General features: G+C 68.0%; 46 protein-coding genes. 22 read left to right on the top strand and 24 right to left on the bottom strand.

All coding sequences use genetic code 11. The features are described 5' to 3' along the window. Positions 1–560 precede the first annotated feature (560 nt). A complete protein-coding gene (locus ACM0O9_RS10125; protein ID WP_235649652.1) occupies positions 561–1,748 on the top strand; it encodes a benzoate/H(+) symporter BenE family transporter in 1,188 nt (395 codons plus the stop codon). A gap of 6 nt (positions 1,749–1,754) precedes the next feature. Here the strand turns inward: ACM0O9_RS10125 and ACM0O9_RS10130 are convergent, their stop codons facing one another. The 4 genes from ACM0O9_RS10130 to egtB all read right to left on the bottom strand — a co-directional run bounded on the left by ACM0O9_RS10130 (position 1,755) and on the right by egtB (position 7,067). Further along, on the bottom strand, positions 1,755–2,528 hold the full coding sequence (locus ACM0O9_RS10130) for a DUF2628 domain-containing protein (protein ID WP_414604285.1): 774 nt from the start codon (positions 2,526–2,528) through the stop codon (positions 1,755–1,757). A gap of 26 nt (positions 2,529–2,554) precedes the next feature. Then, positions 2,555–4,741: a lytic murein transglycosylase gene (locus ACM0O9_RS10135; protein ID WP_414604284.1), complete on the bottom strand. Its 2,187-nt coding sequence runs from the start codon at positions 4,739–4,741 to the stop codon at positions 2,555–2,557. An 83-nt stretch (positions 4,742–4,824) separates the two neighbouring features. Continuing rightward, positions 4,825–5,799, bottom strand: coding sequence for an L-histidine N(alpha)-methyltransferase (egtD, locus tag ACM0O9_RS10140; RefSeq protein WP_065186600.1), 975 nt, complete (start codon positions 5,797–5,799; stop codon positions 4,825–4,827). Then, on the bottom strand, positions 5,796–7,067 hold the full coding sequence (gene egtB, locus ACM0O9_RS10145; RefSeq protein WP_065186601.1) for an ergothioneine biosynthesis protein EgtB: 1,272 nt from the start codon (positions 7,065–7,067) through the stop codon (positions 5,796–5,798). Before egtB ends, egtD begins: the two co-directional genes overlap by 4 nt. A 166-nt stretch (positions 7,068–7,233) precedes the next feature. On the opposite strand from egtB, the gene ACM0O9_RS10150 reads away from it, so the two are divergent. Next, a complete protein-coding gene (locus ACM0O9_RS10150) occupies positions 7,234–8,514 on the top strand; it encodes a GGDEF domain-containing protein (RefSeq protein WP_053496752.1) in 1,281 nt (426 codons plus the stop codon). A gap of 3 nt (positions 8,515–8,517) precedes the next feature. Here the strand turns inward: ACM0O9_RS10150 and ACM0O9_RS10155 are convergent, their stop codons facing one another. Next, positions 8,518–8,910, bottom strand: coding sequence for a YchJ family metal-binding protein (locus ACM0O9_RS10155; RefSeq protein ID WP_235649655.1), 393 nt, complete (start codon positions 8,908–8,910; stop codon positions 8,518–8,520). A gap of 102 nt (positions 8,911–9,012) precedes the next feature. Here ACM0O9_RS10155 and ACM0O9_RS10160 point away from each other — a divergent pair, with 102 nt between their 5' ends. Further along, the gene (locus ACM0O9_RS10160; protein ID WP_053496761.1) at positions 9,013–9,792 is read left to right on the top strand and encodes a sulfite exporter TauE/SafE family protein; all 780 of its coding nucleotides are present in this window, start codon (positions 9,013–9,015) and stop codon (positions 9,790–9,792) included. Positions 9,793–9,838: 46 nt separating this feature from the next. On the opposite strand, the gene ACM0O9_RS10165 is transcribed toward ACM0O9_RS10160, so the two are convergent. The 4 genes from ACM0O9_RS10165 to folE form a co-directional block, all read right to left on the bottom strand. Next, on the bottom strand, positions 9,839–13,219 hold the full coding sequence (locus ACM0O9_RS10165) for an ATP-binding protein (protein ID WP_005421304.1): 3,381 nt from the start codon (positions 13,217–13,219) through the stop codon (positions 9,839–9,841). A 16-nt stretch (positions 13,220–13,235) separates the two neighbouring features. Continuing rightward, on the bottom strand, positions 13,236–13,937 hold the full coding sequence (locus ACM0O9_RS10170) for a DUF4194 domain-containing protein (protein ID WP_005421303.1): 702 nt from the start codon (positions 13,935–13,937) through the stop codon (positions 13,236–13,238). Beyond that, entirely contained in the window at positions 13,924–15,393 is a 1,470-nt protein-coding gene (locus ACM0O9_RS10175) for a DUF3375 domain-containing protein (RefSeq protein ID WP_053496749.1), read from the bottom strand. The genes ACM0O9_RS10170 and ACM0O9_RS10175 overlap by 14 nt, the downstream gene beginning before the upstream one ends. A 112-nt stretch (positions 15,394–15,505) precedes the next feature. Continuing rightward, complete coding sequence (gene folE / locus ACM0O9_RS10180) at positions 15,506–16,117, bottom strand: GTP cyclohydrolase I FolE (RefSeq protein ID WP_065179742.1); 612 nt, start codon at positions 16,115–16,117, stop codon at positions 15,506–15,508. A 689-nt stretch (positions 16,118–16,806) separates the two neighbouring features. On the opposite strand from folE, the gene ACM0O9_RS10185 reads away from it, so the two are divergent. The 6 genes from ACM0O9_RS10185 to ACM0O9_RS10210 all read left to right on the top strand — a co-directional run bounded on the left by ACM0O9_RS10185 (position 16,807) and on the right by ACM0O9_RS10210 (position 22,494). Next, positions 16,807–17,262, top strand: coding sequence for a MarR family winged helix-turn-helix transcriptional regulator (locus ACM0O9_RS10185; protein ID WP_005421298.1), 456 nt, complete (start codon positions 16,807–16,809; stop codon positions 17,260–17,262). Positions 17,263–17,371: 109 nt separating this feature from the next. Further along, a complete protein-coding gene (locus tag ACM0O9_RS10190) occupies positions 17,372–17,581 on the top strand; it encodes a DUF1656 domain-containing protein (RefSeq protein WP_025875651.1) in 210 nt (69 codons plus the stop codon). Then, the gene (locus tag ACM0O9_RS10195) at positions 17,578–18,495 is read left to right on the top strand and encodes an efflux RND transporter periplasmic adaptor subunit (RefSeq protein ID WP_065186602.1); all 918 of its coding nucleotides are present in this window, start codon (positions 17,578–17,580) and stop codon (positions 18,493–18,495) included. Before ACM0O9_RS10190 ends, ACM0O9_RS10195 begins: the two co-directional genes overlap by 4 nt. Continuing rightward, complete coding sequence (locus ACM0O9_RS10200) at positions 18,492–19,961, top strand: efflux transporter outer membrane subunit (RefSeq protein ID WP_065179029.1); 1,470 nt, start codon at positions 18,492–18,494, stop codon at positions 19,959–19,961. The genes ACM0O9_RS10195 and ACM0O9_RS10200 overlap by 4 nt, the downstream gene beginning before the upstream one ends. Before the next feature lie 3 nt (positions 19,962–19,964). After that, on the top strand, positions 19,965–22,004 hold the full coding sequence (locus ACM0O9_RS10205) for an FUSC family protein (RefSeq protein WP_065186603.1): 2,040 nt from the start codon (positions 19,965–19,967) through the stop codon (positions 22,002–22,004). Between the two features lie 94 nt (positions 22,005–22,098). Further along, a complete protein-coding gene (locus tag ACM0O9_RS10210; protein ID WP_065186604.1) occupies positions 22,099–22,494 on the top strand; it encodes a hypothetical protein in 396 nt (131 codons plus the stop codon). Between the two features lie 127 nt (positions 22,495–22,621). On the opposite strand, the gene recD is transcribed toward ACM0O9_RS10210, so the two are convergent. From recD to recC, 3 genes are read right to left on the bottom strand one after another with little or no spacing between them, the layout of a single operon-like run. Beyond that, complete coding sequence (gene recD / locus ACM0O9_RS10215) at positions 22,622–24,502, bottom strand: exodeoxyribonuclease V subunit alpha (RefSeq protein ID WP_065186605.1); 1,881 nt, start codon at positions 24,500–24,502, stop codon at positions 22,622–22,624. Next, on the bottom strand, positions 24,499–28,179 hold the full coding sequence (gene recB, locus ACM0O9_RS10220; RefSeq protein WP_164093361.1) for an exodeoxyribonuclease V subunit beta: 3,681 nt from the start codon (positions 28,177–28,179) through the stop codon (positions 24,499–24,501). The genes recD and recB overlap by 4 nt, the downstream gene beginning before the upstream one ends. Next, positions 28,176–31,523, bottom strand: coding sequence for an exodeoxyribonuclease V subunit gamma (recC, locus tag ACM0O9_RS10225; protein ID WP_414604050.1), 3,348 nt, complete (start codon positions 31,521–31,523; stop codon positions 28,176–28,178). Before recC ends, recB begins: the two co-directional genes overlap by 4 nt. 189 nt (positions 31,524–31,712) lie before the next feature. On the opposite strand from recC, the gene ACM0O9_RS10230 reads away from it, so the two are divergent. The 6 genes from ACM0O9_RS10230 to ACM0O9_RS10255 are packed head-to-tail and all read left to right on the top strand — an operon-like array spanning position 31,713 to position 35,809. Beyond that, the gene (locus ACM0O9_RS10230; protein ID WP_235649660.1) at positions 31,713–32,501 is read left to right on the top strand and encodes an ABC transporter ATP-binding protein; all 789 of its coding nucleotides are present in this window, start codon (positions 31,713–31,715) and stop codon (positions 32,499–32,501) included. Further along, positions 32,501–33,250 (top strand): MlaE family lipid ABC transporter permease subunit, encoded by a 750-nt coding sequence (locus ACM0O9_RS10235; protein WP_005414955.1) that lies wholly within the window; start codon positions 32,501–32,503, stop codon positions 33,248–33,250. The genes ACM0O9_RS10230 and ACM0O9_RS10235 overlap by 1 nt, the downstream gene beginning before the upstream one ends. A gap of 59 nt (positions 33,251–33,309) precedes the next feature. After that, positions 33,310–33,834: an outer membrane lipid asymmetry maintenance protein MlaD gene (gene mlaD / locus ACM0O9_RS10240; RefSeq protein ID WP_065186607.1), complete on the top strand. Its 525-nt coding sequence runs from the start codon at positions 33,310–33,312 to the stop codon at positions 33,832–33,834. After that, positions 33,831–34,493 carry an MlaC/ttg2D family ABC transporter substrate-binding protein gene (locus ACM0O9_RS10245; protein ID WP_053496740.1) on the top strand — a complete coding sequence of 221 codons (663 nt, stop codon included), beginning with the start codon at positions 33,831–33,833 and terminating at the stop codon, positions 34,491–34,493. Before mlaD ends, ACM0O9_RS10245 begins: the two co-directional genes overlap by 4 nt. After that, complete coding sequence (locus ACM0O9_RS10250; RefSeq protein ID WP_005421254.1) at positions 34,483–34,794, top strand: STAS domain-containing protein; 312 nt, start codon at positions 34,483–34,485, stop codon at positions 34,792–34,794. Before ACM0O9_RS10245 ends, ACM0O9_RS10250 begins: the two co-directional genes overlap by 11 nt. 1 nt (position 34,795) lies before the next feature. Continuing rightward, on the top strand, positions 34,796–35,809 hold the full coding sequence (locus tag ACM0O9_RS10255; protein ID WP_235649661.1) for an MlaA family lipoprotein: 1,014 nt from the start codon (positions 34,796–34,798) through the stop codon (positions 35,807–35,809). A gap of 85 nt (positions 35,810–35,894) precedes the next feature. Here the strand turns inward: ACM0O9_RS10255 and ACM0O9_RS10260 are convergent, their stop codons facing one another. The 3 genes from ACM0O9_RS10260 to ACM0O9_RS10270 form a co-directional block, all read right to left on the bottom strand. Continuing rightward, on the bottom strand, positions 35,895–36,440 hold the full coding sequence (locus ACM0O9_RS10260) for a glutathione peroxidase (protein WP_065179036.1): 546 nt from the start codon (positions 36,438–36,440) through the stop codon (positions 35,895–35,897). 123 nt (positions 36,441–36,563) lie between these two features. Beyond that, positions 36,564–36,959, bottom strand: coding sequence for a hypothetical protein (locus tag ACM0O9_RS10265; RefSeq protein WP_065179037.1), 396 nt, complete (start codon positions 36,957–36,959; stop codon positions 36,564–36,566). A gap of 70 nt (positions 36,960–37,029) precedes the next feature. Next, positions 37,030–38,580: a DNA recombination protein RmuC gene (locus ACM0O9_RS10270; protein WP_065179038.1), complete on the bottom strand. Its 1,551-nt coding sequence runs from the start codon at positions 38,578–38,580 to the stop codon at positions 37,030–37,032. A gap of 45 nt (positions 38,581–38,625) precedes the next feature. On the opposite strand from ACM0O9_RS10270, the gene ACM0O9_RS10275 reads away from it, so the two are divergent. After that, on the top strand, positions 38,626–39,231 hold the full coding sequence (locus ACM0O9_RS10275; protein WP_065186608.1) for a glutathione S-transferase family protein: 606 nt from the start codon (positions 38,626–38,628) through the stop codon (positions 39,229–39,231). Positions 39,232–39,302: 71 nt separating this feature from the next. Here the strand turns inward: ACM0O9_RS10275 and ACM0O9_RS10280 are convergent, their stop codons facing one another. Further along, positions 39,303–40,310: a zinc-binding alcohol dehydrogenase family protein gene (locus ACM0O9_RS10280; protein ID WP_065186609.1), complete on the bottom strand. Its 1,008-nt coding sequence runs from the start codon at positions 40,308–40,310 to the stop codon at positions 39,303–39,305. A 91-nt stretch (positions 40,311–40,401) separates the two neighbouring features. Between ACM0O9_RS10280 and ACM0O9_RS10285 the strand changes: the two genes are divergently transcribed. From ACM0O9_RS10285 to ACM0O9_RS10300, 4 genes are all read left to right on the top strand, one after another. Next, entirely contained in the window at positions 40,402–41,373 is a 972-nt protein-coding gene (locus ACM0O9_RS10285; protein ID WP_065186610.1) for a LysR family transcriptional regulator, read from the top strand. A 14-nt stretch (positions 41,374–41,387) separates the two neighbouring features. After that, positions 41,388–42,017: a leucine efflux protein LeuE gene (leuE, locus tag ACM0O9_RS10290; protein WP_049417162.1), complete on the top strand. Its 630-nt coding sequence runs from the start codon at positions 41,388–41,390 to the stop codon at positions 42,015–42,017. After that, a complete protein-coding gene (locus ACM0O9_RS10295) occupies positions 42,014–42,433 on the top strand; it encodes a hypothetical protein (RefSeq protein ID WP_053496733.1) in 420 nt (139 codons plus the stop codon). Before leuE ends, ACM0O9_RS10295 begins: the two co-directional genes overlap by 4 nt. A gap of 164 nt (positions 42,434–42,597) precedes the next feature. Continuing rightward, complete coding sequence (locus ACM0O9_RS10300) at positions 42,598–44,025, top strand: amino acid permease (RefSeq protein WP_005421234.1); 1,428 nt, start codon at positions 42,598–42,600, stop codon at positions 44,023–44,025. Between the two features lie 93 nt (positions 44,026–44,118). Here ACM0O9_RS10300 and ACM0O9_RS10305 read toward each other — a convergent pair whose 3' ends face one another. Further along, the gene (locus tag ACM0O9_RS10305) at positions 44,119–45,360 is read right to left on the bottom strand and encodes a dipeptidase (protein ID WP_414604051.1); all 1,242 of its coding nucleotides are present in this window, start codon (positions 45,358–45,360) and stop codon (positions 44,119–44,121) included. Positions 45,361–45,498: 138 nt separating this feature from the next. Further along, positions 45,499–46,668 carry a class I SAM-dependent rRNA methyltransferase gene (locus ACM0O9_RS10310; RefSeq protein WP_065179044.1) on the bottom strand — a complete coding sequence of 390 codons (1,170 nt, stop codon included), beginning with the start codon at positions 46,666–46,668 and terminating at the stop codon, positions 45,499–45,501. Positions 46,669–47,014: 346 nt separating this feature from the next. Between ACM0O9_RS10310 and ACM0O9_RS10315 the strand changes: the two genes are divergently transcribed. Next, positions 47,015–47,977 carry a TerC family protein gene (locus ACM0O9_RS10315; RefSeq protein ID WP_164093365.1) on the top strand — a complete coding sequence of 321 codons (963 nt, stop codon included), beginning with the start codon at positions 47,015–47,017 and terminating at the stop codon, positions 47,975–47,977. 106 nt (positions 47,978–48,083) lie between these two features. Next, complete coding sequence (locus ACM0O9_RS10320; RefSeq protein WP_005421226.1) at positions 48,084–48,854, top strand: rhomboid family intramembrane serine protease; 771 nt, start codon at positions 48,084–48,086, stop codon at positions 48,852–48,854. 153 nt (positions 48,855–49,007) lie between these two features. On the opposite strand, the gene ACM0O9_RS10325 is transcribed toward ACM0O9_RS10320, so the two are convergent. From ACM0O9_RS10325 to rpmH, 6 genes are all read right to left on the bottom strand, one after another. Further along, entirely contained in the window at positions 49,008–50,114 is a 1,107-nt protein-coding gene (locus ACM0O9_RS10325; RefSeq protein ID WP_164093366.1) for a glycerophosphodiester phosphodiesterase, read from the bottom strand. Between the two features lie 105 nt (positions 50,115–50,219). Next, entirely contained in the window at positions 50,220–51,569 is a 1,350-nt protein-coding gene (gene mnmE, locus ACM0O9_RS10330; RefSeq protein WP_111128186.1) for a tRNA uridine-5-carboxymethylaminomethyl(34) synthesis GTPase MnmE, read from the bottom strand. A 3-nt stretch (positions 51,570–51,572) separates the two neighbouring features. Further along, on the bottom strand, positions 51,573–54,242 hold the full coding sequence (locus ACM0O9_RS10335; protein ID WP_414604052.1) for a polysaccharide deacetylase family protein: 2,670 nt from the start codon (positions 54,240–54,242) through the stop codon (positions 51,573–51,575). 114 nt (positions 54,243–54,356) lie between these two features. Further along, the gene (yidC, locus tag ACM0O9_RS10340; protein WP_235649663.1) at positions 54,357–56,072 is read right to left on the bottom strand and encodes a membrane protein insertase YidC; all 1,716 of its coding nucleotides are present in this window, start codon (positions 56,070–56,072) and stop codon (positions 54,357–54,359) included. Next, positions 56,072–56,566 (bottom strand): ribonuclease P protein component, encoded by a 495-nt coding sequence (gene rnpA, locus ACM0O9_RS10345; RefSeq protein WP_072168770.1) that lies wholly within the window; start codon positions 56,564–56,566, stop codon positions 56,072–56,074. Before rnpA ends, yidC begins: the two co-directional genes overlap by 1 nt. 5 nt (positions 56,567–56,571) lie before the next feature. Further along, positions 56,572–56,712 carry a 50S ribosomal protein L34 gene (gene rpmH / locus ACM0O9_RS10350; RefSeq protein WP_005411729.1) on the bottom strand — a complete coding sequence of 47 codons (141 nt, stop codon included), beginning with the start codon at positions 56,710–56,712 and terminating at the stop codon, positions 56,572–56,574. Between the last annotated feature and the right edge of the window lie 214 nt (positions 56,713–56,926).

Raw genomic sequence — 56,926 nt, forward strand, 5'->3', positions numbered from 1 at the left:
AACGTCTGCAAGATGGACAATCATCCTTCCTGCAGGCGCCTTCACAAGATACCTGCGCATACTTTCAAAGATCCGGGGAAGTGGCCTCAGCGCCGCTCCCGTGTGCTGCGAAGTTTCCTTCGTAGCGAGCCGCCCATTATAGCCGGCTTTTCTGCTTCGTCAACACCTTTTTTCAAGGTCGTCTCACCGGAGTGGACGTTGTTGCCGATGCTGCTTCGTCGTTGGGCCCGAGGGCCTTTCGTCGTTGCGAGCCGCCTATTATGCCGGACTTTTCGAGTCCGTCAACACCTTCGTTCGATCAACTCGTTCGTCGGTGGTGGCGTCGCTGTTCGCGTGTCGTTTCCGGAGAAGCGATGCGCTGCAGCAAGGGGGCGAATTCTAGAGATCCTGCAGATTTCGTCAAGGCTTTTTTTGCACGGTGATGACAGAAGCATCGCGACATCACGCATGACGTACGCTCGAAGATCACTGCGGCGTTGCCCGCGCGTTGCGCGGTCAACGCCGCAACCCCTATCAATGCAGGGATGCACAATGCAGGGATGCACAGTGGAGACAGAGCAATGAGCATGCAGGTGCGGCGCGCATGGTGGCGCGATCTTTCGATGCCAGCCATCGTCGCTGGCTTCATTACGGTGCTGGTCGGCTTCGCCAGCTCAGCCGTGATCGTGTTCCAGGCGGCACAGGCCGTCGGCGCCAACCAGGCGCAGATCGCCTCCTGGATGTGGGCGCTGGGGCTGGGCATGGGCGTGACCTGCATTGGCCTGTCACTGCGCTATCGCGTGCCGGTGGTGACGGCGTGGTCGACCCCGGGCGCGGCGATGCTGGTGGTGGGTGCCGGCGGCGCGTCGCTCGCCGAGGCCACGGGCGCATTCCTGCTGGCCGCCGTACTCAGCTTGCTGGCGGGCTTTTCGGGCATCTTCGCCCGACTGATGCAACGGGTGCCGATGGCGCTGGCCGCCGGCATGCTGGCCGGTGTCCTGCTGCGCTTCGGGCTGGATGTGTTCGTGGCCATGAATACCCAGCTGGTGCTGGCACTGGCGATGTTCACCACCTGGCTGGCCGGGCGCAGGCTGTTCCCGCGCTATGCGGTGATCGCCACGTTGCTGGTCGGCATCGCCGTCGCCGCGAGCCACGGCCTGCTGCACGCCCAGCAGGTGCATCTGCAGCTGGCGATCCCGCAGTGGGTGACGCCCTCCCTGTCATGGACCGCCGTGGCCGGCATCGCCCTGCCCCTGTTCGTGGTCACCATGGCCTCGCAGAACATTCCCGGCGTGGCGGTGATGCGCGCATCCGGCTACGACGCCCCGGTGTCACCGCTGATCGGCTGGATCGGTGTGGTCAATACACTACTGGCGCCGTTCGGTGCGTACGCGCTGAACCTGGCCGCGATCACCGCCGCGATCTGCATGGGCCGTGATGCACATGAGGATCCGGCACGCCGCTATACCGCGGCGATGGCGGCCGGTGCCTTCTACATTGTCGTCGGGCTGTTCGGCGCCACGGTGGCCGCACTGTTCGCGGCCTTCCCCAAGGAGCTGGTGGCCTGCGTGGCCGGTATCGCCCTGTTCGGCACCATCGGCAACAGCCTGGCCAGTGCGCTGGCGGTAGAGCGGGACCGCGAGGCGGCACTGGTCACCTTCCTGGTCACCGCCTCGGGCGTCTCCCTGGCCGGCATCGGCTCGGCGTTCTGGGGGCTGGTGGCCGGTGCGCTGTGCCTGCTGGTGCTGCGGCCCCATCAGGGCCGCTGACCTGCCCTACCCCGCCACTGCGGCGCCGACGGTGCTCAACACTACCGAGATGACGATGGCGACGAGTGTGGCGACCACGCTGGTGCCGCCGCGTGCGGTCAGTTCGCTGCGCAGCCGTGCGTCATCGCCGCCGCTGACGGCACGGGCCTGGGCGATCAGGCGCTGGCAGTGTGCCAGGTACCAGGTGTTGCCAAAGGTGCCGGTGGTGACGCTGAGCGCGATGGTGATGACCAGCGACACGCCTTCGGGCACATCCAGCAAGGTTTCCACCACGCTGATCAGCAGTAGCAGGCCGACCCACATTGCCGCCAGGCGGTACATCCTGCGGTACATCATCCAGATCGGGCCGAGCAGGAAGGCCGGCCAGTGCCAAGTGCCACTGGCCGTGGCAATGCCCTGATCCAGCCGCCAGCGCTGGCGATAGATCGGGAAGTTGCCGCCGACCACGCTGGCGTACAAGGCCATCTCGCCCTCCAGCCCCGCGGCGGCAGCGGTATCCGGTGCAGCGGCGGGCACTCGATACGGATCGGACGGATCGCCGACACTTTGCGCAACGACCTCAACCGGTGGGGCTGTGTCGATATCCGGAGCCGGCGCCATCTCGATGGGCGTTGAATCCTGTTCCAGCTCCGCCAAGGGGCGCCACGAGGGCATGCCTTCGCGCCACAGCAGCGTGCGTGCCGTCACCGTGCCGTCCTGCTGCAGGCGACGCAGGGCGGCCAGGTCCACCGGTCCTTCGCTCTGCCTGCTGTTGGCGTACCACCACTGTGCTTCCTGCATGAAAACGTCCTTGCTGCGTTGATTCGTTACCGGGTGACCGGTGTCCACGGTGCCGCTGACAATGTCTGAGACAGCACATGGCTGCCACCCGGCGGCAGGGTCACCACGTCGGGCCCGGCGTTGGCCGCTTCCAGGCAGACGTAGTCGCGCCAGCCCTCACCCACATCTGCCATCTTCGCTGCAGCCTCGGCACCGGGATTCCACGCCACCAGCGAGCGACTTCCTTCCGTACGGATGTCGATGCGGCGTTTCAGCACCGGATCGCGCAGGACATAGTGACCCTTGGCCTGCGTGTAGATGCGATCGCTGCGCCCGGGATCACGGGGATCGCGCAACGTCCAGGCGCCCTGCTGCCGACGCGGCGTCGCATAGTTCTCGAACTTGTCCAGATAGTCCAGCCCGTCCACGCCGTCCACCTCCACCGCGCTGGCATCACCCACGCGGAAATAGTTGTGCAGCGCCTGGGTGATGCTGGCATGGGAACTGCCGACGTTCTCGGTGATCAGTCGCTGGGTCAACTGGCGGCCTACGCGCACAGTCATCCGCAGCCGCAGGTCCAGGCTCTGCAGCACCGGGGGTGCCAGCGTGAGCTCGATGCTGCCGTCGTCCAGGCGACGGGCCTGTTGCAGTTCCCACGGCACGGTACGCACGAAACCGTGGGCGGGCACGTCGTTGCCCTGGCCCTGGCGGCCGAAGTACGGCCAGCAGACGGGGCTGCCTCCGCGGATCGGCGTGGGCAGTTCGGCGCGCCGGGGGGACAGCCACATCAGATCCGGCTGGCCCTTGGGCACGAAGGAAAGCAGCTGGCCGCCAAACACACTGACGGCCGCGCTGGCGTCGGCGGTTTCCACCAGCCAGGCATCGAGCCCTTGGTACTGCCCGCTGCGTACACCCTGGATCTGCTGCACGTGGGATCGACTCCGTATGGCCGGCGATTGCACGGCACTGTAGTTGCTGGGAAGCATGAAACGCGTGGGCACCGGCGCAGTGCGCGGCGTGTTCTGCAGAGTGCGAAGGATACGCTGTCCCGCGCGCCCATCTGCGTTGGCCCAGCCCAGGCGCTGCTGCTCGGCCTGGATCGCGCGGCGCGTGGCGGTACCGATCATGCCGTCGGCAGCACCGATGTCGTGGCCGCGGGCCAGCAGCAGGGTCTGCAGCTGGCGGCGCTCATCGCGGCCCAGGCCTGGATCGTCGGTCGGCCAGGCGGTAGCCAACCCGTTGCCGCCCCGCAACTCGTCGGCCAGCGTCGCGATCGCCAGCGCATAGCTTTCGGCAGCGTTGTAGCTGTAGATCGCGTCGTAGTTGCGGAACACCAGCAGCGCCGGGCCCTTGTTGCCGGCCGGCAGCAGCAGGGCGGCGCGCGCATCCGCCGGCAGGTTGGCCGGAGCCAACGCGCTGCCATCCAGCGCGGTCACGCCCTGCGCGCGCCAGTCGGCCAGGGCGCGACGCTGGGTGCGGCCGGCCTGGCTGGCGTTGAAGCCGGCGGGCACACGCACCTCCATGCCCCATGGTTCGCCACTGCGCCAACCGGCACGCTTGAGATAGTTGGCGGTGGAGGCCAGTGCATCGGGAATGCTGCCGACCAGATCGCGGCGGCCATCGCCATCACCATCCACGGCGATGCGTGCATAGGTGCTGGGCATGAACTGGGTGTGCCCGAAGGCACCGGCCCAGGAGCCGGTGAGCCCCTGTGCCTGCAGGTCGCCGCGGTCGATCAGCGTGAGCAGCGCCAGCAGCTCACCGCGGAAGAAAGGTTGGCGGCGGCCGGCGCACGACAGCGTGGCCAATGACTGCAGCAGCGGGCGCTTGCCGAACACGCGGCCGTAGTCGCTCTCCACGCCCCAGACCGCGACGATGGTGGCCGGATCGACGCCATACTGGGCCGACACGCGATCGAGCAGGTCGCGGTGCTGCTGCAGCAGGGCGCGACCATCAGCGACGCGTTGGCGATCAACCAGCGCGGCCAGATAGTCCCAGATCGGCGTGGTGAATTCGGGCTGTGCATCGAGCAGGCCGAGCACGCTGGGGTCCGGGGTGAGCCCGGCGGTGATCTCGTTGAAGCGGTCGGCGCCGATGCCCTGGGTCGCGGCGGTGGCCTGCAGGCCCGCCAAGCAGCGGCTGAACGCCGGATCGGTGCTGGCGGCCGAAGCCGCAGGCAGCGTCGGGTTCGACGCAAGGGCGGCCGCCAGGCCGAGCGTGGTCAGAACAGGCATGGCGTCCTCCGTGTTGCCGTTGCACGGCCATCTTAGGGGTAGCGATGCCGCCGAACCTGAAGGGGCACCGGCTGGCCACCACCTCAGGCGCGCCGCAGCAAGCGCAGGCCATAGGCGGGGCTTTCGGCATCCCATCGCTGCGCCACCTGCAGGCCCGCCTGCCGCAACAGCGCGTCGAAGCTGTCATCGGTGTACTTGTGGCTGTACTCGACGCGGATGGGTTCACCGGCGGCGAAGTGGAAAATGCGGCCATCCAGGTGGACGTCCTGTGCCCGCTGGCTGACCAGATCGGTCTCGATGCGCAACCGCGCAGAGCTGTAGCGTGCACGATGACGGAAGCCATCGAGATCGAAGTCGCTGCCGATTTCGCGGTTCAGGCGGGCCAGCAGGTTGAGGGTGAATGCGGCGGTGACGCCCTGCGCATCGTTGTAGGCCGCCTCGATCAACGCCGGGTCCTTGTGCAGGTCGATGCCGACCAGGGCCAGGCCATCACGCCCCATGGTCTGGCGCATCGCGCGCAGCAGCGCGACCGCGTCCTCGCCTTCAAAGTTGCCCAGCGTGGAACCCGGGAAGAACAGCAGCCGTCGCGCGGGTTCGCGTTCGGGCATGGGTACGGCGACGGGACGGGTAAAGTCGGCACAGACCGGCAGCATCTCCACCTCGGGCAGCGCCGGGGCCAGATGGTCGATGCTGGACAGCAGCGCGGCACGCGAGATTTCAATCGGCGTGTAGGCCACCGGGTCGTGCAGGGCGGCCAGCAGCAACGCGGTCTTGCGGCCACTGCCGCTGCCCAGCTCCACCACGTGCAGGTGCGGCCCGACGCTTCGGGCGATGTCCGGCAGTACCCGTGAAAGCAGGGCCAGCTCGGTACACGTGGGGTAGTACTCGGGAGTATGCGTGATCTGCTCGAACAGGCGCGAGCCGCGTGCATCGTAGAAGTACTTGGACGGCAGCTGGCGGGGCGTGCGCAACAGCCCGGCCACCACGTCGGCAAGGATCTGCTGGCGGCCGGGAGTGAGATCGGTCAGCGCCTGCAGCGCGTCCTGCACCGTACTCATGCGAGATCCCTGGCTAGGCGCAGCCCGGAGAACTGCCAACGCGCCGGGGGCATGAAGAAGTTGCGGTAGCTGGCACGCACGTGGCCACGCGGCGTGGCGCAGCTGCCACCGCGCAGCACCCATTGCCCGCACATGAACTTGCCGTTGTATTCACCGAGGTTGCCGGCAAAAGGGCGAAAGCCCGGATAGGCGCCATACGCGCTGTGGGTCCATTCCCATACATCGCCGAACAGCTGCCGCAGCCCACTGCCCTGCCCCGCCCGAGGGTGCAGCTGATCGTCGTCGGCAAAATGGCCACGCAGGGGCTGCGACGCAGCGGCGGCTTCCCACTCGAACTCGCTGGGCAGGCGCGCACCAGCCCAGCGGGCGCAGGCATCGGCCTCGTAATAGCTGAGATGGCAGACCGGCGCATGCGGGTCCAGTTCTCGCCAACCGCCGAGGGTGTACTCGCGCTGCAGGGCATCGTCCCAGTACAGCGGGTGCTGCCAGCCCTCGGCTTCGCGCAACGCCCAGCCTTCGCTCAGCCACCAGCGCGGCTCGCGGTAGCCGCCAGCCTCGATGAAGACGAGGTACTCGCCATTGCTGACGGGACGCTCTGCCAGTGCGTGTGCAGCCAGCAGCACGCGGTGCGGCGGCGATTCGTTGTCGTAGGCGAAGGCGGTGTGCTGCGGCCAGGCTGCGGCGCCAATGGTAATGATGCGTTCGGGTGATTCGATCCAGCCCTGCGCACTGGCAGCGCTGGTGGCAGGCTGCAGGTCATCACGGTAGGCTGGCTGCAACGGATTGCACCAGAACGCATGCTTGATGTCGGTCAACAGCAGTTCCTGGTGCTGCTGTTCGTGCTGCAGGCCCAACTGCAGGTGCTGCAGCGCCTGCTCATCAAGGTCGCCTGCCGCCAGTCGCGATTGCACCTGTGCATCGACCTGCTGGCGGTAGTCGCGCACCTGCTGCAGCGAGGGCCGCGACAACAGACCGCGTTGCGGCCGCGCGTGCGCCGGACCGATGCTTTTGTAGTAGCTGTTGAAAAGATAGTCCCAGGCTGGATCACGCGCCGGCGCACTGGCGAATCCTGCCAGCACGAAGCGTTCGAAGAACCAGGTGGTGTGGGCCAGGTGCCACTTGCTGGGACTGGCGTCGGCCATGCTCTGCAGCATGGCGTCCTCTGCACTGAGCGGTGCGGCCAACTGCAGGCTGCGGGCACGAACACGTGCGAAGTGGTGGGCGAGGTCGTGCTGCGGGGCAGCGACGGCGGTGGGTACGCTGTCCATGCCTACAGCATCGGCGCAGTGCAGTGAGTGCGACGTCATGGCGGCACACTGCCCCATTCACATGGTTGCGGGCGTACCTTTTCAAGAAGCGCGTGTTCAAGAAGCGGGTGAGGACGCCGCTAACGGCAGTGTTGCGGCCGCATCGTCACCGCACTGGACTTCCTGCGTGCCCCTGCATCCACTCCGCCAGCCTGCGCATTACCTGTTCGTGCTGCCCGCCGTGCTGGTCGTCCTGGTGCTGTGGATGGCACTGGGCACCGAGGATGTGGCCAGCCCCGCCCAACGCATCCTGCCCTGGCTGCTGGCCTGCCTCGGCGCGGGCCTGGCCCTGCTCTACCACCAGATACGCACGTTGTGCCTGCTGCTGGTCGTGGCGGTGGTGTTCGCCCTGCTGCACCGGGACGTCGGGGGCTACCTGCGCAGCGGCCATGTCGACGCCTTGACTCCGTTGCGCTTCCACGCAATCTCGGCCTGGGTGCCGCTGCTGTTTGCCGGGCTGGCAGTGTGGCCGGAACGCGGACGCCGACGCCAGGACCTGCTGCTGCGCAGCGTGGTCTGCGGCGCGGCCCTGGTGATCTTCCTGCTGCTTGCGGCACAACAGCCGCAGGGCATGCACGATCTGCTGTCGAGCCGTCACTGGGCCTGGATTCCCGCCGACTGGAATGCGCTGGCGCAGCTGCCGGCGCTGCTGTTCCTGCTGGCGAGCGCAGCGCTGGGCTGGCAGGCGTGGCGGCATCCGCGGCCACTGCACACGGCGATGCTGCTGGCCCTGCTGTGCCTGTGGTGGATGTTGCCGCGGATCTTCCTGCAGCCGGTACTGCTGCCGGCGCTGAGCAGCGCCGCCCTGCTGCTGATGCTGGGCGCGATGCTGCAGGAATCCTTCCACATGGCCTTCCGCGATGAGCTGACCGGCCTGCCCGGGCGAAGGGCGTTCAACGAGACCCTGCAGCGGGCGCGCGGCACCTACAGCATCGCGATGGTGGACGTGGACCACTTCAAGTCGTTCAACGACACCCACGGCCACGATACCGGCGACGACGTGCTGCGCCTGGTGGGGTCGCGGCTGGCGCGTGTCGGCGACGGTGGCCGAGCGTTCCGCTATGGCGGCGAGGAATTCGCGGTGGTGTTCCTGGACCGCCCAGCGGCGGCCTGCATCGAGGCCGTCGAAGCACTGCGGCAGAGCATCGAGGACACCCGCATGCAACTGCGCGACCGCAGCACCCGCAGCCGTGACGACGAAGCTGGCCGTCAGCAGCGCGGACGCGGCGGCACCGGCCAGGTGGTGCAGGTGACGGTCAGTATCGGGCTGGCCGACAGCCGCGTGGATCCGCGACCGACGGCAGTGCTCAAGGCCGCCGACCAGGCGCTGTACATGGCCAAGGACGGAGGTCGCAACCAGGTCCGCGCGCACGGCGGCCAGCGCCTGCTGGCTGCATCCAGTGCGTAGGGCTCAGACCGCGTCGAGGTAATACCAGCGGCCGTCGATGCGCCGGAATCGGCTGTGCTCGGTCATTCTCACCGCGCTGCCGCCGCCGATGCGGTAGCGCGCGGTGAAGCGCACTTCAGCACTGTCTGCGCCGGTGACCGCGTGGTCGTGCACGGTCAGGCCCAGCCAATGGGTGCGCTGGCCTGGCGCAACGCCCAGCGACAACTCGGCCGGACGCGTATCCGGATGCCAGGTGTGGCGCAGGTAGTCGGCCAGGCCCCGCACATACGCGCTGTAGCGCGAACGCATCAGGTGCTCGGCATCGGGCGCGGCTTCACCGGCATGAAAACGACCACAGCAGGCGGCATAGTCGGCGGGAAGGCCACAGGGGCAGGGATCGGCGGATTTTCGGCTCATGCCGGCATTGTCGCCGGGTTGCAGGGATTGATGCACGCGCGGCGGGAGTCACCTGGAGCAGGACAGGCGTATGCTGTCGCGCCCCCACCTTGATTGATCGCCGTGCTGGATCTGGTTCCCCCTGAGTTGTGGTGGCTGGTGGTGATCGCCTTCATCGCCGGTCTTGTGGATGCCGCCGTGGGTGGCGGTGGCCTGGTGCAGCTGCCCGGCCTGTTCACGGTGCTGCCGCAGCAGACGCCGGCGATGCTGTTTGGTACCAACAAGTTCAGTTCGATGTTCGGTACCGGTGCGGCTGCGTGGCGCTATGCGCGCAATGTGCGCTTCCCGTGGAAACCGGTACTGTTCGCGGCCGGCACGGCCTTCATCTTCTCCTTCGCCGGGGCCACTGCGGTAAGCCTGCTGCCCAAGGACGCGGTGCGCCCACTGGTGCTGGTGCTGCTGATCGCGATGCTGGCCTACACGCTGTGGAAGAAGGACTTCGGCGCGTTGCACCGGCCCCAGGAGATCGGCCGCCGTGAACTGGTGATCGCGCTGGCGATCGGTGCGGCGATCGGCTTCTACGACGGCTTCTTCGGGCCGGGCACCGGCAGCTTCCTGATCTTCCTGTTCGTGCGCTTCTTCGGCCTGGATTTCCTGCGCGCCTCGGCGGCGTCGAAGGTGGTGAACCTGGCGACCAACGTGGCGGCGATCTCGTTCTTCGTGCCGACCGGCAACATCCTGTGGTTGTTTGCGCTGCCGATGGCCACAGCCAACATCATCGGCTCGGTGGTGGGCACGCGCCTGGCGCTGAAGGGCGGCACGCCGTTCATCCGCAAGCTGTTCGTGGGGCTGGTGGTGGTGCTGATCGCGCGGATGGCGTGGGATACGTTCCGCGGTTCGTGAATGCGGTTGCCGGCCGCTGGCCGGCATTCCCCTTCAATCGGCCGGGTCAGGCCTCGGCTTCTTCCGGTTCGTTGGCCTGCTGGCGGCTGCGCTCGGGCAGCTTCAGGCGCTTGCCCTCTTCGTCGTACTCGATCAGCAGCACGCCGGAGTCGTGACGGCCGCTGATTTCGACGAAGCAGGCGCCGCCGATGAACGGTTCCAGCGTCATCACCGACTTCAGCGGGGTGGCAACCACCATCTGGAAGCCGAAGTTGTCGAAGATGTTCATTGCCAGTGCGGTGAACTCGTTGTCGGCCTTGTCGAAGGCCTCGTCGAGCACGACCGCGGCGTAGCTGGGCAGCTGGCTGTCGGCGCCGCCGAGCTGGTAGCGCAGCGCAGCCGCCAGGCAGGTAGTGGCCAGCTTCTGGCGCTGGCCACCGGACTTGCCGGCGCCGCTGCGGTAGATCTCGACCTGCTGGCGCGTTTCCGCATCCAGCTCGACGCCGATGAACTCCACGTGCATGCGCACGTCCAGCACCAGCTCGCGCCAGCGCTTGTCCTCGCCTTCCTGCGAGCCGAGGCGGTTGACCAGCTGGCGCAGCACGGTGAACTGCGACTCGGCCAGCTCGCGCTGCTCGGTCTGCTGCTGCGACAGCACCTCGCGCAGCTGCAGGTGGAACTCAGCGACCTCCGGCAGGCGGCGGTCGCTCAGTTCGATGGTCAGCAGCGTGCCACGGTTGAACGGCACCTGCTCCAGGCTGGCGTTCACCTCGTCCAGGCGCTGGCCGATCGACTTGCGGGCCTCTGCGCTGTGGCGCTGCAGGGCCAGCAGGTTGTTCTTGCTCTGGTTCTGCAGCAGGTCGAAGAAGCGCTCTTCGTGCTGTGGCAGGCCGTCGCGTTCCAGCCGTTCGAGGCGTGCGAGGAAGTCCTCGGCCGAGGCCACCGACACGGTGAAGTCGCCCGACTCCTCCGGCCACTGCTGGATGAAGCGACGGAAGCAGCCGATCAGCTGGTTCTCGATGCGGTTGAGGTCCTGCTGCGAGGACGACAACTGCTCGTTCAGCGCGTTGCTGACCTGGCGCATGTGCGCTTCGAGCGTTTCCAGGCTGAGCGGCCCCTGTTCCTGCAGGCGCTCGGCGAGGCCGGCTTCCTGCTCCTGGGCCAGGCTCGGCAGCACCAGTGCGCGGCTCTGCTGGCGTGCGCGGTCAAGGCGATCACGTTCCTTGACCAGCTGGCCGCGCTCGACGCGGACGTCTTCATAGGTGCGGCGGGACTGCTCGATGTCGGCGCGCACGGCGTCGATCTGCTTGGCCAGCTTGGCGAGATCGGCGTTGCCTTCACGCAGGTCGCGCAGGGTGGCTTCGATATCGCTCAGGCGCTGCTGCGGAGCGGCGATGTCGATCTCGTTCCAGCTGATGCTGACCAGCTCGTGGCATGCCAGGCGGCGTTCGTTGTCGCGATCACGCTGCCCGCGCAGGCGCGCGATGTCGGTCTCGCAGCTGGCGATGCGCTTGGCCAGTTCCTGTGCTTCGCGCTCGAAGGCGCCCACCTTGTCGTGGTTGTTGAAGCCGAGGATCCAGCGACGGCGGTCGCCCACCGCACTGCGGTCGTCCTTCTCGAAACGGTCGCCGGGATGCTTGACCTGGCCTTCGCGGGTGATGCCGCGGTCGACGTTGCGCAGCTGCCTGGCATCCACGCATTCGTAGTCGAAGCGCTTGCCCAGCTCGCGGCGCAGCCAGCTTTCGAATACATGCTCGCGCAGTTCAAGCTTGTGCAGCAGCGACTTCGCCGACGGCTCACGGGCGAATGCATCATCGTTGCGGCGCACGCGGTAGTAGGTGAAGCGCATGCCAAGGTGGGTACGGTTCACCCATTCGGCGACGTCGTTGTAATGCTTGTCGTCGACCAGCAGCGACAGCGCGAAGCCACCCAGCACGCGCTCGATGGCACCCTGCCAGCCCTGCTCTTCCGAGCGGACCTGGATCAGTTCGCCGACGAAGGGCAGTGCCGCCTCGGCGATGCCGGTTTCCTCGGCCAGGCGTGCGCGCAGCTTCTGCATCGGCGCCGGGATGTTGGAGGGCGTGCGCTGCATCGCTTCAAGTTCGGCACGGACCTCGCCGAAGCGGCGCTCGTCATCGCGCTTGCCGCCCAGGCGGTCACTGATCGCGTCGTCCAGTGCCGAGGAGGCACGCTGGCGGTCCTGCAGCTCGTTCTGTGCGCGCTCGACCAGTTCGGCGAAGCCATGGGCGTCGTCCGGCAGTTCGGCCCCCAGCTGCTGCGCCGCCTGGCGTGCCTGCTCGCGCTTGGCCTGACGGCGGTCGCGCTCAGCTTCGGCACGACCCTGCTCGCGTTCCAGTTCCTCGATGCGCTCACCGCCCTGCTGGCGGCGCTGCAGCTCCAGTTCGGCCAGGCGCTCGGTGTGATTGTCCAGTGCGGCACGGCGCTGGGCTTCTTCGCCAAGCAGGCCGCGGTCACGCACGTCCATCTCGCGCAGGCGCGCCTCGATCAGCGCTTGGCGCCGGCTTTCGCGGAAGCTGTCAACACCGAGCTTCAGCGCTTCGTCGTCGCCACGACGGCGGTGCATTTCCTTCAGATCGTTGTAGTAGGCGCGCGCCGGCAACAGGGTTTCCACCTGACGGCGGGCAGTGACCACCGCTTGGTGCGCGCCATCAAGCTCGGCGAAGTCGCTGACCAGGCGCTCGGCGGCGTCGAAGGTCTTCGGCGTGTCGAGCATGAAGTCGCGCAGGAAGACGTTGAGGTCGCCCAGGTTCTTCGCCGACTGCGTCTTGTGCAGCAGTCGCAGCGCCATCTCGTTGTCGATGCCGAGCAGGTCGCGGAAACGCTCGGCGTAGCCGGAGAACGTGTCGAAGTGGTGCAGGTCGGGCAGCTTCTGCTTCAGCTTGCGCAGGTCCAGGTCGAAGCCGCCGAGGTCCTTGGCGATGTCGAACGGGCGCTCGGCGATCATGTAATGCTTGCGCACATCGCCGGCCGAGGTGCCGTTGCCGGAGATCCAAAGCAGGCGCACCAGGCTGACCACGCGGCCATCGCCGGCGCGGTATTCCAGCACCAGCGCGGTCCAGGTCGCGCCCTTGCGCAGGTACTGGGTGGCGATTTCGCCGGTGCCGCTGTCCTGCTGGTCGGCCCACGCGCCGCGCACGTAGGACACCAGGTTGCGGTCGCGGCCACTGCGCTCGGCTTCACGTGCAGCGGCGTTGAAGTCGACGATGGCCGGTGGCGTCAGCAGCGCGGACATGGCATCGAGCAGGGTCGACTTGCCCGAGCCGGAGCGGCCGACGAACAGGAAGCCGCGCTCGGCGATCGGTACTTCGGTCAGGCCGTTGAAGGTGCCCCAGTTGTGCACCTGCAGGCGGCGCATGCGGAACTGCTGCAGGCGCGGGTCCGGCAGGCCTTCGTTGAACAGGGCGGGAGTGTGCTTGGAGATAGCCATGCGATGGTCGGGTCTCTCAGGCCTCGGCGGCCGGGGTTTCACGCAGCTGGCGGTAGACCGCCGAAAGCTGGGACACGTCTTCGGCGGAGAACAGCAGCTTCAGCGCCGGCGAGACTTCGTGGCGGTCTTCCTGGCCGCTGAGGCGGGTCAGGATGTGGTTGTCCTTCATCTTCTGCACCGCCGATGCGACGCGACGGTTGAAGCCGGCGCGGTCGGTGGACAGGTTCTTTTCGTAGATGGCCAGCGCTTCGGCCATCTCGGCGTCGGCGACCACCGCGCGGTTGCCGCGCGCATCGGCCTCGGCCAGCTGCTGGCGCAGGTACAGCAGCAGCACCGAGTCGATGAAGGTCAGCGGCGAGGTGCGCAGCAGCACCGGCGCATCGACGTCTTCGGTATCGGCCTGGCGGGTGAACGCCACGCCACTGTCGCGGTCGAGCACCAGTTCCAGGAACAGGTCGGCCAGCGACGAGCGGATGGCCGCCTCGCTGCGGATCAGCGCCGGCCACAGCTTGGCGTGGCGCAGCTGGTCGATGCTGGGGCCGATCAGCAGTTGGCACAGCGCACGGCGCGCATCCAGCGGCAGGCGCCCGGTATCGCCGAGGTAGTACACGTCGTTGCCACGGCGGGGCTGCGCCACGGCCGCCACCGGCTCGGCCTCGTAGGCGTCTTCCGCCACGTCGGCCTGCGGTGCGTCGATGGGATCTTCATGCCAGCTCATGGCGTCTCTCCTGGGTGAACCAAACCAGCGGGATGCGGGCGCGACGGATCTGGCCGTCGCCACCACGCCATTGCGCAAGCTCCTGCTCGCCGGCGATCACGTTGCCGAAGCGCGTGCCCAGCGACAGGTAGCCGATGACGCTGCCAAGACCCTGCGGCGCTTCGCGCTGCGAAAGGGCCTGGGCGATGCTGAGCCGCGGCTGTGCATCGAGCAGGTCGTGCAGGTCGCGGCGCAGGGTACGGAAGTCGATTTCGGACGAAGCGACCAGATCGCCAACGCTTTCCAGGCTGATCGCGGCTGCGTCGTTGTATTCGACGTTGCCATCGACCTGGGCGCTGCGCGGATCGTGCAGTTTCCATTGCGACCACGAGCGCAGGCGGCTGGTGGTCAGCTGCAGGTCGCGGCCGATGCCGCGTTGTGCGGGGAACTCGTCGCGCAGAGCGAGCGCTTCGGACTGCGCCTGCTTGAGCAGCTGGTTGAGGCGACGCTGTTCCAGATAGCCACGGCTCTGCACGAAGCCGCGCAGGCTGCGCGCGAAGTTCTGCAGCACATCGTGCACCTGGCCACCGCGCTCGAGCATGGTGCTGGTGAAGCCGCGCAGGAAGTTGCGTTCGTTGCGGTCCAGGCGGCGGGCGAAGCCACGCGCCAGCACCGCTTCCAGCGCGGCATCGAGCTGGGCGCTCTGCTCGGCGTCGTTGAGCAGGCGCCAGAAGGCCTGGAAGCTACGCCCGGCATCACTTTCGCCAATCACGTCCACGCCTTCGAACAGCTGCGACAGCACATCGCCGCGCTCGCCCTCGTCGTCGATGATGCGTTCGCGGAACTCGCGGTTGAGCTGCTCGAAGTCGTCGCGCACGCGGCGGAAGTCCTCGGTCAGCTCGTCGGCCAGGCCGATGATCTGGCGCGCACGTTCCAGCGCGCGCTTGCCGTCCAGCGCGATCACACGGCCGGCGCCGACACGGGCGATCTCGGCGTCGATCCGGTCGCGCTCGTCGCGCAGCGCCGACAGGCGGGCGTCCGGATCGGATTCGGTCTGCGCGGCCAGCTGCGAGAGCTGTTCGATGACCAGCGCCAGCCGGCTCTCGGTGGCGGCCACACGGGCCTGCTCGAGGCCGTCGGCAAAGCGGATCGCCTGAAGCGCCGCGGTCGAAAGCTCGTACTGCTCCTGGTCGGCGCCCTCGGGCAGGCGGCGTTCCAGCCAGCCCTGGGCCAGCCAGTGCGCGATGTAGGCCTGCGCGGTACGCGGCAGCTCGCGCGACAGTTCGTCGCTATTGAGCTGATCCAGCGCACGCTGCAGGCGCTCGTTGAGCACCGACGAAGGCAGGGTGCGCTCGCCGTCCATCAACAGCCCCTGCAGCAGGCCGATGATTTCCGGAGCGTGGTCGGCGGCGAGCAGCTTCCACTGGGGCTGTTCGCGCAGATGGCGGTAACGGGAGATGCGTTCGCGATGCTTCATGCAGCGAAAGGAGTCATGAGGGCTGGCGGGGAGGGGCAGCCACGCACGGCGGCCGCGCCGGCATCCGTGGACATGCCGGCCCGCAGGGGCCGGCGGGGTGCGGGCAGGCGGCTCAGCGCTTGCCGCCCACTTCGATGAAGCGCAGGAACTCGGCGCGGGTACGCGCGTCGTCGCGGAAGCTGCCCAGCATCTTGGAGGTGACCATGCTGACGCCGCGCTTGTGGATGCCACGGGTGGTCATGCATTCGTGGGCGCCTTCGACCACCACGCCGACACCGATCGGTTGCAGCACATCCTGGATGCACTGGGCGATCTGCGCGGTCATCTTCTCCTGCACCTGGAAACGGCGGGCGTAGGCTTCGACGACGCGGGCCAGCTTGCTGATGCCCACCACCTTGCCGGCCGGCAGGTAGCCGACATGCACGCGGCCGATGATCGGCGCCATGTGGTGTTCGCAGTGGCTTTCGTACTCGATGTCGCGCAGGACAATGAGTTCGTCATAGCCTGCCACTTCCTCGAAGGTGCGCTCCATGTAGGCGCGCGGGTCATCGCGGTAACCGCTGAACCAGTCGCCATAGGCTTCGGCGACACGGCGGGGGGTATCCAGCAGGCCTTCGCGGGACGGGTCCTCACCGGCCCAGCGCAGCAGGGTGCGCACGGCATCCTCGGCCTGGTCCTGGGTCACGTCGCCCTGCTGGGCGGCCTTTTCGTTGTTCTTGCTCATTGCGTACAGCGTCCCGAACGGGGGGCGAGCATCGTACCCGACCGGGGGGTGGGTCGTCCTGTTGGGACGGTTCATCGGGGGGTTCTTGCGGCGCCTCGTTGCTATCGGTTTGGAGGGGGAGAGGGGGCTGCGCGGGACACGCCGTAAACCCGTCCATGGGGGCTCGATGGCGCCATCCATGGCGCCAACGGTCCTGCGCAGCCCCCTCTCCCCCCTCCTTGACGGTTTCCTGCGGGCGCGGCCGAACCGCCCGAAAGCGGGGTCAAAAGCTTGGGTTCATGGCTTCGGAAGCGCCGCGCGACTGCGCGACTGCTGTGGTAGGTGCGGACCGTTGGTCCGCACAGCTTTGGCTGCTGCTCCTGCCTCCAAAGAGCCAACCCACCGCACCCGCGGGCTGATGGGAGGGAAGCGGGGGCCGGGCGGGGCAGGACCGTCCGCGGCATGGATGCCGCGGCCGAGCCCCCCAAGGGTGAGGGCGCTTTGCTTGCGAGGCATGCCTCGCAAGCGCCCGAACGCACAGCCGCCAGCGGCTGGGCCGGACCCTGGAGGGGGGTTCACGGCGTGTCCTGCACCGTCCGGCGCCCGCTGCCCCACCCGACACCAGGCAGGCGCAACGCTTTCCTAACACCCCACCCATTCAGAAAAACCTATTGATAGGAATGAAATTAGTAGTATCCTATCTATCTCTTATGGACCGACCCCTCGACGAGCGCACCGTGCTGCAGATGCAGCTCAGCTCCGGCCTGCTTTATGCAGGGCGGCAGTGGCAGCGCCTGGCCGACAGCCGGCTCGGCAGCTACGGCATCTCCACCGCCTGCACCATGCCGTTGCTGATGATCGGCCGCTCCGGCGGTGGCATCCGCCAGGTGGCGCTGGCCCAGCAGCTGGGCATGGAAGGGCCTTCGCTGGTACGCCTGCTGGACAAGCTGTGTGCCAGTGGCCTGGTCCGCCGCGAGAGCGACGCCAGCGACCGCCGCGCCAATCTGTTGTGGCTGACCGACGAGGGCCATGCGCTGGTCAGCGAACTGGAAGATCAGTTGATCGGCCTGCGCCAGGACGTGTTCGGCGAGCTTTCCATGGATGAACTGCACGCCGTGCTGAAGGCATGGCGCCTGCTGGCCGAGGCCGCCGACCGCATCACGTAAGAGCGCTGCCCCCGAACACCGCCGCTGCCGTGCACACGCCAGCGGCTTTTGCCCGTTGCTGTTGTTTCGTTGTCCCTCCCCTCCCCCACCTCGTCCCCGCCCCCTACCGATGCCCGGTGAATTCAGTCTCCACGGAGTGTTCGTCCCGACCCTGCTTGGGTTGATGGTGTTGGCCTATCTGGTCAACAGCGGCCTGCACGCGCTGCTGCAGCGTGCCGGCGCCTACCGCCATGTATGGCACCCGGCGCTGTTCAACCTGGCGCTGTACGGGATCGTGCTTGGCCTGCTGTTCCACCTCCTGCGTTGGATGCAATCGTGAACAAGATCGTGAAGAAGACCCTGCCAGTGCTGCTCACCAGCGCAGCCGTGATCGTCGCCCTGCTGGTGCTGCGCCAGCTGTGGGTCTACTACATGGATGAACCCTGGACCCGCGACGCCCACGTCGGCGCCGACGTGGTGCAGGTGGCGCCGGACGTGTCCGGGCTGGTGGAAACGGTGAACGTGGCCGACAACCAGTCGGTGAAGAAGGGCGACCTGCTGTTCGTCGTCGATCGCGCCCGCTACCGCATCGCGCTGGAGCAGGCCAAGGCCAGCCTGGCCGAGCGCCAGGCCTCGGTGGCACAGCTGCGCCGCGAGATCGGCCGCGACCGCAGCCTGCAGGACCTGGTCGCCGCCGAGGACGCCGAGGTGCGCCGCGCCAAGCTGCAGGCCGCACAGGCGGCGCTGGCCACCGCACAGGCTGCGGTCGACCTGGCCGAGCTCAACCTCGGCCGCACCGAGGTGCGCGCCTCAGCCGATGGCCGGGTCAGTGACCGCACGATGCGCGTGGGCGACTACGTGGTGGCCGGCAAGCCGGTGCTGGCGTTGCTGGATACCGGCTCGTTCCGCATTGATGGCTATTTCGAGGAAACCCGACTGCGCGGCGTGGCGCCGGGGCAGCGCGTGGACATCCGCCTGATGGGCGAATCGGCACCGCTGCACGGCCATGTCGAGAGCATTGCCGCCGGTATCGAGGACCGCTACCGCAGCAACGGCAGCACCCTGCTGCCGAACGTGACCCCGGCCTTCGACTGGGTGCGGCTGGCGCAGCGCATCCCGGTGCGCATCGCCATCGACGAAGTGCCCAAGGGCGTTGAGTTGATTGCCGGCCGTACCGCCACGGTGACCGTGGACACCGGCCGCCATCCGCACAACGGCAAGGCCGGCACTTCGCCGACACAGGCGGGCCTGTGAACGCCGCCCTGCCCCGTCTCGGCCTGATCGTCGCACTGGCCAGCCTGGCCGCGTGCAAAACCGTCGGCCCGGACTATGCACTGCCGGAAGGTTCGGCGTTCAAGCGCCCGGAGGCCAATGCGGCCTTCATCGATACGCAGAACCCGCAGATTGCCGCCAACCAGGCGCTGCCCGACCGCTGGTGGTCGCTGTACAACGACCCGGTGCTGGACGGGCTGATCACCCAGGCACTGCGTGACAACGTGGAACTGAAGGCCGCCGATGCGCACCTGCGCCGCGCTGCCGCCGTGTACGAACAGGCGCTGGACGCGGGCGGCTTCGAGTACGAGGCCGAGGCCGGCGTCAGCCGCGCGCAGTTGTCGGCCGAATCGTTCCTGCAGGAGCACGAGCTGCCGGTGATCAACCTGGCCGATGGCAAGTTCGCGGTCAGCTACCAGTTCGACCTGTTCGGCAAGCTCAAGCGCGGCGCCGAAGCGGCGCGAGCCGACGAACAGTCGGTTGCCGCAGCACGTGACCTGGCCCAGGTCAGCGTGGTCGCGCAGGTGGCCGACAGCTACCTGGAGATCTGCCACGCCAACCACGAGCTGCACGTGGCCGAGCATTCGCTGCAGCTGCAGCAGCGCAGCCGCACCGTTACCGAGCGCCTGATCGCCGCCGGCCGCGGCACACCGCCGGAACTGGCCCGGGCCAATGCGCAGGTGGCGCTGCTGGAGGCGGCACTGCCGCCGCTGCGCGCGCAGCGTTCGGCCGCGGCCTATTCGCTGGCCGCACTGCTGGGCCAGACCCCGGGCCAGCTGCCGGCCGGGGTGATCGACTGCGCGCACGCGCCCGGCCTGGCGCAGCCGCTGCCGGTCGGTGATGGCCGTGCGCTGCTGCAGCGCCGCCCGGACGTGCGCCAGGCCGAACGCAAGCTGGCCTCGGCCACGGCGCGGATTGGCGTGGCCACCGCCGAGCTGTATCCGGACATCCGTCTGGGTGCCTCAGTGGGCGCCGCCGGCCTGCTGGAAGACTTCGGCACGCCGATGACCCAGCAGTGGTCGATCGGCCCGCTGATCTCGTGGACACTGCCCTCTTCGGGCACGCATGCCCGCATCCACGCCGCCGAAGCCGGTGCCGACGCGGCCCTGGCCGAGTTCGACCACACCGTGCTGCAGGCACTGCGCGAGACCCAGACCGCGCTGGACCGCTATGCGCAGGACCTGCGCCGGCTGCAATCGCTGCGCGTGGCGCAGGAGCAGGCCGCGCTGGCCGCCGACCAGAACCGCCGGCTTTACCAGGGCGGCCGCACACCCTACCTGTCCAGCCTGGATGCCGACCGCAGCCTGGCCAGCAGCGACGCCACCCTGGCCGCCGCCGAAGCGCAGGTCTCGCGCGACCAGATCCACCTGTTCCTGGTGCTGGGTGGCGGCTGGCAGGCATCGGTTGCCCCGGCTGCACCGTCCACCGCACAGGCCACGGCGAAGTAAGCCATGAACGCGCTGACCGATCGCCAGGCCTGGCTGTTCTCGATCAAGACCTACCTGGCCGCGGTGGCCGCGCTGTACATCGCCATGGCCGGCAACCTGTCGCGCCCATACTGGGCGATGGGCACGGTGTACATCGTCAGCCAGCCGCTGCTGGGCCCGACCCGCGCCAAGGGCGTGTACCGCATTGTCGGCACCCTGGTGGCCGGGCTGGCCACGCTGCTGGTACTGCCGGCGCTGGTGGAAACCCCGCTGGTGCTGAGTGCGGCGATGTCGATCTGGCTGGCCGGTTGCCTGTTCATGGCCCTGCTCAATCGCGGCCCTCGCGGCTACGCGTTCCTGCTGGCCGGCTACACCACCGCCTTCATCGGCTTCCCGGCGGTAACTTCGCCGGAGACCATCTTCGACACCGTGGTGGCGCGCAGCGAGGAGATCATCCTCGGCACGGTGGTGGCCGTGCTGTTCGCCTCGCTGTTGTTCCCGGCCTCGGTGCGGCCGATGCTGCGCGCCCGGATCGGCAACTGGATGGAGGACGCTGCGCAGTGGTGCCGGCAGATCCTTGAGCGTGGCCGCGCGCATGCGCCGCGCAACCGGCTGGCTGCCGACCTGGTGCAGTTCGAGGCACTGATCGAGTTCCTGCGCCGCGACGATCCACGCCATGCCGGGTCTGCGGTGTCGATGGAGCGGCTGCGCGAGCGCATGCTGTTGCTGTTGCCGGTGTTGTCGTCGATCGCCGATCGCCTGAGCGCGCTGCGCAGCGATGGGCAGGCCCTGCCGGATGGGCTGCCGGCGCTGGTCGACGACATCCGCGAGTGGCTGGATGGCCCGACCAACGCCAGCGAGTACGCGCGGCTGCGCGCGCGCATCAGCGCGCTGAAGCCGCAGGTGGACCGCGACCTGCAGCACCTGCAGCTGGCCAGCCTGCTGCTGCGCCTGGAAGAACTGGTGGACCTGTGGCAGGACTGCCGCACCCTGCAGCACGCGATCGACCAGGGCACGGCGCCGTTGGATCGCGCGCACTACCGCATCCGCACCGAACGCGTGGCCGCCGCCAAGCACGTCGACTACGGCATGGCGCTGTTCTCCGCGCTCAGTGCCGGCGTAGCGCTGATGAGCTACTGCGTGCTGTGGATCGCGCTGGGCTGGGAAGGCGGCGGCAACGGCGCGATGATGGCGGCGGTGACGGCCGCATTTTTCGCCGCACAGGACGATCCGGCCCCCAGCATGGTGCAGTTCCTGGTGTGGGCGATGGTCGCCTCGGTGGTGGCGGGCGTGTACCTGTTCGGCGTGTTCCCAGCCGTGCACGACTTCGGCCTGCTGGCGCTTGTGCTGGCGGTGGCCTTCCTGCCGCTGGGACTGCTGCTTCATCATCCCAAGAGTGCGCTCTTCGCGCTGCCGCTGACAGTCAATCTGGCTGCGTTGCTGAGCCTGCAGAACACCTACAGCGCCAACATCCAGACCTTCCTCAATTCGTCGATCGCGATGTTCATCGGCATTGGCTTTGCAGTGGTGATGACCCGCCTGTTCCGTTCGGTAGGTGCCGAGTGGACCGCGCGCCGGCTGGTGCGGCAGGGCTGGACCACGCTGGCCGAAGCCGCCGAAGGACGTGGCCAGCAGGATCGGCAGCGCTTCGCCGCACGCATGCTCGACCTGCTGGGCCTGCTCGCACCGCGCCTGGCAGCGACGCCGGAGGGCAGCGACATTGCCTCGGTGGACATGCTCAACGAGGCGCGCATCGGCCTGAACATCCTGCAGCTGCGTCGTGCACGGCTGGAACTGCCCGAGCGCAGCCGCGAAGCCGTCGAGCACATCCTGGAAGAGATCGCTGGGCACTACCGGCGGCAGATCGCGGCGCGCAGGCCGATTGCTGCAGACCAGGCGCTGCGCGAGCGGCTGGATACCTCGCTGGGCCGGGTTGGCAGCGTGGCGGCGTGCAAGGCCCGCGACGAGGCGCTGATGGGCCTGGTCGGCCTGCGCTTCGCGCTGTTCCCGGAGGCCAAGGCGTTGGCGCCGGGCCTGGCCATGGACACGGTGACGCAGCCGTAGCGCGCTACCCTGTGCGTCCACAGACCCCGTTGCCGGGGTCGGATCCTTCGCCGCGGGCGAAGGCTCTGACCCCTGCTCTGCACAGGAAGCTCCAATGAGTTACGACATGATGGTGTTCGAGGCCAGCGCCGCGCCACGCGAGGCGGCGGCTTTCATCGCCTGGTTCGAAAAGCAGACGCAGTGGAACGAGCGCCACGAGTACGACGACCCGGCAGTCAGCAGCCCGGCGCTGCAGGCGTGGTTTACGGAGATGGCGCAGGAATTCCCGCCGTTGAACGGACCACTGAGCAACGACGATGACGACCGCGCCGAGGTGACCGAGTACAGCATCGGCCGGCAGGTGATCTACGGCGCGTTCGCCTACTCGGTGGCCGAGCGCGCGCACGGGCGGGTGCAGGATCTGGCCGAGAAGCACGGCGTGGGCTTCTTCGACGTGAGTGCGGATGAAGCGGCGATCGTGTTTCCTGATGGGTTGGTACTCATCGCGTAGATCCACGCCATGCGTGGATGACCACCAGAACGATCGAAGCGCGCTTTTGTAGAGTCGAGCCACGCTCGACTCCGTGGCCCATCAGCCGAGCATGGCCCGGCTCTACAGGCAGCGCATCACGCCCGCGTCAGAACAACGTGCCCTGCACCGTGGGCTGTTCGATGGGTGCCGGTTGTTCGGCCACATCTTCGGCACCCAACCGCCAGGCCAGGCCGCCCAACCGGCTGGCGTGCCGCTTCAGTGCGGCCTGCAGCACGTCGGCGCTGCTGGCCACATGCAGTACCTGGCGGGCGCGGGTCAGGCCGGTGTAGACCAGCTCGCGCGACAGCACGCGGCTGTCCTGGCGTGGCAGCTGCAGCCACACTTCATCGAACTCCGAGCCCTGTGCCTTGTGCACGGTCATCGCAAAGGCGCTTTCGTGCGCGGGCAGTGCGGCCGGGTGGAAGGCGCGTGGCTGCTCGACGGTGTCGCCCGGGAACCAGGCCACGATCGCGCCGCTGTCGTCGCGCAGGCAGATACCGATGTCGCCGTTGAACAGGCGGTGCCGGTAGCTGTTCTCGGTGACCAGCAGAAGGCGGCCCTGGAAGTAGCCCGGGGTATTGCCGGCCAGCAGCTGCTCGATACGGCTGTTCAGCCCGCGCGCACCTTGCGGGCCTTCGCGCAGCGCGGTCAGCACGCGCAGGCGACCGGCCTGCTGCAGGGCACGTACCGGATCCGCGGCCTCGGCCAGTGCACGCCAGTGGCCCAGCAGGTGCTCACGCTGGCCACGCAGCGGGTCCGCCTCACCTTCGTGGAAGTGCACGCCAGCCAATCCACCACCGCGCAGCAGCTGCAATGCAGTGCGGCTGTCACCTTCACGCACGGCATGCGCCAGCGGTGCCAGGTCCAGCGCATCACTCTGCCGGTAGCCGCGTTGCAGCTGCACGCGACGGCCGGCGAAGGCGCGTGGTGCGGCCTGCGGCTGCAAGGTGGCCGGTGCCAGCAAGCCATGCAGCGCCAGCGCATCGTCGGCGCGGGTGCCGATGCCATCGCCGCTGGCGCGCAGGATCGCGCTGAGCACATCACCGGCTTCGACCGACGGCAACTGATCGGGGTCGCCGAGCAGGATCAGGCGGGTGCCGCTGGCAACTGCATCGACCAGCTTGGCCATCATCGGCAGATCGATCATCGACGCTTCGTCGACCACCACCACGTCCACCGCCAGCGGATTGTCGGTGTGGTGGCGGAAGCGTGGTGAGTCGGGAATCACGCCGAGCAGTCGATGCAGGGTGGTGCCGCTGCTGGGCAGTGCCGCGCACAGCGTCGGATCCAGTCCCTGTTCCTGCAGGCGTTGCACGGCCATGCGCAGGCTCTCGGCCATCCGCTCGGCGGCGCGACCGGTGGGCGCGGCCAGCGCCACCTCGGGCAGCGGCTGGCCGGCGTGCCGGGCCTGCGCGGCCAGCAGCAGCAAGAGGCGTGCGATGGTGGTGGTCTTGCCTGTGCCGGGGCCGCCGGTGACCAGCGCCAGCGGATGGCGCAGCGTCACGCCGGCTGCGCGTGCCTGGTGATCTTCGCCGTGCGATGCGTGCGGGAACAGCTGCGCGAACAATGGCGCCAACGCTGCCATGTCCGGCGCCGGCAGCGGATGCCGGCCGATGCGCTGCAGACCGGTGGCCAACTGGCGCTCGTACTCGCGGTAGCGGCGCAGGTACAGCAGCCCGTTCTCCAGCACCAAGGGGGCATCCCCGGCGATGGCGTCAGCCTGCTCCGGTGTGGCCACCCATGGCGATGCGCGCAGCTGCGCCAGCCAGGCCTGCGCGGCGGGCCACTCGGGCACGCCTTCCAGCAACCGCTGCGGTTGAGCCGGATCGAACGCGGCGTGGCCCTGCGACACCGCCAGCGAAGCCAGCGCCGCCGCCAGTGCCACATTGTCGGGCGTGTCGTCGCGCAACCGCTGCAGGCTGGTCGCCAATGCGTGGTCGAGGGTGCGCAGCAGGCCCTTCTGGTGCAGTTCCTTCAGCAGGCTCATGCGCTGGCTCCTCGGGCACGCGCGGCGAGCTGGGCCTGGGCCTGCTCGCCGCCGGCGAACAGCGCGTCGAGTGCATCCACCAGCGCGAACGGGAAACGATCCACGTGCACGCCGTTGCCCGTGCCATCCAGGCCGCGGCAGAACAGGTAACGGATGCCGCCCATGTCGCGCTCGTAGTCGTAGGCGGCGCCCAAGCGGAAGCGCAGCCAGCGATGCAGGGCCACGGTGTAGATCAGCGCCTGCAGATCGTATTCGCTGTGGCGCATGGCAATGGCCAGCAGGTCCGGGCTGTAGCCGGGCAGGCGGTTGGACTTGTAGTCGAGCACGTACCACCGGCCATCACGCACGTAGGTCAGGTCGATCATGCCGGTCATCAGCCCCTCCAGGCGGCGGCGCTGGCCGAAGCCGCGGCGGCCACTGGAAACACCATGCGCATGCAGCACCTGCAGCAGCGCCGGCACGGTGGTCGCCTCGATGGCGAAATGGAAGTCGATTTCGGCGCGGCGCTCGCCTTCACCGAGGCTGTGCAGCGCACCGCCTTCGGGCAGCGGTACGGTCAGCGTGTGGCCCACCAGCGGCACCAGCACCGCCACGCCATCGTCCAGATCGACGTCGGCATAGCCCTCATCGTGCAGCGCCTTGCGCAGCACCTCGGCCTGGCCCTCGGGAGCTTCCCGGCCTGGTTGCCAGTCAGCCCATGCGGCGAAGTCGACGTTTTCCATTGCCTCGTGCAGCACGTTGCCGAAGCGGCTGCCCATGAAACGCGGGTCGAGCGGCGCGCTGTCCTCGGCCTCCGCGGCGGCTTCCGGCAGTGCCGGTTCCAGCGGCAGCTCCGGGCCGGTGGGTTCGTCGGCTGCCGGCGCCGGCAGCGCGGTGGCAGCGGCTTCGATGTCACTGCCCGCGCCGGCATCGGCGTGGGCCAGCTGGGTGAAGCTGTACACCCACCAGTCGTGCGGAACGCGCCGGGTCAGTGCACGCACCGCCGGAAGATCCCCTTCCACTTCGGCCGCCAGCTGCGGCAGCGCAGCCGGTACCTCACTGTCATCGATGCGCACATCGGCATGCGCGCGCAGCGCCTGCAGGTCACCCAGCAGCGGTGCCAGCCGCGTCCTGCCGAGCCCGGCCAGATCACCCACGGCGATCCACAGCGCGTGCTCGGCGCGGGTCAGGCCGACATACAGCAGGCGGGCATCCTCGGCACGCTGCTCGCGCTCGCGCTGCGCAGTGGCCGCTTCCCAGGCCTCGTCCTTGCCCAGCTTCCAGTGCAGCTGGCGCTGGCCGCCCACATGCACCGTGCAGTGCGAGGCGGTGTTGGGCGCACCGCCGTCGATGCCCACGAAGGGCAGGAACACCAGCGGGTACTCCAGGCCCTTGCTCTTGTGCAGGGTGATGATCTGCACGCGGCGCGCATCCGATTCCAGGCGCAGCAGCTGCTGCTCGTCATCCTGGTCGGCGCTGGCCATCTGGCCCTGCAGCCAGTCCAGCAGGCCGTGCATGCCCAGCGCCTGCGCCGAGGCTTCCTGCAGCAGTTCGCCCAGCTGCAGGTAGTTGGTCAGGCGGCGCTCGCCATCGATCAGCGCCAGCAGGCGCTCGCCCTGCGCGGCGCAGACGTCGGCGATCACCGCGAACGGGCCGCCGCGCTGCCAGCGCTCGCGCCAATGCAGCAGCTGCGCCTGGAACCCGCGTTGCAGGTCGCCCTCGTGCTCCATCGCCGCGATCGCACTGGCGCGCTGGCCGAGCAGCACTGTGGCCAGCGCTGCGCGCAGGCGACCTTCGTCAGCCGGCTGCAGCAGCGCCAGCAGCAGTGCACGCAGATCACGCGCTTCGCTGGTGGCGAACAGGCTCTGCTTGCCCGCTGCCACGGCAGGAATGCCGACCGCGGCCAGCGCGCGCTGCACCAGCGTGGCCTCGCGATGCGAACGCACCAGCACCGCGATGTCACCCGGCTGTACCGGGCGCCCACGCAGCACCGCATTGCCGGCGCGCGCCTCGACCAGGATCTGGTGGATCGCCGCCACACAGGCCTGGGCGGCTGCTTCGCGCGAGGCATCGGCACTCATCGCCTTGTCACCGCCACTGCGCAGCACGCGCAGAGTGAGTGCCGGGGCAGCATGGCCGTCGCGCTGGTAGTCCGCATCGCTGCGCACGCCACCGGGCCGCACCGGCTCGAACTGGATGCCACGCTCGAGGAAGGCGTCTTCGCCACCGTTGTCGTACAGCGCCTGCAGCGCGCGCAGCACGGCCGGTCGCGAGCGGAAGTTCTGGTCAAGCACCGGCGCCTGTTGCGCTACCCGCTTGGCCTTCAGGTAAGTGTGGATATCACCGCCGCGGAAACCGTAGATCGCCTGCTTGGGATCGCCGATCAGGAACAGCGCCGGTGCCAGGCCGAGCTCGCGCACTTCCGGTGAATCGCCGAACACGGTGTGGAAAATGCCCCACTGACGGTCGTCGGTATCCTGGAACTCATCGACCAGCGCGATGCGGTACTGCGCGCGCAGCTGCTTGACCAATGCCAGGCGCTGCGGGCCTTCCAGGGCCAGTGCGACGCCATCGATCAGATCGTCGTAGGTCTGCACCCGGCGGGTGCGCTTGAGCGCCTGAAGGCGCTGTCTGGCTTCGTCGCGAAGCACGTGCAGGAAGTTCAACGCGGTGGCACGGAGCCAGGCATCGCGTTCGGCCAGAAGCGCGACATAGCGGGCCAACGGCGCCTGCAATGGCGACGATGGCGTGCGCTCGGCGAATTTCTTGTTGGTCTTGGCTGCCAGCGCCTCCGGCAGCAGTGCCGGCAGGCGCTCGCTGGTCAGCAGCTCGCGCGGGTCGGCGCGTTCGGCCCAGCCCAGCAGTTGCCGGCCCAGCGGGTGCAGCCAGCCCAGCTTGTACGACACGCCGTTGATCCATTTGTTGTCGACCGCATCGCAGAGGTCGATGAAGAACTGCTCGCCATGCTCGCGCACGCTTGCGGACAGCTCTTCGGCAACACTCTGCAGGGCGGCCTGCGGATCGGGCAGCGCCACCGCCTGTGGCAACGGGTGCAGCGGCGGCGCGGCCAGCAGCGCGCGCAGATCGGCGGCCAGTGCGTCCGGGGTGGACCACAGCCAGGTCAGCGGTTCCAGCGTGGCCGGGTCATTGGCATATACCCGCCACAGGTCGGCCGCGAGCGCTTCCAGCAACTCACGGTCGCTGGCCAGCAGCTCCGGCGGATCAAAGGTGTGGCCGCTCTCCAGCGCATGCTCGCGCAGCACGCGGGTGCAGAAGCCATGGATGGTGAGGATGGACGCAAGGTCGATCTCATCGGCGGCGACCTGCAGGCGGCGCTTCAGTGCGGTGGCGCGCTCGGTACCTCCCTGCAGATGGCGCTGCAGCACCTCGCGGGTCAGCCGCACGTCCGGTGCTTCGCCTTCGACCGGTTCCAGATCGACCAGTCGCGCCGCCAGCGCCAGGCGCTCGCGGATGCGCTTGCGCAGTTCCTGGGTAGCCGCATCGGTGAAGGTCACCGCCAGGATCTGGCCGATGCGCAGGCCCTGCTCTACCACCAGGCGGGTAAACAGCGTGGCCAGGGTGAAGGTCTTGCCGGTACCGGCGCTGGCTTCGATCAGGCGGATGCCATCCAGCGGCAGGGCCAGATAGGGATCGACCGCCATGCACTGGGCTCGCTCATCGATGAAGGCGGGGCTCATGCGCTGCCCTCCTGGCGCGTTTCGGCGCCGAGGGTGCGGCCTTCGCGCACCGCGCTGAAGACCACCTGGCTGTTGCGCAGCAGGTCGGCATAACTGGCATCGGAGGCGAACGGGTCGGCCCCCCGCAGCAGCAGCTGCCAGGCGTCGCTGCTGGATTCACCCCAGCTGCGGTCGCTGCCGTGCCACTGCTTCCAGCCCTCGCTGCGCTGTTTCTCTGCCGGCGCGTTGTACAGCGCCCAGCCCGTATACGGGGCAAAGCGCAGCGGCTCACGCAGGCCGCGCTGGCGCAACTGCAGCAGCGCGCGCAGCGCCGCGCGTGCAGCAGGCGCGCTCAGTGCCGGCAGTACATGCGGGCCAGGACCGGCGTCGCCGCCATCGTGGAACTGCACAAGGGGCAGTGCGTCGCCGGCGGCGTTGGCCAGCAGCCAGTCCAGGCCCTGGCGGATCACTGCATTGCCATTGAGCGTGCCGGCGCGCAGCCGCACCAGGCCTTCGGGATGCCGATCGGCCACGCGGCCGTGCAGGCGCACGCCATCGATGTCCACTTCGTAGCGACGGCTTTCCAATGGCTCGCCCTGCATCCAGCCCAGCAGCGCACTGGCATACGGACGCGTCTTCAGCTGCTCCACCTCGAACTGGCGCTGGCCCAATGGACCGGACGGCAACAGGCCACGCGCGCGCAGCCGCGGGTACAACGGCTCGGTATCACCGCTGAGCGTGGCGCGCACCACCGCCGCCTGCACGCTGCGCTTTTCCGGGCCGCGCGATGACAGCACCAGCGGTTCCAGGTCATCAACTTCCCCGGCATCGTCGGCCAGGCGCAGACCCAGCGACTGTGCGAGGAACTGCCCGGCCGGGTCGCACAGGAAGCGGCGCAGGGTGTCGAGCGCGAGCTCGTCTTCCACGGCATCGTCGGGCGGCGGCGGCAGCGGGGCATCGAACCACGGCTGCAGGCCACCACGCTGGCCGGTGAGGCGGCCGGCAGCGGGATGCCATTGCCGCCGATAGCTGAAGCGGCGTGGATCACCCTCTCCGAACGCCGCCGGTGAGAACGGCTGCAGTGCATGGCGCACGGTAAAGTCGCGGACCGCCGCAGGCGGATCGAGGTGATACGCGGCGGCGGCATCGATCAGTTCACTGACCAGCACCGACGGCTCACGCACGCTGCCATCGCGTGGATCGGCGCCGAGGTAGCTGAGGTAGAACACCTCCTGCGCGGCGGCGAACAGCTGCAGGAACAGGAAGCGGTCGTCTTCGCGGGTGGAGCGATCGCCCGGGCGGCGGCGTGGCGTGTCCAGCTCGGCGGTGAGCTGGTTGAGGCCCGCGGCCGGGTCACGGCGCGGGAAATCGCCGTCATTGAGACCGAGCACGCAGATCACCCGGAACGGCAGCAGGCGCATCGGCACCATGCGGCCGAAACTGATGCCACCGGTCAGCAGCGGCGCGCGCGTATCGGCCTCGCCCAGTACGCCGGCGAAGTGCGAACGCACCACCTCAGGCGGCACGCCATCTTCGAAACCGGCCTTGGCGGCATCGTCGGCGAACTGATTCAGCAGCTTGCGCAGGCGCTCGAGGGCACGCTGGCTGTTGGGCGAGCTGGGCGCGGTCGGCAGCAGCGCGTCCAGCAGCGACAGCAGCCGTTGCCGCCACTGCGCCGGGGGCAGCAGCTCGCCGAGGCGACGCTGGTAGACCGCCAGCACGCGCAGCAGCCGCAGCAGCCGGTCCAGTGCTTCCAGCGCGCCGCCTTCCAGTTCGATCCACGGCGCCACGCCGGCCAGGTCCGCCTCGCTGCCGGTGGCGTGACCGAGCACCAGGCGTTCCAGTGCGAACTGCCAGGTGTAGGCGTCGTCGGCCGGCGCCTGGTGCTGGTTGCGGTGCTTCGCATCCAGGCCCCAGCGTGCGCCGGCCTGCTGCAGCCAGCCGTGCAGGCGATCGAAGTCCACCGCCTCCAGTCCGGCCGCTTCGGCCAGCGGCGCGCTGGCCAGCAGGTCCAGCACTTCGTTCAGGCCGAAACGCGAGACCGGCAGGCCCAGCAGGTGCACGAACACATCGGCCAGCGGCTCTCCTGCCAGTGGGCTGCTGTCGGCCAGCGCGTAGGGAATGTGCTCCTCCTCGCCGCCGCGGCCGCCGAACACTGCCTCCAGGTACGGCACATAGGGATCGATGTCCGGCGCCAGCACCGCGATCTCGCGCGCCTGCAGCGGCGGGTCGAAGCGAGGGTCCTGCAGCAGGCTGCGCAGCTGGTCGTGCAGCACCTGAAGCTCGCGCAGCCGGGTGTGGCAGGCATGCACCTGCAGGCTGGGGTCGTCGCTGCGCAGCCCATCGCGCAGCTCGCCCGAGGGCAACGCGCGGCGATGGAAAAGATCGCGCTGCAGGCGATGCAGCAGGCTGTCGGACAGGCCGCCTTCGTCAAGGGTCGGCCGGGTGTCTTCTTCCGGATCCGAATACGCGGCAATCTCGCCGGCCGGGTGCACCACCTCGTAGCTGCCCAGCACCGCCATGAAGTCGCGGCCGGCCGCACCCCAGGCCTCCAGCAGGCGGTTCTCACCGGCCGCTTCACCGAAGGGATCGGGCGCGCCGCTGCGCAGGCGCTCGGCCAGCGTCTGCAGGTCACCCCAGTACGACTGCACCGGAGTGGGCATATAGAAGTGCAGCTCGCCCACCCGCGCCTGGGTGGCCATCACCCGCAGCACGTCGGGCGAGATGTTGAGCGTCGCGAACGCGGACATCCGCGGTGGCAGGCCCTGCGGCAGCGGCTGGCCGGCACCCTCGAAGCGATCCAGGTACGCCTGGATGCGGCGCGCGCGGTAGTCGCGGCCATGGGCGATGGTGCGCCAGAGGATCGCCTGCGGGTCGGCCGGGTCGGCGCCGGCCTCCCAGCGCAGCAACCAGTCGCGGCGCCAGGCCTGGTACTTCTCGAACACCGACGCCAGCTCACCGGCCAGTGCCCACGGCTTCAGGGCGTCGCCGCCGGCAAGATAGGACTGCAGCGCGCGCATCGGTGGCTGCGCCAGCAGCGCCGGGTCGCGCAATGCCTGGTAGAGCTTCCAGTGCAGGCCCGCAGCGTCCAGGTCGTCGCGTTCGCCCGGCACATTGGCATTGAGTGCTCGGGCAACGAATTCGCCCGGGGTCAGGAACTCGAGGTTGGCGGCCACGCCATATTCGGCAGCGAGTGTCGCTTGCAGCCAACGCCGCATCGCCACCTGCGGGATCAGCACCACCTCCGGCGCGAGCAACGGCTGGCCCGGAACCGGCACACGCACGTTGCGCGCCAGCAGCGCAGCCAGCACGTCCAGGGAGTTGGAATGGTAGAGGCGGAAATCGCTGCCCGGGTCACTCATCATGCACAGTGTGCAGCACGGCAGGCAGTATTCAATGGCCAGCCCATCGCCGGTACGGATTGTTCCGCGCTGCCGGCCGATTGTCCCGGCCTGGCAAGGGTCATGCCGTGCCACAATACTGGACCGTCCAGTCTGCTTATGTTCAGCCGATGGGCCCGATCCTTCGATGTCTAAAAAACGTTAATGGTGCCCATGTCGGCTTCCGCCTCCAGTCTGGTGCAGTTATCCAACGTCCGCATCGACCGGAGCGGGCGCACGATCCTGCGTGACGTGTCGCTGCAGGTGCCCAAGGGCAGCATCACGGCCGTGCTGGGCCCGTCGGGCAGTGGCAAGTCGACCCTGCTGGCGGCACTGACCGGCGAACTGCGTCCGGTCGCCGGCGAGGTCACCCTGTTCGGCAGGCCGATTCCGCATGACAGCGGCGCGCTGCTGGAGATGCGCAAGAGCGTGGGTGTGCTGCTGCAGGGCAACGGCCTGCTGACCGATCTGACCGTCGCCGAAAACGTCGCGCTACCACTGCGCACGCATACCCGCCTGCCGACCGCCGTGCTGCGCCGCCTGGTGGAAATGAAGCTGCATGCCGTGGGTCTGCTGGCCGCTGCCGATGCCTGGCCGCGCGAACTGTCCGGCGGCATGGCGCGCCGCGTCGCGCTGGCCCGCGCGCTGGCACTGGATCCGCCACTGATGATCTACGACGAGCCGCTGACCGGGTTGGACCCGATCGCCTCCGGCGTGATCATGAGCCTGATCCAGCGCCTCAACCACAGCCTGGGCCTGACCAGCATCATTGTCAGCCACCACGTGCACGAGACCCTGCCGATCTGCGACCAGGTGATCGCCATCGCCAATGGCGGCATCGTGTTCCAGGGCACGCCCGAGGCGCTGCAGTCCAGTCACGACCCGCTGCTTCGGCAGTTCCTGCACGGCCAGCCCGATGGCCCCATTCCGTTCGATGCCGCGCCGCGCGCGAGGGTCGCCTGATGCCGTTCGTCCAAGCCACCCGCTCGCTGGGTCGCGCCGGCCTGTTCTCGCTGACCGTGCTGCGTGGTTCGCTGCCGACCCGTGATTTCCTGGCCGAGCTGACCCGCGAGATCTACAAGATCGGCGCACGCTCGCTGCCGATCATCGCCGTCGGTGGTGCCTTCGTCGGCCTGGTGCTGACCCTGCAGGGCTACCGCACGCTGACCACCTTCGGTGCGGCCGACGCGCTGTCGACCCTGCTCGGCCTGTCGCTGTACCGGGAACTGGCGCCGGTGCTGACCGCGCTGTTGTTCATCGGCCGCGCCGGCAGCTCGATCGCCGCCGAACTGGGCCTGATGCGCGCCACCGACCAGATCAAGGCACTGGAGCTGATGGCGATCGACCCGGTGGCCAAGGCCGTCGCGCCGCGCTTCTGGGCGGCGGTGCTGACCGTGCCGCTGCTGACCGGCATCTTCTGCTCGCTGGCGATCAGCGCCAGCTACTTCGAAGCGGTGCATGTGCTGGGCCTGGACAATGGCGTGTTCTGGTCGGCACTGCGCAACAGCGTCGATTTCTGGGACGACTTCGGCGTGGCGATGCTGAAGTCGGCGATCTTCGGCGGCACCGCAGCGCTGGTCGCCGCCTATGTTGGTTTCCACGCCGAGCCGACCATCGAGGGCACCTCGGTGGCGACCACCCGTGCGGTGGTCAATGCCTCGCTGCTGGTGCTGATGTTCAACTTCGTGCTGTCGGCAATGTTGTTCACCTAACCCCTCCACCGGCGGTGCGCATGCGCGCGCGGCCACCACGACTCGATCAGGTAATCCACATGGCCATCCGCGGTCCCAGACTCGAATTCTCTGTCGGCGCATTCCTGCTGCTGGCCCTGGCCTCGCTGATGGTGCTGGCCGTGGCCTCGACCAACCAGCGCTGGAGCTGGGGCAGCCAGGGCTACGAGCTGAAGGCGCGCTTCTCCCAGGTCGGCCAGCTGCGCAAGCAGGCGCCGGTGAAGATCGGCGGCGTCACCGTCGGCCAGGTCGCCTCCATCGACCTGGATCCGGTGAAGTTCGAATCCATCGTGACCCTGCGCATGGACAGCAAGGTCAAGGACCTGCCGGCGGACACCTCGGCGGGCATCTTCACCAGTGGTTTGCTCGGCGAGAGCTATATCGGTCTGCAGCCGGGCGGTGACCCGGACGTGCTGAAGGCCGGTGACGAGATCGTCTTCACCCAACCGGCGGTGGACCTGATCCAGCTGGTCGGCAAGTACATGTTCAGTGGCGGCGCCGGTGGTGGCCCTGCCCAGAAGCCCAACGATGGCGCGCAGGCGCCTGCAACGGAACCGCAACCATGAAAATGAAACTGATTCCCGCCCTGCTCGCCTCGGCGCTGCTGATGGCCACCCCGTTCCTTGCCCAGGCCCAGGCGGCCGCCCCCGCCGCTGCCGCAGCGCAGGGCCAGGCCGGCAAGGTGGTGATCGATGCCAGCACGCGCATTCTCACCACGCTGCAGCAGCGCCGCAGCGAGTTCAGCAGCAACCCGGCCAGCCTGCGCAGCTACATCGACAGCGAACTGAACCGCACCTTTGACCGCGACTATGCGGCACGCCTGGTGCTGGGCCCGCACGCCCGCGGCGCCTCCGACGGCGACATCAAGCTGTTCGCCGATGCGATGGCCGACAGCCTGATGCAGCGCTACGGTTCGACCCTGCTCAACATCCAGGGCAAGCCGAGCTTCCGCCTGAAGGGTGAAAGCCCGCTGCCGGGCAACCGTGGCGTGCGCGTCAGCACCGAACTGGTGCGCGCCGGCAACGAACCGACCCCGGTCGAGTACTGGATGCGCAACGTGAACGGCCAGTGGAAGATCTTCGACGTCAACATCGAAGGCATTTCCTACGTGCAGACCTTCCGCAACCAGTTCGATACGCCCTTGCGCCAGAAGGGCATCAAGCAGGTGGCCAGCGAGCTGCACAGCGGCAGCCTGCAGGCCGGGCCGGCGGGCAATGGCAAGTAACGCACTGGCGCTGCTGGAAGGCGACACCCTGCGCCTGCGCGGGGTGCTCGACCGTGCCGCGGTGATTGCACTGTGGCCGCAACTGCAGGCCCTGCCAGCCCAGCTGGCGCGGCTGGAGCTGGGCGAGGTCGAGCGCGTGGACAGCGCCGGCCTGGCCCTGCTGGCCGAACTGGCCGCCCGGGCACGCAAGGCGGGCCATGCGCTGGCCATTTCCGGCGCGCCGGCCGGCTTCAACGAGCTGAGCGCAGCCTACCGGCTGTCGCCCGACCTGGACTTCAACGCTACTTCTGCTGCGAGCTGACATGAACGTCGTACGCACTTTCCCCCTGATCCTCCTGGCCACCGCCCTGACCGCCTGTGCCGGCAAGCCCGCGCGCAGCGACGCACCGGTCGCCAGCACCGTGGTCGCGCCCGGCCCTGCTGCCGAAGCGACGGCCGCAACGGCCGATACCGGGGTGGTCGGTACTGCTCCGGTCGCTCCCGTGGCCAACCCGGCAACGCCTGCCGCTGCGGTGCCGACAACTGCGCCGCAGGGCGCAGAGGTCAGCCCACCGAAGACCGCAGCATCCACCGCCGCCAGCGACGATGATTTCGACGCCCTGTATGGTGGCACCGGCAACACCGGCAGTGCCGCGGCCTACGATCCGTGGGAACCGTTCAACCGCAAGGTCCACAAGTTCAACAATGCGGTCGACCGCGGTGTGGCCCGCCCGCTGGCCACCGCCTATACCCACGTGGTGCCGCGTTTCGCGCGTACCGGCGTCAGCAACTTCTTCAGCAACCTGCGTGCGCCGGTGACCATCACCAACCAGCTGCTGCAGGGCCGCGGTGCCGATGCGTGGGACAGCCTCGGCCGCTTCCTGATGAACAGCACGCTGGGCATCGGTGGCCTGTTCGATCCGGCCAGCAAGGCGATGGTGCCGCGTCGCAATGAAGATTTCGGCCAGACCCTGGGAGCCTGGGGCTGGCGTCGTTCGCGCTACGTGGAACTGCCGTTCTTCGGCCCGCGTACCGTGCGCGATGTGTTCGGCCTGGCCGGTGACATCCCGTTGTCGCCGATCCGCCGCATCGAGGAAGACAAGGTCCGCATCGGCCTGCAGGGCCTGCAGCTGGTCGACACCCGCGCACAGCTGCTGGCGATCGATGATCTGCGCGACACCGCCGTGGACGAGTACTCGCTGGTGCGCGATGCGTGGATGCAGCGCCGCAACTACCAGATCGAGAACGACCTGCGCAGCAAGCGCGACCGCGGCCATGATGATGCCAATTCGCCGATCCCGGTCGATGCCATGCCGATGCCGAACTGGAGCAACTGATCGCTGCAGCCCGTGCATGAAAAAACCCCGCCTCGGCGGGGTTTTTCTTTTCCGGTAGGTGCCAACCTCGGTTGGCACGCTTTCCTCAGGCCGCCAGCGCGGCCTCGATGGCTTCGCGCAGGCGCGCGTCATCGGCAGCCACGTCCGGGGCGAAGCGCGCGATGACCTTGCCGTCGCGGCCAACCAGGAACTTCTCGAAGTTCCACAGCACCGCCGGTGCTGCGTGGATCGGAATCTCCTTGCTCGCCAGGCGCTCACGCAGCGGGCCTTCGCCGATCGACTGCGGCTGGGCGGCGGTCAGCCGCTGGTACAGCGGGTGGGTGTCCTCGCCAGCCACGCTGATCTTGGAGAACATCGGGAAACTGACGTCGTAGGTAAGCTGGCAGAACTGCTGGATCTCGGCCTCGCTGCCCGGCTCCTGGCCGAGGAAGTTGTTGGCGGGGAAGCCCAGCACTTCCAGGCCCTGCGCGTGCTTTTCCGCATACAGCGCCTGCAGGCCTTCGTACTGCGGGGTCAGGCCGCACTTGGAGGCGACGTTGACCAGCAGCAGCACCTTGCCCTGGTAGTCGGCAAGCGAGGACGGCTGGCCGTCGATGGTGGTGAGGGGAATGTCCTGGATCGGGGTGCTCACGCGGGGCTCCGGCTACGGCGGGAATGGCCCACCAGCATAGCGCCGCGCGCGCTGTTGTAGAGCCGAGCCCATGCTCGGCTGATGCCATGGCAGCCGAGCATGGGCTCGGCTCTACAGGCATCCTCAATCCACGCAGATCGTGCCCTGCGCCTTGCCGTCATCGATACGCTGGCGGCAACCGAAGTTCTGGCTGGCATCACGCTGGCAGGTACCGGACGCCACATCACCGGCCATTGCCTCGCCTGCGGCCAGGCACTGGCCCGTGCAGTCGCTTTTGCGGCTGCAGGCCTTGCCGGCGTCGGCATAGGGAATCACGCATTGCTCGCGCTGCAGCCGGCCGAGCCGCTGCAGGGTGCCACCGGCGGCCTGGCAGTCGACGTCGCGCGCTTCGCGATAGGCCTCGGCAGCTTCAGGGCTGGTGGCCGTGGCCTGCGCGGTCGTGTCCACGCTCGGTGGCGCGCTGCTGCAGGCAGCAAGCAGTGCGGTCAGGACAAGGCTGGTGCAAAGGGGCAGGCGCATCGTGGTACCGGATCGGGCGGGCAGGCCGCCAGCATACGCACCGGCGATGCAGGCGGCGTGTCGGCGCCGGTCAGGCCTCCTCGCCGTCGCTCGCCTCTTCCTCGGCCGTGGCATCTCCCTCGGCCAGGTCGCCGAGCAGCGACTGGGCCTGCTCGGCAGCCAGCGACTCGACACCCCGCAGGCGCCGTTCGATGGTGCGCGTCTTGCGGCTGGCCTCGCCGATGCTGCGCCCGACGGTGGTGATCTGCTTCTCGGCCTTCTCCAGGATGCCGGCGAACTTGCCGAACTCGCTTTTCACTGCGCCCAGCAGGCTCCATACCTCGCTGGAGCGCTGCTCGATGGCCAGCGTGCGGAACCCCATCTGCAGGCTGTTGAGCAGCGCGGTGACCGTGGTCGGCCCGGCCACGACCACGCGGTGCTCGCGCTGCAGCAGATCGACCAGTCCCGGGCGGCGGATCACTTCGGCGTACAGCCCCTCGGTGGGCAGGAACATCACTGCGAAATCGGTGGTATGCGGGGGTGCGATGTACTTGTCGCAGATCGACTTGGCCTGCACGCGCACCGCGCGCTCCAGCTGGATGCCCTGCAGGCGCACGCCTTCGGCATCGCCCTGTTCCTGTGCGTCCAGCAGGCGCTCGTAGTCCTCGCGCGGGAACTTGGAGTCGATCGGCAGCCACACCGGCGTGTCGTCGCTGCTGCGGCCCGGCAGGCGCACGGCGATATCGACCATCTCGCCACTATCCGGGCGCACCCTCACCGCACGCGCGTACTGCTCCTGGGTGAGTGTCTGCTCGAGGATATTCTCCAGCTGCACTTCGCCCCAGCTGCCGCGGTTCTTGACGTTGGTCAGCACGCGCTTGAGGTCGCCCACGCCGGTGGCCAGCTGCTGCATCTCGCCGAGGCCACGCTGCACCTGTTCCAGGCGCTCGGAGACGAGCTTGAAGGAATTGCCCAGTCGCGTTTCCAGCGTCGACTGCAGCTTCTCGTCCACGGTGTGGCGCATCTGCTCCAGCTTCTGCGCGTTGTCGTTCTGCAGCGCGCGCAGCTGTTCCTCCAGCGTGGCACGCATCTCGGCGATGCGCTGCTCGTTGCGCTGTGTCAGTTCCTGCAGGCGCAGGCCCAGACTGTCGGTCAGGCGCTGCTGCGACAGCGCGCCCTCCTCGCGGCCCTTGCGTGCATCGTCCACCAGGGTCTGGCGCAGCGCCCCGAGCTGGGTATCGGTGCGCGCAGTGAGCTCCTGCAGCTGCTGGCCAAACGCATGGATGCGTGCCTCCTGCTGCTGGCCGAAGGTCTCCAGCTGGCCGCGCAGTTCCTGCAGCCGCTGCCCCATCAATGCTGCGCCGCGCTGCTGGCTGTCGGCCACTTCAGCGCGCGCTTTGCGGGCATCTTCGCCCAGCGCTTCGCGCAGCAGGTCCAGGCGCTGATCGGTGCGGGTGGACAGATCGGTCAGCGCGCGGGCGAAGCCATCGAGCTGTTCGCGCAGTTCGCTGCGCCCGGCGCGCGCCTCCTCGCGCACGGCCTGTTCCAGGCGTTCATGCGGCGGGCGGCGCAGCAGGGCGACCAGCTGCAGGATGAGCACGGCCAATAGAAGGCCGGCAATGAGCAGGTATTCGGTTTGCATGGGGCAAGTGTAGGCTGGCCGAGTCTCAGCTGCTGCGTCAGGACCATGCTCGCTCTGTACGGAAAGCCCACCTCCATCAACGTGCGCAAGGTGCTGTGGCTGTGCGCCGGCCTCGACCTGCCACTCCAACACGAGCCAGAACCACCGGCGGACCTGCTGGCCACGTTGAATCCGAACCGGCAGGTGCCGGTCCTGCGCGATGGCGGCTTCGTGCTGTGGGAATCGAACAGCATCTGCCGCTACCTGGCCGTACGTGCTGGCCGTGATGACCTGCTGCCCGGTACGGCGCAGGATCGCGCCCGGGTCGAGCAGTGGATGGACTGGCAGGCCAGCGACCTCAACAGCGCCTGGCGGCACGTGTTCATGGCGCGCGTGCGGCGGCACCCAGACTACCCGGACGATGCCCGCGCCGAGGCCAGCCTGGCGCAGTGGAACCACTTGATGGGCGTACTCGATACACAATTGGCCGGTGGCCACTGCCACGTGACGGGCAACGCCTTCACCCTGGCCGACATCGTGCTCGGGCTATCGGCCCAGCGCTGGCGCAGCACGCCCGGCAACAAGCCCGTGCTGCCACACCTCTCGGCGTGGTTCGAACGGCTGCGCGAGCAGCCCGGTTTCACCACCCACGTCGACAACGGCGTGGCCTGAGGCAGGGGTCAGATCCCTTTCCCCCCAAGGGAAAGGGATCTGACCCCAAGGGGGCGCGGGAACCGCCGGTGTTACCAGCCTTCCAGCACGATCTTGCCCTTGGCGCGCTGGCTTTCCAGCAGCGCGTGGGCGCGCCGCAGGTTGGCCGCGTCGATGCGCCCGAAGTGCTCGCCCAGGGTGGTCTGCAGCACGCCCGTATCGATCAGCTCGGCCACACGGTTCAACAGGTCGTGCTGGCGCTGCATGTCGGCGGTGCGGTACAGCGGCCGCGTGAACATCGACTCCCAGTGCAGTGACAGTGCCTTGCGCTTGAGCGCCATCACGTCCACCTGGCCCGGGTCATCGATCAGCCCCAGTTGGCCCTGCGGTGCCAGCAGTTCCACGATCTGCGCGTAGTACTGGTCGGAGTGGGTCAGGCTGGCGACATGCTGCACCTCGCTGATGCCGAGCCGCGCCAGTCCCTCGGCCAGCGGCAGGCTGTGGTCGATCACGTGGTGTGCCCCCATTGCGTACGTCCAGTCCTGGGTATCCGGGCGCGAGGCGGTGCCGATCACGGTCAGCCTGGTCAGCTTCCGTGCCAGCTGCACCAGGATCGAACCGACACCACCGGCAGCACCGATCACCAGCAGGGTCTGGCCTTCGCCACCACCCTCCGGGATGCGCAGGCGGTCGAACAGCAGCTCCCAGGCGGTGATTGCAGTCAGTGGCAGCGCCGCGGCGGCGGCATCGTCGAGACTGGCCGGCTTGCGGCCTACGCTGCGCTCATCCACCAGCTGGTACTGCGCATTGCTGCCCGGGCGGTCGATGACGCCGGCGTAGTAGACCGCGTCGCCGGGCTGGAACAGGGTCACCTCGCTGCCCACCGCGTCGACGATGCCGACCGCATCCCAGCCCAGCACGCGCGGGCCATCGGTGGCCACGCCGCGGCGGACCTTGGTGTCGACCGGGTTCACCGCCACCGCGCGTACCGCCACGCGCAGGTCACGCGGGCCGGGCTGCGGCAGTTCCAGTTCAATGTCGATCAGGGCCTGGGCATCATCGATCGGCAGGCCGGCTTGGGTGTAGGCAATGGCGCGCATGGCAGCGGTCCAGTGGGGAAGGAGGCGACAGGTTGCGCCGCGCGCGGTCCCTCGGAAAGGCGCAGAATCGGGCAGCACTTTCACTCTGGCGATGAAGATGATCCGCTTCGACGATCTGCAGCTGTTCGTCCGCACTGCCGCACTGGGCAGCTTCTCGCAGGCAGCCCGCGAAGCCGACCTGCTGCCGGGGCAGGTCGCTGCGGCGGTGGCGCGGCTGGAACGCGAGCTGGACCTGCGACTGTTCGTGCGCACCACGCGCAGCCTGCGCCTGACTGGCGAGGGGGCGCTGTACCTGCCGTATGCGCAGGAGGTACTGGCCACCCTGCGCGAGGGCCAGGCGCGCGTGCAGGGCGAAGACGCCGAACTGCACGGCACCCTGCAGCTGTCGGCGCCGTCGGACTTCGGTCGAAATCTGCTGCTGCCCTGGCTGAGCGCCTTTCGCGCCGCGCACCCGCGGCTGCGCCTGCACCTGCGCCTGTCCGACGAAGTGGCCGACGTGTTCCGCGACCCGGTCGACGTGGCCATCCGCATCGGCCACTTCGACGACGCCAACTACGTCGCCCTGCCCCTGCTGGAAGGCAATCGGCGCATACTCGCGGCGTCGCCCGACTATCTGCAGCGGCGCGGCATGCCCACGCGCCTGGACGATCTGCGCGAGCATCATTGCCTGGTCTACCAGCTCAGTGGCCGCGCCTATGATCGCTGGTCGTTCGAGGTCGACGGGCGCCGTAGCGTGATTCCGGTGCGCGGCCCGCTGGTCTGCGATGACGCCGATGTGGTGCGGCGCTGGGCGGTGGCCGGCGAAGGCATCACCTACAAATCCTGGCTGGACCTGCGCGAGGATGTGCTCGCAGGGCGCCTGCAGCTGCTGCTCGACGGCATCGGCAGCCACATACCGTTGCAGCTGGTCTGCCCGCACCGCAAGCAGTTCTCGCCGGCGGTGCGGCAGCTGCACGCGCAGCTGCGCCAGCACCTGCAACCTCTGCTGTCTGGCATGCCCGAGGGTCCTGCCGGCCCACTGTCGCCAGTCCCGGCGCTGGCCGACAATGGCGGCCCCCCGTAAGAGAGAACGCCGCCATGCCGTGGATGGGCATCCAGGACCTGTGGACGTTTCTGGTCGCCGTGCTGGTGTTTCTCGCCCTGCCCGGCCCCGGTACCTTCACCCTGCTGACCGCCACCGGCCGTGGTGGCGTGCGCGGCGGTTACACCGCACTGGCCGGCCTGCTGGTCGGCGACCAGATCCTGATGTGGCTCGCGCTGGCCGGCGTGGCCGCGCTGCTCAAGGCCAACCCGCTGGTGTTCCACGCCGTGCAGTACCTGGGTGCGGCCTACCTGGTGTGGGTCGGCATCGGCCTGCTGCGCACGCCGAAGCACGAAGGCGGTGATGCCGGCCCGATCCGCATGCAGCCGGGCCGCTACTTCCAGCAGGCGATCCTGGTCAGCCTGCTCAACCCGAAGGCGATCCTGTTCTACATGGCCTTCCTGCCGTTGTTCATCGATCCCAAGGCACACCAGGGCATCGCCACCTTCGCGGCACTGGCCGGCATCATCCTGGTGGTCAGCATCGCCTACTGCTCGATGCTGATCGGTGTGGGCAACCTGGCCCGTCGCCGGTTGATCCAGCACCCGCGGATTAGCGACGCGCTGCGCCGCGTGGCCGGCCTGTTCCTGGTGGGGTTTGGCATCCGGTTGGGGCTGAACGGATGAACGGGCGGCTGCCGCTGCTCGGCCTGGCCCTGCTGTTCGCCGGCACCGCCTCTGGCGCCACCGTACAGGACCATCGTTGCCTGACCGGCGGTCGCAACGGCAGCATCCACCTGGAATGGCGCTGGCTGGAGGACGGACAGTCCGACGTGCGCTACGCCGGCCAGCGCAAGCGCCTGCCCCTGCGCCGGATCTCGATGCAAAGCACGGTGCTGGCCGAAGATCGCCCGTACCAGTTCGACAGCGTCTGGGAAGAGCGCATCGATGGCCGCCTCAACGGCCGCTACCTGTTAAGTACCCAGGGCGCGCTGGTGCTGGACCTGCGCTATGAGCGTGCCCGTGACGGGCGCAGGAGCTCTTTTCACGACGACGTCGAGGCCTGGCAGGAAGACGGCTGCCACTGGCCCGCCATGCCCTGACGTCGCCCGGCGCGGGGGTCCGGCCTGCTTTATGCCGATTCCGGCAGCCTGATCGCGGTGCAGCGCGCGGCGCGTCGGGTATGACCCGCGTCAGTGGTAATGCTGCGCTGCGTTCGGTCACACTCAGGAACTTGTCGTTCTTAGTCACCCCTTCCGAGGCCTGCATGTCCCTGTTCCGGCGCAAGTCCCTAGATTCCGTCACCGTCCACGAAGCCGGCAGGCGTCTGATCCCGACGCTCAGCTGGCCGCACCTGATCGCGCTGGGCATCGGCGCCATCGTCGGTACCGGCATCTACACGCTGATCGGCGTGGGTGCCAACCTGGCCGGCCCGGCCGTGCTGATCTCCTTCGCCATCGCCGGTGCGGTCTGCGCCTGCGCGGCGCTGTCCTACGCCGAGCTGTCGACGATGATGCCGGCCGCCGGCAGTGCCTACACCTACAGCTACAGCGCACTGGGCGAGGTGTTTGCCTGGGTGGTGGGCTGGAGCCTGATCCTGGAGTACTCGCTGGTGGTGAGTACGGTGGCGGTGGGCTGGTCAGGCTACTTCGTCGGCTTCCTCGAATGGGTCCATACCCAGTTCGGCTGGAATGTGCACCTGCCGGCCTGGCTGGCCGCCGGCCCGCACGTGGAAGGCGGCATGATCAACCTGCCGGCGATCATCATCACCTGGCTGGTGGCCGGCATGCTGATGGCCGGCACCAAGGAAAGCGCCACGCTCAACGCCATCCTGGTGGTGTTCAAGCTGATCGCGCTGGCCATCTTCGTGGCCGTGGCCCTGCCCGCCTTCGATAGCGCCAACCTGCAGCCGTTCATGCCGTACGGCTTTGCCAAGTCGATGGGCCCCGATGGCGTCGAGCACGGCGTGATGGCGGCGGCAGCCATCATCTTCTTCGCCTTCTACGGCTTCGATGCGATCTCCACCGCCGCCGAGGAGACCAAGAACCCGGGCCGCGACCTGTCGATCGGCATCATCGGTTCGATGATCGGCTGCACCATCGTCTACGTGCTGGTGGCGCTGGCGGCCGTCGGTGCGATGAGCTACGCGGTGTTCGGCCACAGCGCCGAGCCGCTGGCGCTGATCATGCGCCAGCTGGGCCATCCGACCGCGGCAATGGTGATCGGCGTGATCGCGATCATCGCCCTGCCGACGGTGCTGCTGGCCTTCCTGTACGGCCAGAGCCGCATCTTCTTTGTGATGAGCCGCGATGGCCTGCTGCCGCGTGGCCTGTCCAAGGTCAACGCACGCACCGGCACGCCGGTGGCGACCACACTGTTCACTGCGGTGGTGGTGTCGGCGCTGGCTGGTGTGGCGCGCCTGGACGAGATCGCGGCGCTGGCCAATGCCGGTACCCTGGCCGCGTTCACTGCGGTGGGCATCTGCCTGGTGGTGCTGCGCCTGCGCGAGCCGAACCGCGAGCGCACCTTCCGCACGCCGGTGGCTTTCGTGGTCGGCCCGCTGGCCGCACTGGGCTGCATCTACCTGTTCATCAGCCTGCCGCACACCACCCAGCTGTACTTCCTGCTGTGGAACGTGGTCGGCCTGGTGTTGTACTTCCTGTATAGCCGCCGCCACGCACTGATCGCGAAGTAAACCGATCACCGGTAGTGCCGGCCGCTGGCCGGCAACCCGCATCCTCTTGACAGGGGCAATGCCGGCCAGCGGCCGGCACTACCGCAGGGCGCTTCAACCGCCCTGCTTTGCGGCGTAATCCTGCGCCTGGCGCATCACCCGCATCAGGTTGCCGCCCCAGATGCCGGCAATCTGCTTCTCGGTATAGCCCTTGCGCAGCAGCCACGCGGTGATCTTCGGCAGCTGGCTGACATCGGGCAGGTCACTCAGTCCGCCACCACCATCCCAGTCCAGGCCGATGCCCACATGTTCCGGGCCGACCACCGTGAGGAGGTGCTCGAAGTGGGCGAAGAAGTCGTCCAGGCTGGCGTGGCGCACCGGGTGCTCGTGGTCCAGCGCCTGCTCGGCCTTCAGCAGCGCAACACCCTGCTCGATGCCCATGCCTTCCCAGCCGCCCAGCTGCTTGCTCAGCGCTTCCTCGGCCTGCTTGCGCTCGGGCGTCTTCGCCGTATCGATCAGGTAGCCGCCATAGGCGTTCACCTGGATCACGCCACCGGCCTTGGCCAGCCTGCGCAGCCGCGCATCGTCGAGATTGCGCGGATGGTCATAGACCGCCTTGGCCGAGCTGTGCGACAGCACGAACGGCACCGGCATCATTGCCAGCAGGTCGTCGAACACCGCGTCCGAGGCGTGCGACTGGTCGATCACGATGCCCAGCTTCACCGCCTGCCGCACCAGCTCCTTGCCGGCCGGGCTAAGCCCTTTCCATTCCGCGCCCTTGGGATCGGTGGCCGAATCGGCGAACTCGTTGTTGGCGAAGTGCACGGTGCTGAGCAGGCGCAGGCCGGCGCGGTGATAGAACGACAGCAGGCTGGGGTCGGCCACCAGCGGGCTGGCGTTTTCCATGCTGATGTAGACCACGCGCTTGCCGGCAGCCTTGATCCGCGCTGCGTCATCGGCGGTCAGCGCCAGCGCGAAGCGCTCGGGATTGGCCGCCAGCATCTCGCGGATCTGCATCAATCGCTGCAGCCCATGGTCACGCTCGGCCAGATGCGCGGCGGCGCTGCGGTCGCCCTGATCGGTGTAGATCGCCCAGAAGCCGCCATCCAGCGCGCCTTCGACCATGCGTGGATAATCCACCTGCGAAAGGGCGTTGCGGTCGTGGCGCTGCTCGATGTCAAAACCGGCTCGGCCGAAATTGGCCGGTGTATCGAGGTGGCTGTCGAGGGTGACCAGGCGCTGCTGCAGCGCCTTGGCACGGGCCAGTTCCTGCGCGCTGAACTCGATGGCGTGGGCGGTCAGCGGCGCGCACAGCGCCAGGGCGAGCACGACGGACAGATGGCGCAACGAAGGCATGGGCTCTCACCGGCATGGGGAAGAGCCCGACCATAGCGCCGTGGCCGCGCGTTGGGTAGCGCCGGGCCACGCCCGGCGGACCTTGAGGCTGTCAGGCAGATCAGCCGAGCATGGGCTCGGCTCTACAGCGTCCTGCGGTCAATCCACTACGCGGCAGAACACGGCCTTGAGATAACGCGATTCCTGCACGTGGGCCATGAACGGATGGTCCGGACCGGCGCCGGCCACCTTCAGGATCTGGATCGTGCGGCCGGAGAAATAGGCCGCGCGGCGCAGCATGTCGAGGAACTGGTCCTCGGCCACCAGGCCGGTGCAGGAGAAGGTGGCGAACAGGCCGCCCGGCTTGACCACGCCCAGCGCCAGCTTGTTCATGTCCAGGTACTTCTTCAGTGCGGTGATGACCTGGTCGCGGTCGCGGGTCATCTTCGCCGGGTCCAGGATCACCACGTCGTACTGCTCACCGCGGTTGGCGGCGTCGCGCAGCCACGGGAAGATATCGGACTGGATGAACTTCGGACGCACGTTGTTCAGGCGCGAATTGCCCTTGGCGATCTGAATCACGTCCTCGTCGATGTCGATGCCGATCACTTCCGAAGCACCACGCGCCGCCGCGTACACGGCAAAACCGCCGGTGTTGCAGCACAGGTCGAGCACGCTCTTGCCTTCCACCTGCTGGCTCAGCCACTCACGGTTCTCGCGCTGGTCGGCGAAGAAACCGGTCTTGTGCGCACCGGCCGGGTCGGCGCGGAACTTGACGCCGTACTCGGTGATCACCGACGCTTCGGTGGTGGTGTTGCCGTGGAAGTCGAAGCTTTCCTGCTTCTGCACGTGCTCGTCGGCGAAGCTGTGGAAGCGGCAGCCGGGGAACTGCTCGCGCAGCGCATCGTAGATCCATTCGCGGTGGCGGAACATGCCGGCGGCGAAGAACTCGACCACCACCAGGTCGCCGTAGCGGTCCACCACCAGGCCGGACAGGCCGTCGCCTTCACTGTGCACGACGCGCCAGGCATCGGACACCGCATCGAGCTTGAGTACCTCACGGCGCAGCGACACTGCCTGGGCGATCTTGCGCGAGAACCAGCCGGCATCCACCGGTACGTTCTGGTCGGTTTCAAGGATGCGCACGGCAATGCGCGAGTGCCCGTTGTAGAACCCGCGGCCAATGAACTCGCCATCGATGCCGACCACGTCGACGATGGAACCGGGCTTGGGCCGGACGGTCGGCTTCTCGACCAGTTTCTGGAAGATCCACGGGTGGCTGGAGCGCCACGCATTCTTGAGGCGGACAATCGGAAGGGGGGTATTCATCCACCCATTGTAAACCGGGCGCCGGGGTCGGATCCCCGCAGGGGCTCTGACCCCAGTGTGGCGACGATGAGGTCGGAGCCCCTTTGGGGATCCGACCCCTGGCCTCCCCATTTGACGGCGGCGGGGCCAGACGGCAGAATCGGCCCCAGAAGGGGAGTAGCTCCCAGACGTTGTCGCCGTCATTTCGAGCCCGCAGGCTCCGGTGCAACGGCAGTTCCAGCCGACTGGAACTGCGAGCGAGACCTTCGCCGTACTGGCGAAGCTCTGTCCCTGGATCCCCTCCCGATCCTCCGTTGCAGATCCTCGCCGTCCGGCCTGGCATTCATCTTTCCAACGGACATTCCCAATGCAGACGATCGGTAACGTGTGGTTGTGGGGCGGCTTCGCAGCGGTGGTGGTCATCGCCCTGCTGGTCGACCTCGTGTTGATGCGCCATGGTGGACCGCACAAGGTCACCTTCAAGGAGGCCCTGTGGTGGTCCATCGGCTGGGTCGCGCTGGCCCTGCTGTTCAACGCCGGCCTCTGGTACTACCTGAATGAGACCGCCGGCCAGGTCGTGGCCAACAAGGTCGGCCTCGAGTTCCTGACCGGCTACCTGGTCGAGAAGGCGCTGGCGGTCGACAACATCTTTGTCTTCCTGATGATCATGAGCTACTTCGTGGTGCCGGAAGAGCAGCGCCAGAAGGTGCTGATCATCGGCATCCTGGGTGCGATCGTGCTACGTACGATCATGATCTTCGCCGGTAGCGTGCTGATCAGCCAGTTCCATTGGCTGCTCTACGTGTTCGGTGCCTTCCTGCTGTTCACCGGCTGGAAGATGTGGTTCGCCGCCGGCCAGGAGCCGGACCTGGAGACCAATCCGGCCCTGCGCTGGATGCGCAAGCACCTGCGCCTGCTGCCGGACTACGCCGGCAACGCGCTGAGCGTGAAGCGTGATGGCGTGCGCTGGTTCACCCCGCTGTTCGCGGTGCTGATCCTGATTGCGGTCACCGACGTGATCTTCGCCGTGGACAGCATCCCGGCAATCTTCGCGATCACCACCGACCCGTTCATCGTGCTCACCTCCAACGTGTTCGCGGTGCTGGGCCTGCGCGCGATGTTCTTCCTGCTGGCCGGCATGGCCGACCGCTTCCACCTGCTGCCGTACGGCCTGGCGCTGGTACTGGGCTTCATCGGCATCAAGATGATGATCATCGATCTGTTCAAGATCCCGACCCCGGTCTCGCTGGGCGTGGTCGCGGTGATCATCGCCGCCACCGTGGTGCTGAGCCTGAAGTACCCGCCGAAGGAAGGCGAAGGCCAGGCCTGAGCCTGACCCGTTGAACGGTGCGGCCGGTGGGATTGTCCCGCCGGCCGCCTCCACTCTCCCGTTACGGTGGCCTTGGTTTCGCGCCAGTCACCGCCATTGCTGAGGTATGGACAACAACGCGCCCCTGCCCGCCGGCGACGTGCCGCCCCCCCGCAATGATCGCTCGCGCATCCTGCGGGCGTTCAATGTCAGCCTGGCCGCCGTGCTGGTGCTGGTGGCCGTGTTCGCCCTGCAGGGCACGTTCGACTGGCGACCGTGGGCGGTCGCACCGCTGGAAGCCAAGGGCCTGCTCGGCCTGATCGGCGGCCCGATGCTGCATGCCTCGGTCGAGCATATCGCCGCCAACAGCATCGCCATCCTGATCCTCGGCACGCTCGCCGGCAGCGTGTATCCGAAGGCCACCGTACGCGCGCTGCCCCTGCTGTGGCTGGGTTCGGGCCTCGGCGCGTGGATGCTGGGCAATCCGGGCAGCGTGCACCTGGGCGCCAGTGGCGTGACCCACGGCCTGATGTTCCTGCTGGCCAGCCTCGGCCTGCTGCGCCGCGACCGTGCGGCGATCGCCACCGGTCTGATCGGCATGCTGTTCTACGGCGGCATGCTGATGACCATCCTGCCGCACGCCGATGGTGTGTCCTGGCAGTCGCACATGGGCGGCGCCTTCGCCGGCATCATCGCCGCGCTGCTGTTCCGCAACGCCGACCCACTGCCACCGCGGCAGCGCTACAGCTGGGAAGACGAAGAAGACGAGGCCGAGCCGCTGTCCGACGACGAGCTGGAGCCGCCGTCACCGCAGCGCGTGCCGGTACTGTGGCAGCCGCGCGAGGGCCAGGACTACGTGGTGATCCCGTTCCGCCGCCCGGACGAACCGCGCGGTTGAGGTGAGGGTGGTGCCGGCCGCTGGCCGGCAACCTCATGAATCGGTAGTGGCCAACCTTGGTCGGCGCGGTTGTTGTGTGCCAACCAAGGTTGGCACCTACCAGAGCACACCGGCCCCCGGGTAGCGCCGGGCCATGCCCGGCGCGTGGATCGCTCAGTTCCCCGCCGCGCCCATCCCATCCACCGCTTGCCGGCCGAGCGCCGGGTCATCGGTGAAGAACGCATCGATGCCCGTCGCCAGGTAAGCCCGCATCTCGGCGATCGATCCCTCGGCATTGCGCGCGCTGTCGGCACCCTTGCGCAGGTTGCTGGGCTGGAAGTGGTTTTCCGGGCGGAAGGTGTACGGAACCACCATCAGGCCAGCGGCATGCGCATCACGTACCAGCGAGGTCGGCGTGCCCAGCGCGCCCTTGGCATCCAGTGGAATGATCGAACGCAGCTCGGGGCCGATGCCATCGGCGTAGCCGGCAATGTCCTTCAGGCCGGCCGGGGCCATCATCTGCGCATAGGTCAGCGTGCCGCCGGCCTTGGCGATGTCGGCCGGCTGGGTATCGCCCTTCCACAGCAGCTGCAGCAGCCGGATGTTGCTGCCCCGGCCGATCCTGCCGCGCAGGTAGCGCAGGTTAGCGGTCTCGAACGACTGGATCGTGACCGGCCCGACATTGGTGTACGCGTTGCCACGCAGTGCGGCCAGCAGCTTGTCTTCCATCGGCAGGCCGATGGACTGGAAGTAGGTCGGGTGCTTGATCTCCGGCACCAGGCCGATGCCGCGGTTGGCACGCCCGGCCTGCTGCACCAGGAAGGCCAGGATCTCGTCCAGGCTGGCGATGCGGAACTGCCCGTCGTAGGCAGTGCTGCGCAGTTCCGGCAGGCGCTCGCGCGCATAGAGGGTCTTCAGCTCGGCCAGTGTGAAGTCTTCGGTGAACCAGCCGTCGACCTTCTGACCATCGATCACCTTGCTGGTGCGGCGGCTGGCGAACTCTGGATGCGAAGCGACGTCGGTGGTGCCGCCGATCTCGTTCTCGTGGCGGGCCACCATCACCCCGTCCCTGGTCATCACCAGGTCCGGTTCGATGTAGTCGGCGCCATCGGCGATCGCCTGCGCGTACGACGCCAGGGTGTGCTCGGGCAGCAGTGCGCTTGCCCCGCGATGGCCGTAGACCGACACCTTGGGTGCGGCCGGGGTGGAGGATTCAGCACTCATGGCTACCGATGGTGCCACGGCCAGCGACAACAGCAACGCACAACCCCACGACTTCACTGCGACTTCCCCAAGCGGTATGTGATGGCCGTCAGTATGCGGCGGCAATGTGACAGGTGGGGGAAGCCTGCACCTGTAGAGCCGAGCACGGGCTCGGCTCTGCAGTTACTTGCCGATGCAGAAGCTCGAGAAGATCCTTCCCAGCAGATCATCCGCACTCATCTGCCCGGTGATCTCGCCCAGTGCGTCATGGGCCAGCCGCAATTCCTCGGCGGCCAGTTCCAGGTGCTCATGCGCCAGTTCGCGATCGGCGCGCTGCGCGTGTTCCTGCGCTCGCTCGATCGCGTCCACATGGCGCGTGCGCGCGGAGAACTCGCCATCCACCTGCTCCCCTGCCCCGGCCGAGGCAATCGAACGCAGGCGCGCATGCAGGTCGTCCAGCCCGGCGCCGGTGGCTGCCGAAACGAATACGCGGTCCGGGTCGTCCAGCGCCGGCAGCACACCGAGCAGGTCCGACTTGTTGTGGATGTAGATCTTGTGCGGCACCGCTGCCACGGCGTCACCCAACGCCGCCTGCCCGGCCGCCGGATCGCGCGCATCCAGCACGATCAACGCCAGGTCGGTGCGCTCGATTTCCACGTGCGCGCGGCGCATGCCTTCGCGTTCGATGGCATCGCCACCGTCGCGCAGGCCGGCGGTGTCGACCAGGGTCAGCTCCAGGCCATCCAGGCGGATGGTCTCGCGCAGCGTGTCGCGGGTGGTGCCGGCGATGTCGGTAACGATGGCGCGCTCGCTGCCGGCCAGCGCATTGAGCAGTGAACTCTTGCCGGCGTTCGGCGGACCGATCAGCACCGCGTGCAGGCCATCGCGCAGGCGACGGCCGCGTTCGGCGTCGCGGCGCAGCAGGGCCAGATCACTGCGCGCCTGCTCCAGCCCACGCCGCACCTGCGCACCGCCGAGGGTATCCAGCGGTTCGTCGGCGAAGTCGATGGCTGCTTCCACGTGGATGCGCAACAGCACCAACTGCTCGACCACGGCGTCGATGCGCCGCGAGAACACACCATCCAGCGAACGTCGCGCGGCGCGTGCGGCGCGGTTGTCGCCAGCCGCGATCAGGTCGGCGATGGCCTCGGCCTGGGCCAGGTCGAGCTTGCCGTTGAGGAACGCGCGTTCGCTGAACTCACCCGGCCGCGCCTGGCGCGCACCGAGCGCAATGCAGCGCGCGACCAGTTGCTGCAGCAGTACCGGGCTGCCGTGCCCCTGCAGTTCCACCACCTCTTCGCCTGTGAAGCTGTTCGGCGCCGGGAACCACAGCACGATGCCATCGTCGATGACGTCGCCATCGGCGTCGCGCAGGCGCGCATAGTGTGCATGGCGCGGGCGCAGTGCAGGCGCACCCAGCGCGCGGGCGATCGCCGCAGCGCGCGAACCGGACAGGCGCAGAAGGCCGACACCGCCAGCGCCCGGAGCGCTGGCGATGGCCACGATGGTGTCGGTACGGATCGCGTCGTTCATGGTTCAGAGTTTCTCCAGCTGCGCGCGTGCCTGCGCGGCACCACTGCCCTGCGGCTGCAGCGCCAGGTAGGTCGTGTAGGCCTGCTTCGCCTTGGCCTTGTCGCCGGCGTTGAAGTAGGCATCGCCCAGGTTGAGATAGGCCACCGCACGCGACGGATCGATCTTCAGCGTGTTCTCCAGCCAGCGTGCGGCTTCAGCGTAGCGCTGCTGACGGTAGTAGACGAAGCCGAGGTTGTTGGCGGCCTGGGCAAAGTCCGGACGCAGCTTCAGCGCTTCGGTGAACTGCGCGGCTGCCTCGTCGTACTGCTTCTCGCGGTACAGCAGCAGGCCACGGTCGTTGGCCTGCTGCGCGCGCTGGCGGTCGGACGCCGGTCCGGCGGAGGGCACTACCAGCTTGGCCTTGCCGCCCTGCAGGTCAGCCACCGTCACCGGTGCCTGGCTGCCCTTGGCCTCGCTGGCGGCCTCCACCTTGTTGTTCAGCGCGATCGCATCGGCGGTCAGCTGGCGCGTATCGGCATTGAGGAATTCCTGGCTGTCCGGCACCTGGAACACGAACTCGCCGCCTTGCGAACCGGGCAGGCTGCCGAAGGCCGGGGTCTGGTGCGAGACCGCCGATACGGCCGGCGCCACGTAGGCGGCCAGCTCGGTACCGGTGATCAGGCCGTCGCCGTTGAGGTCACCCTTGCCGGCCAGCGCCTGCAGCAGCACCCAGGTGAACACCGAGTGGCCGTTGGGGCCGGCATCGGCCACCTGCTGGTCGGCGCCGCCGGCGGTCAGCATCTGCCGCGCGCTGCGACGTGCGTTCTCGCGCAGGAACGACGACGACGACGGGCCGCCACGGGTCAGGCCCAGGCCGCTGTAGCAGGCATCCATCACGAACAACACATGCTTGGCCTGCATGCTTTCGGCGATGTTCTGGATGTCGGTCATCGCAATCGCGTCGGTGGCGAATTCCTTCGGATCCGAATCGACCGGGATGATGTAGCCGAGGTCGCGCCCGGAGGCGAGCTGGCGGGTCGCGCCGTGGCCAGCGAAGAATACGAACACGCGGTCGTTCTTCCCGGTGCGATCGTCAGCCAGGCGGTCGTGGAAGGCCGCGAGGATGTTGTTGCGCGTGGCCTGCTCGTTCTTCAGCACGATCACCTGCGAGGACGGGAAGCCGAACTGCCCGGTCAGGGTATCGGCCACCGCCTGCGCATCATGGCTGGCGTATTCCAGCTTCGGCCACTTGGCGTAGTTGTCGATGCCGACCACGATCGCCCACGACTTCTCGTAGCCGGTGGTGACGGTGGCGGCAGCGGCATCACCCTTGCGCGCACGGGCCACGGTGAAGTCGCGGCCGTTCCAGCCGGCAAACTGGTAACCCTCGGCGATCAGCCGGTCGAGGATCTGCGGCAGCGCCTTCACTGCGCGATCGTGGATGTCATGGAACAGGATGATGCCGCGCTGCTCCTTGTTCACCTGGTCGAGTACGCGCTGCACGATCGATTCCGGCACCGGGTCAGCCCAGTCCATCGAGTCGATGTTCCACATGATCGACTTCAGCCCGGCTTCGTTGAGCAGCTGCAGGCCTTCGGCATTGCGCGCGCCGTACGGGAAGCGGAACAGCGGCGCGCGCTTGCTGTCGACATCCTTCAGCAGCGTGTCGGTGTCCAGCACCTGCTGGCGCAGGGCGTCGCCGGTGGTGCGCGACAGCTGGGCGTGGGTCAGGCTGTGGTTGCCGACCGCATAGCCCTGTTCCATCAGGTTGCGGCTGATCTTCGCCATCGGGCCGAGGCTGACCTTGCCATCGGCCTCGACCTTGCCCAGGTTGCGGCCCACTTCGAAGAACACGCCCGGCACGTCGTAACGCTTGAGGATGGCCACCACTTCATCGGTGTAGGCCTTGTGCGGGCCATCGTCGAAGGTCAGCACCACCGTCTTGGCCGGCAGGTCGCGGCCGAAGATCTCACGGTCGCTGTCCTTCATCGACATCGGATACGGCTCGATCACCCCGTAGTCGCGCAGGATCGCTTCACGGCTGTAGTCCTTGTGCAGGTGGGCGATGTAGTCGTCCCATTTCTCGCGCTTCAGTTCGATGGCGCGGGTGCGCTCGAAGCGGCTGAAGATGCGGGTCAGTTCCTGGTTGTAGTTGCGCTCGATCTCATCGAGCGCTTCCAGATCCTCACCGATGCGCTGGTGCAGCTTCACCGCCGGCAGCGAGGAATCGGTGCCGACCCGCTCATGCAGGTCACGCAGCACTTCACGGAAGGCCAGGCGATCGGCGTCGAACAGTTCCGGCGCAGACTCGATGTAGTCCAGCACCGTGCCGAGAGTGGCAAAGCGCTGCGGGCTGGAACCGCGCAGCAGGGTGTCGAACTGCGCGGCGATGGTCGTGCGCTGTTCCAGGCCATCGTGGAACAGCTGCTGTCCCACACGCGTGGAGGTGCCGCGGTCGGCGGTCGACTGCTGCTCCTCGTCGGCCAGCAGCACGATGATCCGGCGGTAGCCATCGAGCTGCTTCTGCAGCGCCGCCAGCAACGGCGCAGCGGCAGGATCGGCGGCGGCCGCAGCCTGCGCGCTCGCCTGGGTGACCGTGCTCGCCGGCACCTTCGCGTCCTTGTCGCCACAGCCCGCTACGGCCAGGGTCAACAGCAGCGAGGGCAGGAACAGGCGGAACGACGACGCACGCATGGCGGACTCGAAGATGGGAGGAACGGTAGCAGGCGATTCTAACGCCGCATGCGAAAAGCCCGCCTTGCGGCGGGCTTCTGCTGGGGTCGGCCGGCCCGTGGCCGGCTCTGCCGATTACTTCTTCTTGACCGGGGCCGGAGCGGTGGTGGCCGGGACCGGCTCGCCGCCATGGCGCTTGGTCATCCACCACTGCTGCAGCAGGCCCAGGCCGCCGTTGACCACCCAGTACAGGACCAGGCCGGACGGCATGAAGGCCATCATGACGCCGAACACCAGCGGCATGAACTGCATCATCTTCTGCTGCATCGGGTCCATGCCCGGTGCCGGGGTCAGCTTCTGGGTGAACCACATCACTGCCACGTTGATCACCGGCAGGATGAAGTACGGGTCGCGCGCGGTCAGGTCCTGGATCCAGCCGAACCAGGGTGCCTGGCGCAGTTCGACCGATTCCACCAGCACCCAGTACAGGGCGAAGAAGATCGGCATCTGGATGAGGATCGGCAGGCAGCCGCCCATCGGATTGATCTTTTCCTTCTTGTACAGCTCCATCATCGCGGTCTGGAACTTCTGGCGGTCATCGCCATAGCGTTCCTTGAGCTGCGCGATGCGCGGCTGGAAGCGACGCATCTTGGCACCGCTCTTGTACTGGGTCGCCGACAGCGGGTACAGCACCAGCTTCAGCAGCACCACCAGGCCGACGATCGCCCAGCCCCAGTTGCCGACCAGCTTGTGTACCTGGTTCAGCACCCAGAACAGGCCCTGGCCGATCACCGCCATCATCGAGAAGCGGCTGTAGTCGACCACGCGGTCCAGGCCCGGCACGTCTTCCTTGGCAATCAGGTTGACCAGCTTCGGGCCGACCCACAGGCGGGCTTCGGTGCTGGTGGACTGGCCCGGGGCCACGGTGAAGGCCGGGCCACGCGCTTCGATCAGGTCACGACCGGCCACCTGCGACAGTACGTAGTGTGCGGTCTGGTCCTTCTGCGGGATCCAGGCGGTGAAGAAGTGGTGCTGCAGCATCGCCAGCCAGCCGCCGGTGATGTTCTGGTTGAGCGTGCCGTCTTCCAGGTAGTCCTTGAACGCACGACGCTGGTACTTCTTGTCGTTGTCGTACCAGGTGGCACCGTTGAAGCTGAAGGAGTCCGGGTTGGTCATGCTCCGCGACAGGATGGTCGGGGTGCGGTCCAGGGTGCGGTAGACGTAGCCGTTCCACGGCGCGGCGCCGGCATTGCTGACTTCGTCCTTGAAGCGCACGGCGTACTCGTTGCGCGAGACAGTCAGGGTGCGCTTGATGGTCACGCCGTTGTCGGCAGTCCACACGAACGGGATCTGCAGCTCGTTCTGGCCCTTGGCCAGCACGAAGTCCTTGGTGTCACCGACCAGCTTGAAGCCGTCGGCGCCGGGAACCGGGGTGTTCTTGTCTTCGCTGGCCCAGCCACTGATCGCGCTGTACGGATGCGCGGGGTCTTCGGTCAGCAGGCGAACCGGCGGGCTGCCTTCGTCCTTGGTCTGCGGGAACTGCAGCAGCTCGGCGTCGAGCACGCGGCCACCATCAAGCACCAGGCGCAGCACGTCGGTGGTGACGGTCACGCGCTGGCGGGCCGGGGTGGCACTGGCCTGCGCCTGCACAGCGGCCTGGCCCGGGGCGCCCGGGACCTGTGCACTGGGAATGCTGCCCGAGGCAGCGCCCGGAACACTCTGTACGGCAGCCGGGGCCGACGTGGTCGTCGGTGGCGGGGTCGGAGCAGCCTTTTCACGGCTCCACTCCATCCACAGCAGCACGGCCACCATCAGCCAGGCAAAAATGAGGAATACGCGGGTCTGGTTCATCAGCGGACAGGCTCGGCGGGGCCGGGACGCGATGCCGGCTCGGTCAAAGAAGGAGTTGCGATGCCATCAGGCGGCGGCATTGTGCCGTCCACGCCCGGCGCGGGCAATGCACGCAGGCGACGCAGCAGGCGCAGGAAGGCCTGGCGGATCTCGTCGTTGCTGGCGGAACGCGCAGCACTACGGGCCACGACGACGAAGTCGCCTGGCTGGATATCGGTACGTGTCTGACGCAGGATGTCGCGCAGGACGCGCTTGATCCGGTTACGCCCGACGGCGTTCGGATCGACCTTGCGGGAAACCGCCAGACCCAGCCTGGCCGGCCGGTCAGCCGGCAGCCAGTGCAGGGTCATCAGCGGATCGGACACACGGCGGGCGCCGTTGAAGACCGTTGAGTATTCGGCACGCGTGCGAACCCGCGCAGAGCGAGGGAATCGCTTGCGCGGGTCTGCAGTATTCACTGTCGAAGGGATTGCGTCTGCCGCAGGGTGCGGCATGGCAATCAGGCGCTCAGGACTTTGCGGCCCTTGGCGCGGCGACGCGACAGGATCTTGCGGCCGTCAGCGGTCTTCATACGGGCACGGAAGCCGTGGTCGCGCTTACGCTTGAGGTTGCTGGGCTGGTAGGTGCGCTTCGTGGCCATTGGGGGCCTCTCGTATGAATGGGACGGAAAGAACCGGAAATTCTAGAGAGGTCTCCCCCCTCACGTCAACCCCTGGGGACTACGCGAATTCACCGGGCTGTGCAATAGCTGTGGATGTTTTTGTGAATAAGTAGGGGACAAGCATTCCGAAGGCGGGCGCTCGGTGGTAGTCTGAGCCATCCATTTCCCCCCTTTCCGGCCTGTGTTTGGGCGC

The sequence above is a fragment of the Stenotrophomonas sp. FR012 genome (genome assembly GCF_047520565.2).
Taxonomy (GTDB): domain Bacteria; phylum Pseudomonadota; class Gammaproteobacteria; order Xanthomonadales; family Xanthomonadaceae; genus Stenotrophomonas; species Stenotrophomonas sepilia.

What these genes read in the sequence shown, in the direction of transcription:
- ACM0O9_RS10125 (WP_235649652.1), top strand. Translation starts at nt 561, where the DNA reads ATGAGCATGCAGGTGCGGCGCGCATGGTGGCGCGATCTTTCGATGCCA.
- ACM0O9_RS10130 (WP_414604285.1), bottom strand. Translation starts at nt 2,528, where the DNA reads ATGCAGGAAGCACAGTGGTGGTACGCCAACAGCAGGCAGAGCGAAGGA.
- ACM0O9_RS10135 (WP_414604284.1), bottom strand. Translation starts at nt 4,741, where the DNA reads ATGCCTGTTCTGACCACGCTCGGCCTGGCGGCCGCCCTTGCGTCGAAC.
- egtD (WP_065186600.1), bottom strand. Translation starts at nt 5,799, where the DNA reads ATGAGTACGGTGCAGGACGCGCTGCAGGCGCTGACCGATCTCACTCCC.
- egtB (WP_065186601.1), bottom strand. Translation starts at nt 7,067, where the DNA reads ATGGACAGCGTACCCACCGCCGTCGCTGCCCCGCAGCACGACCTCGCC.
- ACM0O9_RS10155 (WP_235649655.1), bottom strand. Translation starts at nt 8,910, where the DNA reads ATGAGCCGAAAATCCGCCGATCCCTGCCCCTGTGGCCTTCCCGCCGAC.
- ACM0O9_RS10165 (WP_005421304.1), bottom strand. Translation starts at nt 13,219, where the DNA reads ATGGCTATCTCCAAGCACACTCCCGCCCTGTTCAACGAAGGCCTGCCG.
- ACM0O9_RS10170 (WP_005421303.1), bottom strand. Translation starts at nt 13,937, where the DNA reads ATGAGCTGGCATGAAGATCCCATCGACGCACCGCAGGCCGACGTGGCG.
- ACM0O9_RS10175 (WP_053496749.1), bottom strand. Translation starts at nt 15,393, where the DNA reads ATGAAGCATCGCGAACGCATCTCCCGTTACCGCCATCTGCGCGAACAG.
- folE (WP_065179742.1), bottom strand. Translation starts at nt 16,117, where the DNA reads ATGAGCAAGAACAACGAAAAGGCCGCCCAGCAGGGCGACGTGACCCAG.
- ACM0O9_RS10185 (WP_005421298.1), top strand. Translation starts at nt 16,807, where the DNA reads ATGGACCGACCCCTCGACGAGCGCACCGTGCTGCAGATGCAGCTCAGC.
- ACM0O9_RS10190 (WP_025875651.1), top strand. Translation starts at nt 17,372, where the DNA reads ATGCCCGGTGAATTCAGTCTCCACGGAGTGTTCGTCCCGACCCTGCTT.
- ACM0O9_RS10205 (WP_065186603.1), top strand. Translation starts at nt 19,965, where the DNA reads ATGAACGCGCTGACCGATCGCCAGGCCTGGCTGTTCTCGATCAAGACC.
- ACM0O9_RS10210 (WP_065186604.1), top strand. Translation starts at nt 22,099, where the DNA reads ATGAGTTACGACATGATGGTGTTCGAGGCCAGCGCCGCGCCACGCGAG.
- recD (WP_065186605.1), bottom strand. Translation starts at nt 24,502, where the DNA reads ATGAGCCTGCTGAAGGAACTGCACCAGAAGGGCCTGCTGCGCACCCTC.
- recB (WP_164093361.1), bottom strand. Translation starts at nt 28,179, where the DNA reads ATGAGCCCCGCCTTCATCGATGAGCGAGCCCAGTGCATGGCGGTCGAT.
- recC (WP_414604050.1), bottom strand. Translation starts at nt 31,523, where the DNA reads ATGATGAGTGACCCGGGCAGCGATTTCCGCCTCTACCATTCCAACTCC.
- ACM0O9_RS10230 (WP_235649660.1), top strand. Translation starts at nt 31,713, where the DNA reads ATGTCGGCTTCCGCCTCCAGTCTGGTGCAGTTATCCAACGTCCGCATC.
- ACM0O9_RS10235 (WP_005414955.1), top strand. Translation starts at nt 32,501, where the DNA reads ATGCCGTTCGTCCAAGCCACCCGCTCGCTGGGTCGCGCCGGCCTGTTC.
- mlaD (WP_065186607.1), top strand. Translation starts at nt 33,310, where the DNA reads ATGGCCATCCGCGGTCCCAGACTCGAATTCTCTGTCGGCGCATTCCTG.
- ACM0O9_RS10245 (WP_053496740.1), top strand. Translation starts at nt 33,831, where the DNA reads ATGAAAATGAAACTGATTCCCGCCCTGCTCGCCTCGGCGCTGCTGATG.
- ACM0O9_RS10250 (WP_005421254.1), top strand. Translation starts at nt 34,483, where the DNA reads ATGGCAAGTAACGCACTGGCGCTGCTGGAAGGCGACACCCTGCGCCTG.
- ACM0O9_RS10255 (WP_235649661.1), top strand. Translation starts at nt 34,796, where the DNA reads ATGAACGTCGTACGCACTTTCCCCCTGATCCTCCTGGCCACCGCCCTG.
- ACM0O9_RS10265 (WP_065179037.1), bottom strand. Translation starts at nt 36,959, where the DNA reads ATGCGCCTGCCCCTTTGCACCAGCCTTGTCCTGACCGCACTGCTTGCT.
- ACM0O9_RS10270 (WP_065179038.1), bottom strand. Translation starts at nt 38,580, where the DNA reads ATGCAAACCGAATACCTGCTCATTGCCGGCCTTCTATTGGCCGTGCTC.
- ACM0O9_RS10275 (WP_065186608.1), top strand. Translation starts at nt 38,626, where the DNA reads ATGCTCGCTCTGTACGGAAAGCCCACCTCCATCAACGTGCGCAAGGTG.
- ACM0O9_RS10280 (WP_065186609.1), bottom strand. Translation starts at nt 40,310, where the DNA reads ATGCGCGCCATTGCCTACACCCAAGCCGGCCTGCCGATCGATGATGCC.
- ACM0O9_RS10285 (WP_065186610.1), top strand. Translation starts at nt 40,402, where the DNA reads ATGAAGATGATCCGCTTCGACGATCTGCAGCTGTTCGTCCGCACTGCC.
- leuE (WP_049417162.1), top strand. Translation starts at nt 41,388, where the DNA reads ATGCCGTGGATGGGCATCCAGGACCTGTGGACGTTTCTGGTCGCCGTG.
- ACM0O9_RS10295 (WP_053496733.1), top strand. Translation starts at nt 42,014, where the DNA reads ATGAACGGGCGGCTGCCGCTGCTCGGCCTGGCCCTGCTGTTCGCCGGC.
- ACM0O9_RS10300 (WP_005421234.1), top strand. Translation starts at nt 42,598, where the DNA reads ATGTCCCTGTTCCGGCGCAAGTCCCTAGATTCCGTCACCGTCCACGAA.
- ACM0O9_RS10305 (WP_414604051.1), bottom strand. Translation starts at nt 45,360, where the DNA reads ATGCCTTCGTTGCGCCATCTGTCCGTCGTGCTCGCCCTGGCGCTGTGC.
- ACM0O9_RS10310 (WP_065179044.1), bottom strand. Translation starts at nt 46,668, where the DNA reads ATGAATACCCCCCTTCCGATTGTCCGCCTCAAGAATGCGTGGCGCTCC.
- ACM0O9_RS10315 (WP_164093365.1), top strand. Translation starts at nt 47,015, where the DNA reads ATGCAGACGATCGGTAACGTGTGGTTGTGGGGCGGCTTCGCAGCGGTG.
- ACM0O9_RS10320 (WP_005421226.1), top strand. Translation starts at nt 48,084, where the DNA reads ATGGACAACAACGCGCCCCTGCCCGCCGGCGACGTGCCGCCCCCCCGC.
- mnmE (WP_111128186.1), bottom strand. Translation starts at nt 51,569, where the DNA reads ATGAACGACGCGATCCGTACCGACACCATCGTGGCCATCGCCAGCGCT.
- ACM0O9_RS10335 (WP_414604052.1), bottom strand. Translation starts at nt 54,242, where the DNA reads ATGCGTGCGTCGTCGTTCCGCCTGTTCCTGCCCTCGCTGCTGTTGACC.
- yidC (WP_235649663.1), bottom strand. Translation starts at nt 56,072, where the DNA reads ATGAACCAGACCCGCGTATTCCTCATTTTTGCCTGGCTGATGGTGGCC.
- rnpA (WP_072168770.1), bottom strand. Translation starts at nt 56,566, where the DNA reads ATGCCGCACCCTGCGGCAGACGCAATCCCTTCGACAGTGAATACTGCA.
- rpmH (WP_005411729.1), bottom strand. Translation starts at nt 56,712, where the DNA reads ATGGCCACGAAGCGCACCTACCAGCCCAGCAACCTCAAGCGTAAGCGC.